General features: G+C 64.3%; 44 protein-coding genes and 2 pseudogenes. 11 read left to right on the top strand and 35 right to left on the bottom strand.

What is annotated here, in order from left to right; all coding sequences use genetic code 11:
- Positions 1-917 precede the first annotated feature (917 nt).
- Positions 918-1,564, bottom strand: a pseudogene (locus GSQ89_RS28210) (SOS response-associated peptidase); the annotation flags it as partial.
- A 140-nt stretch (positions 1,565-1,704) separates the two neighbouring features.
- On the opposite strand from GSQ89_RS28210, the gene GSQ89_RS28205 reads away from it, so the two are divergent.
- Positions 1,705-2,337 (top strand): hypothetical protein, encoded by a 633-nt coding sequence (locus GSQ89_RS28205; protein ID WP_158931456.1) that lies wholly within the window; start codon positions 1,705-1,707, stop codon positions 2,335-2,337.
- 13 nt (positions 2,338-2,350) lie between these two features.
- Here the strand turns inward: GSQ89_RS28205 and GSQ89_RS28200 are convergent, their stop codons facing one another.
- Positions 2,351-2,506, bottom strand: coding sequence for a hypothetical protein (locus tag GSQ89_RS28200; protein WP_158931455.1), 156 nt, complete (start codon positions 2,504-2,506; stop codon positions 2,351-2,353).
- Positions 2,507-2,815: 309 nt separating this feature from the next.
- Between GSQ89_RS28200 and GSQ89_RS28195 the strand changes: the two genes are divergently transcribed.
- From GSQ89_RS28195 to GSQ89_RS28185, 3 genes are all read left to right on the top strand, one after another.
- Positions 2,816-3,031: a hypothetical protein gene (locus GSQ89_RS28195; RefSeq protein ID WP_158931454.1), complete on the top strand. Its 216-nt coding sequence runs from the start codon at positions 2,816-2,818 to the stop codon at positions 3,029-3,031.
- Positions 3,004-3,276, top strand: coding sequence for a hypothetical protein (locus GSQ89_RS28190; RefSeq protein WP_158931453.1), 273 nt, complete (start codon positions 3,004-3,006; stop codon positions 3,274-3,276). The genes GSQ89_RS28195 and GSQ89_RS28190 overlap by 28 nt, the downstream gene beginning before the upstream one ends.
- A gap of 895 nt (positions 3,277-4,171) precedes the next feature.
- Positions 4,172-4,345: a hypothetical protein gene (locus GSQ89_RS28185; protein ID WP_158931452.1), complete on the top strand. Its 174-nt coding sequence runs from the start codon at positions 4,172-4,174 to the stop codon at positions 4,343-4,345.
- Between the two features lie 200 nt (positions 4,346-4,545).
- Here GSQ89_RS28185 and GSQ89_RS28180 read toward each other — a convergent pair whose 3' ends face one another.
- The 6 genes from GSQ89_RS28180 to GSQ89_RS28155 form a co-directional block, all read right to left on the bottom strand.
- On the bottom strand, positions 4,546-4,689 hold the full coding sequence (locus GSQ89_RS28180) for a hypothetical protein (RefSeq protein ID WP_158931451.1): 144 nt from the start codon (positions 4,687-4,689) through the stop codon (positions 4,546-4,548).
- Positions 4,690-4,757: 68 nt separating this feature from the next.
- Complete coding sequence (locus tag GSQ89_RS28175) at positions 4,758-5,045, bottom strand: hypothetical protein (protein WP_158931450.1); 288 nt, start codon at positions 5,043-5,045, stop codon at positions 4,758-4,760.
- Between the two features lie 120 nt (positions 5,046-5,165).
- A complete protein-coding gene (locus tag GSQ89_RS28170; RefSeq protein ID WP_158931449.1) occupies positions 5,166-5,564 on the bottom strand; it encodes a hypothetical protein in 399 nt (132 codons plus the stop codon).
- Between the two features lie 563 nt (positions 5,565-6,127).
- Entirely contained in the window at positions 6,128-6,784 is a 657-nt protein-coding gene (locus tag GSQ89_RS28165; RefSeq protein WP_158931448.1) for a hypothetical protein, read from the bottom strand.
- Between the two features lie 2 nt (positions 6,785-6,786).
- Entirely contained in the window at positions 6,787-7,599 is an 813-nt protein-coding gene (locus GSQ89_RS28160; RefSeq protein WP_158931447.1) for a hypothetical protein, read from the bottom strand.
- A 71-nt stretch (positions 7,600-7,670) separates the two neighbouring features.
- Positions 7,671-8,183: a hypothetical protein gene (locus GSQ89_RS28155; protein ID WP_158931446.1), complete on the bottom strand. Its 513-nt coding sequence runs from the start codon at positions 8,181-8,183 to the stop codon at positions 7,671-7,673.
- A 284-nt stretch (positions 8,184-8,467) separates the two neighbouring features.
- Between GSQ89_RS28155 and GSQ89_RS28150 the strand changes: the two genes are divergently transcribed.
- The 6 genes from GSQ89_RS28150 (at position 8,468) to GSQ89_RS39455 (ending at position 16,293) form a co-directional block, all read left to right on the top strand.
- Entirely contained in the window at positions 8,468-9,340 is an 873-nt protein-coding gene (locus GSQ89_RS28150; protein WP_158931445.1) for a BRO family protein, read from the top strand.
- A gap of 66 nt (positions 9,341-9,406) precedes the next feature.
- Entirely contained in the window at positions 9,407-9,712 is a 306-nt protein-coding gene (locus GSQ89_RS28145; RefSeq protein ID WP_158931444.1) for a hypothetical protein, read from the top strand.
- Positions 9,709-12,822 (top strand): MobF family relaxase, encoded by a 3,114-nt coding sequence (mobF, locus tag GSQ89_RS28140; RefSeq protein WP_158931443.1) that lies wholly within the window; start codon positions 9,709-9,711, stop codon positions 12,820-12,822. The genes GSQ89_RS28145 and mobF overlap by 4 nt, the downstream gene beginning before the upstream one ends.
- Before the next feature lie 408 nt (positions 12,823-13,230).
- A complete protein-coding gene (locus GSQ89_RS28135) occupies positions 13,231-13,980 on the top strand; it encodes an HpcH/HpaI aldolase/citrate lyase family protein (RefSeq protein WP_158931442.1) in 750 nt (249 codons plus the stop codon).
- Between the two features lie 206 nt (positions 13,981-14,186).
- Positions 14,187-14,975: a hypothetical protein gene (locus GSQ89_RS28130; protein ID WP_158931441.1), complete on the top strand. Its 789-nt coding sequence runs from the start codon at positions 14,187-14,189 to the stop codon at positions 14,973-14,975.
- Positions 14,976-15,537: 562 nt separating this feature from the next.
- Positions 15,538-16,293 (top strand): SH3 domain-containing protein, encoded by a 756-nt coding sequence (locus tag GSQ89_RS39455; RefSeq protein ID WP_254073404.1) that lies wholly within the window; start codon positions 15,538-15,540, stop codon positions 16,291-16,293.
- A 19-nt stretch (positions 16,294-16,312) separates the two neighbouring features.
- On the opposite strand, the pseudogene GSQ89_RS40280 reads toward GSQ89_RS39455, so the two are convergent.
- The 27 genes and pseudogenes from GSQ89_RS40280 to GSQ89_RS28000 form a co-directional block, all read right to left on the bottom strand.
- Positions 16,313-16,378 (bottom strand): annotated as a pseudogene (locus tag GSQ89_RS40280) (hypothetical protein); the annotation flags it as partial.
- 143 nt (positions 16,379-16,521) lie between these two features.
- Positions 16,522-16,857, bottom strand: coding sequence for a hypothetical protein (locus GSQ89_RS28120; protein ID WP_158931439.1), 336 nt, complete (start codon positions 16,855-16,857; stop codon positions 16,522-16,524).
- A gap of 54 nt (positions 16,858-16,911) precedes the next feature.
- Positions 16,912-17,595: a YXWGXW repeat-containing protein gene (locus GSQ89_RS28115; RefSeq protein ID WP_158931438.1), complete on the bottom strand. Its 684-nt coding sequence runs from the start codon at positions 17,593-17,595 to the stop codon at positions 16,912-16,914.
- A gap of 30 nt (positions 17,596-17,625) precedes the next feature.
- The gene (locus GSQ89_RS28110; protein WP_158931437.1) at positions 17,626-17,991 is read right to left on the bottom strand and encodes a hypothetical protein; all 366 of its coding nucleotides are present in this window, start codon (positions 17,989-17,991) and stop codon (positions 17,626-17,628) included.
- 1 nt (position 17,992) lies between these two features.
- Complete coding sequence (locus tag GSQ89_RS28105; protein WP_158931436.1) at positions 17,993-20,335, bottom strand: type IV secretory system conjugative DNA transfer family protein; 2,343 nt, start codon at positions 20,333-20,335, stop codon at positions 17,993-17,995.
- Positions 20,336-20,337: 2 nt separating this feature from the next.
- Positions 20,338-20,844: a hypothetical protein gene (locus GSQ89_RS28100; protein WP_158931435.1), complete on the bottom strand. Its 507-nt coding sequence runs from the start codon at positions 20,842-20,844 to the stop codon at positions 20,338-20,340.
- A gap of 103 nt (positions 20,845-20,947) precedes the next feature.
- Complete coding sequence (locus GSQ89_RS28095; protein ID WP_158931434.1) at positions 20,948-21,142, bottom strand: hypothetical protein; 195 nt, start codon at positions 21,140-21,142, stop codon at positions 20,948-20,950.
- Positions 21,143-21,185: 43 nt separating this feature from the next.
- Complete coding sequence (locus tag GSQ89_RS28090; RefSeq protein WP_158931433.1) at positions 21,186-22,298, bottom strand: FAD-binding oxidoreductase; 1,113 nt, start codon at positions 22,296-22,298, stop codon at positions 21,186-21,188.
- A 252-nt stretch (positions 22,299-22,550) separates the two neighbouring features.
- Positions 22,551-23,801, bottom strand: a complete 1,251-nt coding sequence (locus GSQ89_RS28085; protein WP_158931432.1) for a hypothetical protein — start codon at positions 23,799-23,801, stop codon at positions 22,551-22,553.
- The gene (locus GSQ89_RS28080; RefSeq protein ID WP_216856446.1) at positions 23,798-24,361 is read right to left on the bottom strand and encodes a lytic transglycosylase domain-containing protein; all 564 of its coding nucleotides are present in this window, start codon (positions 24,359-24,361) and stop codon (positions 23,798-23,800) included. Before GSQ89_RS28080 ends, GSQ89_RS28085 begins: the two co-directional genes overlap by 4 nt.
- A complete protein-coding gene (locus tag GSQ89_RS28075) occupies positions 24,358-24,807 on the bottom strand; it encodes a hypothetical protein (protein ID WP_158931431.1) in 450 nt (149 codons plus the stop codon). The genes GSQ89_RS28080 and GSQ89_RS28075 overlap by 4 nt, the downstream gene beginning before the upstream one ends.
- Positions 24,804-25,052, bottom strand: a complete 249-nt coding sequence (icmT, locus tag GSQ89_RS28070; protein ID WP_158931430.1) for an IcmT/TraK family protein — start codon at positions 25,050-25,052, stop codon at positions 24,804-24,806. Before icmT ends, GSQ89_RS28075 begins: the two co-directional genes overlap by 4 nt.
- 27 nt (positions 25,053-25,079) lie before the next feature.
- Positions 25,080-26,252: a type IV pilus twitching motility protein PilT gene (locus GSQ89_RS28065; RefSeq protein ID WP_158931429.1), complete on the bottom strand. Its 1,173-nt coding sequence runs from the start codon at positions 26,250-26,252 to the stop codon at positions 25,080-25,082.
- 7 nt (positions 26,253-26,259) lie between these two features.
- Entirely contained in the window at positions 26,260-27,222 is a 963-nt protein-coding gene (locus GSQ89_RS28060; protein ID WP_158931471.1) for a type IV secretory system conjugative DNA transfer family protein, read from the bottom strand.
- Entirely contained in the window at positions 27,216-27,656 is a 441-nt protein-coding gene (locus GSQ89_RS28055) for a hypothetical protein (protein WP_158931428.1), read from the bottom strand. Before GSQ89_RS28055 ends, GSQ89_RS28060 begins: the two co-directional genes overlap by 7 nt.
- A complete protein-coding gene (locus GSQ89_RS28050; RefSeq protein ID WP_158931427.1) occupies positions 27,649-28,116 on the bottom strand; it encodes a DotD/TraH family lipoprotein in 468 nt (155 codons plus the stop codon). Before GSQ89_RS28050 ends, GSQ89_RS28055 begins: the two co-directional genes overlap by 8 nt.
- A gap of 291 nt (positions 28,117-28,407) precedes the next feature.
- Entirely contained in the window at positions 28,408-31,473 is a 3,066-nt protein-coding gene (locus GSQ89_RS28045) for an ATP-binding protein (RefSeq protein ID WP_174254940.1), read from the bottom strand.
- Positions 31,473-32,093, bottom strand: a complete 621-nt coding sequence (locus GSQ89_RS28040) for a hypothetical protein (RefSeq protein WP_158931425.1) — start codon at positions 32,091-32,093, stop codon at positions 31,473-31,475. The genes GSQ89_RS28045 and GSQ89_RS28040 overlap by 1 nt, the downstream gene beginning before the upstream one ends.
- Positions 32,094-32,095: 2 nt before the next feature.
- Positions 32,096-32,416 carry a hypothetical protein gene (locus GSQ89_RS28035; RefSeq protein ID WP_158931424.1) on the bottom strand — a complete coding sequence of 107 codons (321 nt, stop codon included), beginning with the start codon at positions 32,414-32,416 and terminating at the stop codon, positions 32,096-32,098.
- Between the two features lie 76 nt (positions 32,417-32,492).
- On the bottom strand, positions 32,493-32,960 hold the full coding sequence (locus GSQ89_RS28030; protein ID WP_254073403.1) for a hypothetical protein: 468 nt from the start codon (positions 32,958-32,960) through the stop codon (positions 32,493-32,495).
- Positions 32,961-33,206: 246 nt separating this feature from the next.
- Positions 33,207-33,755, bottom strand: a complete 549-nt coding sequence (locus GSQ89_RS28025; RefSeq protein WP_158931423.1) for a hypothetical protein — start codon at positions 33,753-33,755, stop codon at positions 33,207-33,209.
- Between the two features lie 19 nt (positions 33,756-33,774).
- Positions 33,775-35,190, bottom strand: a complete 1,416-nt coding sequence (locus GSQ89_RS38790; protein ID WP_216856445.1) for a hypothetical protein — start codon at positions 35,188-35,190, stop codon at positions 33,775-33,777.
- Between the two features lie 77 nt (positions 35,191-35,267).
- Positions 35,268-36,599, bottom strand: a complete 1,332-nt coding sequence (locus GSQ89_RS28015; RefSeq protein ID WP_158931421.1) for a hypothetical protein — start codon at positions 36,597-36,599, stop codon at positions 35,268-35,270.
- A 5-nt stretch (positions 36,600-36,604) separates the two neighbouring features.
- Positions 36,605-37,537, bottom strand: a complete 933-nt coding sequence (locus GSQ89_RS28010) for a DotH/IcmK family type IV secretion protein (protein ID WP_216856444.1) — start codon at positions 37,535-37,537, stop codon at positions 36,605-36,607.
- Positions 37,538-37,649: 112 nt separating this feature from the next.
- Positions 37,650-38,189 carry a DotI/IcmL/TraM family protein gene (locus GSQ89_RS28005; RefSeq protein WP_254073402.1) on the bottom strand — a complete coding sequence of 180 codons (540 nt, stop codon included), beginning with the start codon at positions 38,187-38,189 and terminating at the stop codon, positions 37,650-37,652.
- Positions 38,155-39,639 (bottom strand): hypothetical protein, encoded by a 1,485-nt coding sequence (locus GSQ89_RS39450; protein ID WP_254073401.1) that lies wholly within the window; start codon positions 39,637-39,639, stop codon positions 38,155-38,157. Before GSQ89_RS39450 ends, GSQ89_RS28005 begins: the two co-directional genes overlap by 35 nt.
- 70 nt (positions 39,640-39,709) lie before the next feature.
- Positions 39,710-40,225, bottom strand: coding sequence for a helix-turn-helix domain-containing protein (locus GSQ89_RS28000; RefSeq protein ID WP_158931418.1), 516 nt, complete (start codon positions 40,223-40,225; stop codon positions 39,710-39,712).
- A 154-nt stretch (positions 40,226-40,379) separates the two neighbouring features.
- Here GSQ89_RS28000 and GSQ89_RS38785 point away from each other — a divergent pair.
- The coding region (locus GSQ89_RS38785) for a hypothetical protein (RefSeq protein WP_216856443.1) at positions 40,380-40,784 on the top strand (405 nt) is incomplete at its 3' end.

Raw genomic sequence — 40,784 nt, 5'->3', positions numbered from 1 at the left:
TTCGTCCTCGGGACAGAGCGGCTCCGCGAACAGACGGATGGTTAGACGAACTCAATTGACCGGTGCGGGTATTGGCAGTGGTCTCGTTACGGTCGCGCACGGCGCGCAGAACATTGATTTTGATCGGTGCGAAATGGTGCCGCTGGTAGGGTCTGCTCAGTAAGTGGACCCTTCCGTGAAATTGCGCAGGGCGCATTGCACGCTACGGCGGCGCGCTGCGGACACCCGCTGTGCGCACGGATGATGGGTGTACCGGAGGCTATCAGGAGGCGCCGTACGCACTCCCAAGCTTCACGGAGACAAAACGCTCTCATGTGCCGATCAGGCACTCGTTCCGCCTCGGCGCGCCATTGCTCCACGCGGCGCCTTAGCACCAACGTATCAAATTCGCCGGCCATGCTGCCTCCGATTGGATCGAGGCGGGGTTATGTTCTAATTACGTTCTAGATACAAGGACGAGATCATGCAGCCGCAGGTTTGTTCCGATCGGGCACCGCAGCCGGTGCCCCAGCCTCTCGACTCACCTCGATGTTCTTAATATGTTCGCAATATGCCAGAACTTTCCTATGGTTCGCTGCCTGTGCCGGCGACGCCAATTGGCGAAATGAGGCGATGGCAGATTGACGTCAAATGCAGTCGCTGTCGGCGTCATGTGCCGCTGCCCATTCAGGATCTGATCGAGCCCTATGGACACAAAATACGCATCGCTGAGGTGGTGCGGCGGCTACGATGTAGCGGGTTGCGCGATGGCAAACTGTGTCGCGCGCGCCCTGCACAGGTCGTGCTTATCAAATTTGATGGTAGCCGAAAGGTTCACGAGATCACAGTAATAGGCCACCGTGGGTGATCGCCTCGACCTCAGACGCCACGCTATCGGCAGGAGTTGGCACCTCGCCGTCGCCCTGCCTCGATCCCCGTGCGACAATCACCAAGGCATCATCTGGCAGCGGCCTCTGAAGTGCCAACGCCTCGGCGATCGGCGCGCTCAACCAGGTGTCGATCTCCTCGGGGCTCGTGAGGATCGCCGGCATTGCCTTGTCATGAAATTGCTCGACCAGCTTGTTAGGATCTGTCGTCAGAAACGCGAACGGTCGTTCGTAGTCGGACCATCCTTAACTTTTCGAATGGACGTCCAGCGCGGCACATGGATGCCGGCGAAGAACGCCAGCGGCCTGTCTTCCCCCAAGGCAAACCAGATCGGCTGGCCTCCCTTGCCTTCGGGCTCCGAAAAGCTGGTGAACGGCACAACGCATCGATGCTTCACGCCGAGCCACTGCCGCCACCAGGAAAGTCCCGTCTTCCGGACATTCGTGGTGCCGGGATCGCGAAGTGACCGTGGATCGGTGCCTTTGGGTTTCCCCTTCAAAAGGACCCATGGCGGTGTCGGCACTCCCCAGCGCGCCATCGCCAGTTCCCGGCCATCAGCGGTGTTGCGGACGATCGGCGCTAGATAATCGGGAAAGATGCCCGGTTGAGGGGGCAAGTTACCAGTGCGGTCCATCATCGCACGGGTGGCGTCGATGATCGGCTTCGGCCCTTTGACGTGGCTGTAGAGGTTACACATCCAGGGAGGATGGGACGACGGCCGCTGGTTGCCAAGGTCCGCCTCAACACGAGCGTGCAATGGGCCAGCGATTGCATTCCCGCGCGCGTTCCTTTTATGTTCGCGACACCAACGCATTCCGCCAGTGCACGGAGGACTAGATGGCGACCTTTGAAGTGACGATGACACCGAAGCCGGGGAGCAAACCCTCTATCGCTCCGCCGATGTCGCCGCGCGACATTTCGGCCAGCAGCGAGATCGACGCGATGGAAGAAGCACAATCGTTACTCATGGATGTTCTTGGCGAGTGGTCTGAGGCCAAAGAACTGTCGGAGGGAGCCGAGGCCGTGGAGCAATTCGATGAAGCGGCTGAAGACTGGCTCCTTGTCGTGCGCCGTGTTGATCGGCCCTGTATCCATCTCAGGCCTGTTTGTTTTACCCCGGGCGTCGAGCGCGACGACCACCCCGATAGCAGTTACGTCAAGTTGCGATATGACTACGGGCAGGAAACCGACACGCAGGCATTCGATGTTCTGGCTGATAAGGTTATCTGCGGCCGCCTGGTTGAAGGCCGTCGCGAACTACCGGGTGGCGACGTGGTCCGCGTTTGGCGTTTGCAAGATGCGACGGGCGCGCTGTCAGCAATCAACGGGCATGAGTGGGAAGACCACGGAAATCCCGTCAGCCGGCAGACCTTTGCATGGCCCGATGCTGGATTGATGGGCATTCGGGCCGACCTCGAAGTTTGGACGGCAAAAAGGCCGGAGGGACCCGGCCTTATGCTGTTCGTCTAATCAGAAGGGCGCGTTATTCGCCGCCATACGAGCCGGTCTGCTGCATCCGGGTGGCGAGCGAGTCGCCGGCGACGGTGCTACCGTTATGGAAAGTGGCGGCGCTAGCGAGTGGCGCAACAGCGGCCGACAGGCTCAGGGCGGCGAAAGCGGCAAGGATGAGGTTCTTCATCGGAATTCTCCATCTTTGGTCGGGCGGAATGTCCGGCTTCAATGGAGGGGTAGATGGACCTCCGCGCGCGTAATGATAATGCTGCGGTGCGGCATGTAACTTATGCGCCAAACGGTGAAATCTGCCATCGACCCTCATTCACGTCGGCACCATGTGCGTGGGCTGCTGTCTCCCTGGACGCTCCCGGTAGCTCCATCCCGGTGATACACTCGAGACGAGCGAATGGCCCCGACAGGGTTTCAGGTTCCCTGCCGGGGCCTATCGCGATTGAGCCTGGAAGCGGCTGCCAGGACGTCCTAGATTTCCAGCATGTTCATTGTCACCGAAGCCGATGCCGCCGCGATCCGCACCGTTTTTGAGCAAGAGGGGGAACTGTCGGCTGCGATCGAGGTGCGCCGGTTGTTCCCGGGCATCACCGACAACGTCAAAGCGCGGGAGCACGCTCGAATTATCGCTGGGTGGCAGCCGTTGCCTCCCCTCCCTTCGAAGTCCCGGAAATGCAATACCAGATCATCGACGCAGTGATGGCTTGTGCCATCCAGGCCGACGCGGCGCGCGCGCACCCGCTGTTCGCCTGGATCATTATGCGGGGCCTGCCGGAATACCCCGGATCGCTGGTCGCGCGGTTGGTTACCGAAACGCCCACGCCATACATTCTGTTGGGTCACACGCTGGCCGAGGTGCAGGCCCAGCTGCCGCCTGGGTTGGAGCGTTCTGATCGTCAGCCAGCGGACCCGCCAGAGGTGGTGGAGGCGTGGTTCCCACCGTAGCATGCTGGAAGTGGCGCACCGAAGAACGGCCCACGCCCATATTCGTTTGAGTTCCCGCTCCACACCCTCTGGGGTGAACGCCCGGGTGCCCGCATTTTAGGCGAGGAGCAAAGTAGTCCGTGCCGCTTTGCCCCCAGGACCGGTGGATAAACCGGGGGAAAAGTATGTGAGCGACGCCGCTTTGGACCGTCAAATCAAGCGTATGCTGCCATTGCCCGCGTCATAAGCACGGACGGCAACTTATTGAAAATGCCTTTTTTATCAAATGCGGCCTATAACTATTCTTGTAACGACATTCTCAAGCTCGGTCGATGGGGATTTTTTGATGATTTAGAACGCCTAACCAAATGCTTAACGGCTTCGTGAACTTCCAGTCATAAGAATGCGAGCCTGTTATCGTAGCGGTCGGGAAACACCGATCCGAAGGCTCGTGCCAGAATCTGCGTCTGCACGAAGGCGAAGTTTGGTCGGTTGAAGATCTTGCTGGCCATGACCCCGGACTGCTCGAATTCGGCAGCATGGATACCTGCCACCTGGTTTCGGACCGCGAGTGCGCCGAGTGCCCGGAGCGGTTTCGAAAGTTCGCAGCGGCACAGAACCCCTCTTTCGACGGTCAGCGGGATGCGGCACCGACCTGAAACCCACCTGAAAAAGCTCGCCTGCTGATCTTTCAGTTTAAGGCAGGGCAAGGTCGTGCCGGTTCAACCCCGCCTTCGGCGCCGCTGCGCGGCCGCTCCAGTCCGGTCCTCGCCATGCTCGCCATGCTCGGCGCGAAGAAGCGCCTGCGCGTGGCTGTGCGTGGCTCCGGTCCTCCCTCCGCGGAGGTTGAGCCGTCACGAAGCCCGGCCTTCCCGATCGCCATCAGCAATCACGCTGAGATCGAGGGAGACCGAAAATGACCCAGCTGAGCAACGGAACGATCGTGACCGACATCGACGCTGCGCACGACAACACCGCACTCACCGCACAGGGCTACACGATCCGGGCTATCGAGACCTGGCACGACCACGACACCACCTGCATCCTCTGGGACGCGCCGCGGATCAAGGAGGCAGACCTGCCCTACTGACCGGTTCGAGAGGGGACCGGCCCGCAAGGGTCGGTCCCCTCGCCATGTACCCACCAGACGTCGCAGCATCAGGTGGCACCCGCCAACCCGGGCACGCACCCGGCAGCAAGACCAAGCCGCGTCTGCCGCAAACCCCAAGAGGTTCGCGTCTGCCGCAACCCAGTCTTGCCCGGCTGCATGCCTGCTGACGCGCGTTCCTGTTACCCCGAGAAAGCAGCGATGACCGCAATCGCTGCAATGGCTCCGAGCACACCGATCTTGGCCAACATCGTCGCCCCAACACCGGAGGCATGCGCCGCACCGGCGAGGAACAGCACCGCACTCAGCAGCATCCACACGACCATGGAGGGCGGCCTGAAATTGCGTGTGAATCTCGAAAGCTGAGTCCTCACTTGACCGGCTCAATCCAGCTCTAATGCGGGTAATCGAAGCCTTGGCGACCGTTCGACATTAAGACCGGAACGCACTTTGCCGTCGGATCTCCGAGGCTGTGATAGTCCTTCAGCAGGCTCGCTTGTATCCAGACTGTTCCACCATTCGGAAACATGGCCTCGTCGAAACCATTGACGTCGTGGACCGGTGCTTTGACCGCGACTTGCGCGGACGCATATCCAGCTACAGGAGACGTCGCAGAAGGCTGAGAGTAGTAGGGCAGGTGGAACGTCGGGTCCATCGCTTGAGCCACAGTGATATTCAGCATCTTACACGTATAACCAGGCAAATCGCGGACGACGTGCGGCCGTTGCGCATGAGCCTGTGTAGAAATCAAGACGACCGTTGATAGCACCACAGCGCGACCACTGAGAAACATAACCACCTCTTAAGTTGTTACAGATTGAGTGGCAGCATTCCCGATCTTTGCAGCGACCGAGGTTTGCCACTGCCCAACGGTCTCGCCGGCAGTGACGCCGTTAGCCGCGAGCGTCGAAGCCGGATACATCGAAAGAGTCGACGCCATTGTAGCGTCTGGGGGAGCGGTCGCTATCGCAGCTCCCCCTATCGGCCCGAAATTGTAGTAGCCTCGTACGTCGGTCACGGTTGGACTTGAAACGCCATTGGCTTGCAAATACTGCGCCCCTTGCAGCAGATATTCAGAGGCGGCGATCGATTCCGTCGTCGGGTCCATTTGTCCAGCCAAGCCGGGAACAATCGTACTTGCCAAACTTGGGTTTTGCGCCAGCGCGGCGTTGATCATTGCGGTATAGGTCGAGGCCGTCATCTGAAAGGCGCCCGCTACTGTGCCGGAGCCGCCCACATTCTGACATCCGCTTTCAAGAACACACGTCGCCGCCAGAGCAGACGGATTTACTCCCAGCGCGGTCGCATTGCTGACAGCCGACCCGCCCCATGACGTGCCTAGCATGGTGCTCAGCGCGTCACTGCTCCCGACGTTGCCACCCCCAGTCCCACCCGTCCCCCCGGATCCACTCGTGCCCCCGGACCCACCCGTCCCACTGCCGCCAGAGCCATCAGCACCGGCAAACGGATTGGCGGTGCCAGGCGTGATCGTCAGCTGCGGCACGCCCGGCTCGGCCACATAGGGCACCACTTGAACGGGCGGGCCACCGCTCAGCAAGGATGTGGTCTGCGCGACAGCCGCACTCGCCACCTCCATACTGAACGCCGCGACGCACATGACGACGACGAGTTGCGACACCTCCGGCCGTTCAGACCGGTTGGCCGCTTGCGTTCTTACCTGGGCGGACGGCATGGGACCTCCTCGATTGAAGACGGCCCCATCGTTCCAGACCTCGGTGCAAACGGCGCCCCCGACGAACACCGTCAGCGGCTTGGCGCGGCAAAGCTGGTGACGTCGCAGTAGAGGTGCGTTTGGCCGGCTGTCTGGGCCTGGAGTGGCTTCGCCAGACAGCGCTCCAGTGCTCCAACCGCATCGCTATCACTCCAGGCCCGCAACCCGTAGCCGCCCAGGAAGACACCGACCGCGAGGAGTCCGGCGAGCAGACCGCGCTTGAGCCTCAGCGCGGCGTTCTCATCGTTGATCCGAGTAACCAGCACCTCGCGCATCTTCTCCGCGAACACAGGCATCGTCTCTTGGATCATCCGGACGGTGACGTTCTCGCGCTCGACCTGGAGGTTGATCAGGGCGCTTCGCGCCTGGCCCAAGGTCGCGCTCGTGGCCTTGGTCAGCGCCTCGGCCCGGGCCAGCTCAACCTTCGCCGCGTCACTCTGCTTCTGCGCGATCTGCCGGAACTCCGCCTGCGCGGCCTGGCTGACCCGGCCCACCCACTCGACAGCCCCCAGCAACGCAGAGATGAACTTGCCCTCCTTCAAGTCCTCGCGGATGTTCCATTCACGCGCCGCGTCCTGCACGGTTTTCAGAACTACGGCGAAGTTTTTCAGACTGCCTGGCGTGACCGGAGAGCCGAGTGGCTCTGGCTCGCCCCCCTCCGCCACCGAGTCCACGGCGAGGTCAATCATGGTCAGCCTTCCTCCGCCGGAGTGGCTGACGCCGCTCGCGCGGTCGGCAGCCACTCCGGCGGAAACTGGCCGAAGAACTCCGGGATCTTTTTGGTCCACCACTGCCTGACGCGCGTCGGATCGAACACGGACGCCATTGGCTGCTGACCGGGCTTCACCTTGCCATCCGCAGCGTCCTCGAAGGTCAGACCCCGATCCGTTACCTCCGCCATGCACTCGAGCGCCGGAAACATCGCCACCTTGGCTCCCCGCCTAACTGCGGCAATGAAGGCTGCGTTCTGCTGAATTGGCGCAAAGGCCGCTCGGGTCGATCCACCAGACAGAACGAGGCCCTCGTTCATCACGATCACCGTCGCCGCTGGTAGGAACGCCCCATTGCGGGAGAACGTGTCCAGGTAATCGAGATCCGCCTGCTCAGGACCCACGCAGAACAAGCCAACCATCTCCGTGCCCAGCGCCGCAAGCGCTTCGACCACGGGGACGCCTTCGACCAGCGTTGAGAAACCAGTGAGCCCGCCGCCGGCATCCAGCACCGCATGGTAGCCTTGCTCGGCTTGGTCCTTTATACTGCTCTCGATCCAACGTCGGTTGTCTCTCAACCCACCCTCTGGCGGTACGCTGGCGTCGGGGAAGAAGGTCGACAGGCTATGAGTTCGATTCTGCTGGTCCGCGTTCCAGACCCCGATCTCGCTTCCTTGGGCGCGGAAGTACTGGACGACCGTATTGAGCACCGTGGTTTTGCCGACCCGCTGCCGTCCCAGCGCCGCCATTAATAACCGGCGTTGCCCGTCTCGTGAAAAATGACCGTCAGGCATCTCTCGTCTCCATGTTGACGGCGCGAGTCTGCCCGAGGGCCGTGCAAACGGCGCACTCGTTGCATGCCTCCTCAAACCTTCAGCCGCGTGCTCTCGATCTTGGTAAAAATGCGATCGAGCTTCTCAAACTCGGCCCGCGCTTCAGGTGGTAGGCTCGGGTCGATCAGGCTCTGTCCACCAGCAGGGACGACCGCACCGGACGATGGCTCCGGCTGCTGCGTCGGTGCCGTTGGCCGCGGCGGGACAACCGTTGGCCGCCAGTCGGGCGGGATGCGGGACGGATAGACGGCGCCAGGGCGCCTCGCCACGTCGCTGGCCTGCTTTCGCTTCTTTGCTTCAACGACCGCTCGACGCGCCTGAAACCACGCCTGACGGGCGGTCCTCGGCGTAGCCGGCCGACCATTGATGTCGGTCAACCCATGCTCAGCGAACCTTTTGCACAGCGGCTCCCACCTCATCCGCTTTCCCGCAGACTGTTCGATCACCTCGTCGTGATGTTCGACCAGCCAGCAAAACAAAGATGATCGGTCGCCGCGGGCGACTTCCGAAAGGATGGCTTTGAAGGTGGGGGCTCGCTTCGGCATGAACCCAGGCTCCTCCGGCGCCGTGCAACTGGAGACACCTGTTTGCAGCCGCCAGCAGTCCTGACCCCTCCGTGCCGCTGGCGCGACATTCGGGCTTCCGCCATGCCTTCGTCAAACGTACGACAGGGAATCGTCATGGGTAGGGTGTCTTTATGGACCAATGCACCGGTGGTGCGCGCGGACACGGTAACAGAACCGTGACATCTAAGAAGCGGTCAGAAGTAAATCTCAGTTCCGTTTGCACGGCGATAATCCAGGCTGCCTGCCCCATGAAGGAGGCAGACATGACCAACGACACTCACGCTAACCAAACACCCCCCGCCGGACGGAAAGGGGGCGACCGGAAGGCAGGCTCACCAGTGCCTGACGGAGACATCGGCGCGGGCATACTGGAACTAAGTCAATCAGTTGACGGAACCGAAGGTTGCGAAAGCCGGAGCTTGGTCGCAGCGCCGGTGCCGTTCGATTTCCAAGGGAAGGCCATCCGAACGATCACGAAGGACGGAGAAATCTGGTTCGTCGCGGCGGACGTCTGCGCGGTGCTGGAGCACACCGATCCGAGTAAGGCTGTGGTGCGCCTCGATGATGATGAGAAGGGTGCGACTACTGTTCGGACCCTTGGCGGTGATCAAACGATGAATGTCGTCACTGAGAGCGGGCTCTACAGCCTCGTCTTCACCTCACGAAAGCCCGAGGCGAAAGCCTTCCGTCGCTCGGTCACGGGTGTGGTGCTGCCGACGCTCCGCCGAACCGGCAAGTTCGATACCGAGGGTGAGCCCAACCGCAGCACAGCCGACCGAGATCAAACCGAGAATGGCACAGGGATAACGGTTACGTTACCGGGGCCGGGTCGATACCTCGTCGGCCTGTTCCACGACGGCGAGCGGCGCATCGAGCCACTCTACTTTTCCGATGCCATCTCAGCCCTGACTGCGCTCGATTGCCGGTCGATCGCCTACTCTCATCTGACGGCGGCTTCACTCTGGGAGAAACTGCAGCACCTTCGCATGTCAAAGACGGACGTCAGCGGAGGGTTCACTATGGAGAAGCTGAACGCGACGATGCAGGCCGGCGCCGAACTCGCCCGTCAAATCCTCTACACGTACGATGAACCCAGATTGATCCCACGCCCGCCTGCCAAAGCCGCAGCCGAGTAAGCCTGCGCCTCAGCTGTCACCGTTTGCACGACGCCCGTCCATGCTGATCGCCACACGGAGGCCAGCATGGACACAAACCACACCCCGGCCGCTGTCGAGGATGACCACGGGACGACGCACGAAATCCTAGCGGCCATCCTCGACCAGGGCCGACAGACCCTCGAGCTGGTGAAGGCGCTGGTCGGCCTTCTCACGCCAAACGGCGAGCGGGAAGGGCCGAGCCTGGAGGAATTGCTAGCTAAGATCATGGCCCAGCAGGCCCAGATCATCACCATCGGGAAGTTGACGCAGGCGGACCTCGACCGGCTTGGCAAGATTCTGCCCGAGGCCGTGGTGGACGCACTGGAAGAGCGTCGCGTCCTGCCGTCATGATGAACTTCCGAAAGATCGCGGCTGCCTCGAAGGGACGGCTGCTCCTCCGATACTTCACAGAGAACACGCCCGAGCCGATCCATCCGCCTGGGGTGGACGCAGCCGGCCGCCAGCTCGACGAAGGTGGGCGCCTTACCGCCTACTACACCGGGCGGGACAGCCGGGCGACCTGGCGGCCGGATATGCCGGCGGCCTTGGCGGAAGCGGCCGGAATCGATCGCCGGCACATGCCCCGCGATGTCGCCATGGCGCGGCTGTTCGAGGGGCGCCGGGCGGACACCGGCGAGGCCTGGTCGAAGCACCCGCGCAAGCTGAGCGGCTTCGACCTGGTGTTCTCCCCTCACAAGTCCGTCACCCTCGCGGCCGAGTTCGCCGCCACGCCGGCCGAAAGCGCCGCCATTTGGAATGGGATCGACCGGGCGAACGACGCTGCTATGCGGTATGTCGCGAAGGTGCTCGGCTGGGCCCGGAAGGGGCCCGGCGGTGAGGACGGCGCCGAACCGGGGGCGGTCGGCTGGATCAGCTTCCGCCATCACACGGCGCGGCCGACCCTTCACGTCCAGGATGGGGCAGGGGGCCAGACCTATCTGTTCGATGCACCGGTCGCCGGCGACCCGCACGCGCACATCCACAACTTCCTGATGAACCTGGTTGTCACCGACGGCGGCCGGATTGGCTCGCTGGATACGCGGGCACTTACCGATGCCAGGGTCAAGGAGTTCGGAGCATTCTTCCAGGCCGTCCTGGCAGACGAACTGCGCCGGATCGGCGCTCACGTCGACTACGATGCCGGCAAGCAGGCCGTGGTCCTAACCGCCATACCGGAGGTGGCCAGCACAAGGTTCAGCAAGCGCGACCGCGAGATCCTGCGGCATGCCAAGACCTTCGCGGCCGACCAGGGCCTGGATTGGGACGAGCTGTCCGCCGACCGTAAGCTGGAAATCATCGAGGAGGCCAGTCAGACCGGCAAGCTCGGAAAGATGAAGGCCGACGAACGCCGGATCTGGCGCGAACAGGCCGAAGCGATGGGCTGGTCGCACAGCACCGTCATGGAGGGCGCCGATCACGAGGCATTGACCGATGAGGAACGGTTCGACCGCGCCTATGCGTTCACAGCCAAGGCTCTCGCCAAGGAGTTCCACACTGCCGCCGTGCTGGACCATGAGAAGATCGGGATGTTCGCGGCGCGCGGTCTGATCGGCACTGGTATCGCTGGCGGCCAGGAAGACATCAGGCGGGTGGTCGAGTTGGTGGAGGAGCGCGGCATCCAGTTCAAGGGCGAGCATGTCGCCCTTGTCGTCGGCATGTCGGACGGCAAGGTCCGCATTGCCAACACCGCCCAGGTCAGGATCGAGGACAAACTGGCGATATTGGCCCAGCGGGCCGGGCGCGACAAGTCGGGTGCCCTCTCATTCGCCGCCATCCGTGATGCGATAGAGTCCAGTGGCATCAAGTTCACGGACGAACAGGTTGCTGTCATAAACGCGCTCGGCCAAGGCGGCGGGCTCAGCCTGCTGACGGGCGTGGCCGGGGCGGGCAAGACGACGCTGCTGCAGCCACTGGTGATGGCCTGGCAGGCCGACACGAGGTTCAGCCCGTATGGCCGGGAAGTGATCGGCGTGGCCATGGCTTGGCGGCAGGCGGACGCCCTGAAAGACGCGGGTATCAGGCGAACCTACGCCCTCGCGCCGCTGTTGAAGATGATCGAATCCGGCGACTTCCACGCCAACAGAAACACTGTGCTGGTGCTGGATGAGGTGAGCCAGATCGGACCGCGGCCGATGCTCAAGCTGCTGGAGCTGCAGGCCCGCACCGGCATGACCATCAAGATGCTGGGCGACCGCGAGCAGGCTCAGGCGATCGAGGCCGGCGACACGGTCGAGATCCTGCGCCGGGCGCTTCCGCCCGAGGCCATGCCGGCGCTGCTGACGACTATGCGCCAGGCGAGCAAGCGGGGGCGCGAGATTGCCGGGTTGTTCCGCGAAGGCAAGGCGGCCGACGCGCTCGCGATGAAGCGGGAGGACGGCTACGCTATGATGGTCGGAGGCGATCGCGAGCAGGTCATCACGCAGATCGCCGACCTCTACATCGAACGCCGCGATGTGCTCCGGGCGAGCGGCTCAAAGCGCGGCATCACCATCAGCGCGCCGACCAACGACGACGTGGCGGAGATCAGCCAGGCGGTTCGGGCGCGGCTCAAGCAGCGGGGCGAGGTGGCGGCCGATGAGATCGTCTACCGGGCGGTCGACCAGCGCGGGCAGACCTACGACCTGGCCATCGCGGCCGGCGACAAGCTGCGGCTGTTCCGGCGTACCTGGGGCGCCGTGGACGGCAAGCAATGTGAGATTGGCAACAACGGCGACATCGTAGAGGTCCTTGGGCAGAGTATCGACGGCGTGCGGCTCCGGACCAAGAATGGCCGGATCGCGGATGTTGAGTGGCGCCGGCTGGCAGACCAAGAGACGGGGCGACTGTTGCTGGGGTTTGGACATGCCCTGACCATCGATGCGGCGCAGGGCATCACTTCGGATGAGCACATCAACGCGCTGCCGCGCGGCACGTCTGGCGTCACGGCTTTCACCAGCTATGTCGCCGAGAGCCGGAGCCGCGGCACCACCTGGACCGTAATCGCCGAGGGGTCCGTCTATGAGGCAGAACGTCATCGACAGGCATTGGGCGACATCACCCCGATCACCAAGGACGATCTCTGGGCGCGGGCGGCCGAGGATATGTCCAAAAAGCCCTACAAATCGCTGGCAACCGATTTGCTGAACGCGGCGCGGCAGAACCGCGAAGATACCGTGAACACCTTCATCGCCTGTAGCCACGCGATAGAATGGGCGCAGATCACGAACCCGGAGGTTGGCCGGGAGGCACTCAAGCGTATCCGAGCAGAGGCGGTCAACGAGGCTCTCGCGCGTCACCTGACCGCCCTGGATCACGTCGTGGAGCAGAACGCCAGCGCACTACGAGACACGTTGCAGGCGCACGAAACGATAGAGCACCTGCACGCGTTGCGGGCAGAGGCGAAGGCGGCAAAGCGGCTGATCGACGTCGCCGCGGAGAATAGACAGGCAGCGGGTGCAAGCGCGGCCGGTTCCGGCATTTGATCTCAGGGTGGGGAAACAGGGAAACCATACGGCGCAGTCATTCAGATACTGGAGGCTGTTCGGGGCTATGTTCACGCTGGCTGTGGGGCGCGGCCCCAGCACTCCGGCGTGCAATTCACTGGCCAGCAATCCTCTGGCCCGCAACCTCGGCTCTTGACTAACGCTGGGGTGAAAACTCTATCAGCAGCGACCGTCTCGGGTGGGAAGCAGACCGGCGGTTTCGGATGCAAAATGCTGAGTGGCGACCCTGACACTCATCGAGGCGACCCTCGTCGAGGCGACCCTGGTCTGGATGACTCAAAGGCTGCGCCGCTTCGCCAATGTGCGATAATGGTGTGCACCGAGGTGCCTGTCGCCGTTGGTTGGCTGAACGGGCGCGGAAGCAACCGTGGGAGGAATAGACGCCAGATGAACGCCATCAAGGACTCCATCAAGTCAGGTAGGACCGTCGTCGGGACGGCCGGGGCACCGAACGTCGACGTGTCGATCCTCGCCGATGCCGGGTACGACTTCCTGCTGTTCGACACCCAGCACTCCCCTTGGGAGATCAAGCAGCTGCAGCCTTCGATCCAGGCGATGCGCGGCAAGCAGGCGGCGCCGGTAGTGCGCGTCGCAGCCAACGAGGCGTATCAGATCTGCTTCGCGCTTGACGCCGGGGCGCGGGGCATCATTGCGCCGATGATCAACACCCGCGCGGAGGCGGAGGCAATGGTGCGCGCCTGCCGCTATTTTCCCCTCGGCAACCGCAGCAACGCCGGCGTGCGCGGCGAGTGGGGCGAGTTCAAGAATTACCGCGATTACATGGATGCCGTGAACAACGAGCTTCTCATCGTGCCGATGATCGAGACTAACCAGGCGCTGGAGAACCTTGATGACATCGCCTCGGTCCCGGGCGTCGACGTCCTGCTGATCGGCCCGTCCGATCTTTCGATCGAGCTGGGGGTGCCGCTCGACTACCAGTGCGACATCTATCAGCGAGCGCTCGATAAAATCGCGGCGACCGCCGCGAAACACGGCATCACCGCCGGGATGTATTTCATCCCGCCCGGGATGGACCCGAACTTTTTCGTCCAGAAGGGGTTCAAGTTCTTCACCATGCCGTGGGGCCCCTGGGCGACGGCCGGGATCCAAAACGCCCTGGCCGGGATCAAGCGCTAACGACGTCGATGCGGGCGGTTTGGCAAATAGCCGAACCGCCCAGCACGTGCCGCTGATCAGTTGTTCCGCCACGCCGGTGCCCACGACGAACTCAAATAGAGCACACTGGCTGCTGCCGACTGGACGTAACCGCAGCCGGAACGTTCGACAGGATCGCTGAGCCGGCTGACAGACAGCTCGGCGAACAACCGCTTTCGGGACAAGTCATGACACAGAGAGACAACTGGGGCTGGCAAGCCCGTATCGGCATGTTCATCGTTGGCAGTGAAGTCGTGCCCGAGGCCGAGTGGTGGGCGATGGTCCCGCTGAATGTGTCGGTGCATGCCGCGCGAGTAACCGCTCGGGCGCCCTGGGCGCGCTGGCGCGACGACCGCAGCGGGGTGGAGTTGGAAGACGACCTAATGCGCGGCTGCCGGCAGTTCGCACCGATGTGCCTGTCGGCGGTCGTCGTTGGTCACAGTTCCAGCAGCATCCTGGGTGGCCCACAGTGGGACGAAGCGGTCGTGGAAACGCTGTCGCGGGAACTCGGCGGAGGGGTGGCGGTGACCACCAACGGACTGGACTGTGCGGCGGCGCTGCAGGCGAGCGGCGTAAATCGTCCATTCGTGGTATTTCCGCCTTGGTTCGACGATAGCCTGGTGGCGGCGGGTGTTCGGGACTGGTGCGCACGCGGGACCAAGCCGGCGGGGCACCTGCGTTATGATCCCGGCCAACAATGGCACGACGTGCCACCTGGCGAGCTGTATCGGCAGGGTATGGGCATCGAGCAAGCGATCGAACCGCTATACCAGCAGGTGCGAGCGGCCTGCCCGCGGGAGGCGGATAGCGTCCTGATCGCCGGCACTGGGTTTCGTTGCGTGGGTATTCTCGATGCGCTGGAGCGCGACCTGCAACGTCCCGTCGTCTCGGCGAACCAAGCCAGCCTGTGGCATTGCCTCCGCCTATCCGGTGTACGCACGCCGGTTGGCGGTTACGGAAACCTGCTCCGTCTCTGATCGGAATATGATGGATCCGAACTTTCTCCGGGAAGTACCTGCCCGGGTTGATGATCCGGCGGATGTAAGCTCCACGGTTCGACTTGATTGAATGTCGGCTTCAGCGACCGGTTGATCGGATCACGAGCACCCGATTTGGGTCGAACTCGGCTGTAGGCGGCCGGCGCATCGCGTTACCGCCCTCGGGGTGGATTCCGGCCTGACCGGTTTAGAAGCCCGTCCAAAGAGCTGACATTCGGCATCCGGTGGATTCCAGCCGTAAGTTGGCAATTGATCGCAGTGGATGGCCCGACCGGTTTTACCCATTCAAGACGCCGCAACGCCGATCATAAACACGATCCACGGCGAAGGTATCCTCATCCTGGTTATCGAACAGCACGTTATAGAAGCCTGGTATTAGCGGAGGGACGAAGACAATGATGAAAAATCGGCGGAATTGGCCGAGTATCCGGTGTGCGAGGGGCAACCTGGGATCCGAACCCGCTTGTGGGTCGACGCGTGCAGGCAACTAACCCGCGTTTTGATCGTCACAACTGCTCCACCCCCAGAAGGATCAGGTCACGTGGCGTGTAAGCAAGCCAAAGACATTTTGAGTTGCGCGCTCTTGATCGCAACTTTGTTTATTGCGGGCTGCAACAAGGACAAATGCCAAACAACAGCCGCGCCTGAGCAATATGCCGATATGCGCAACGCCGCTGAAATGAGCATACGTTCCGGCGCGAAGGACCCTGACACCGTGCAATTTCGCGGCGTCCAGGTATGGTCTCAGGCAATCGGGAATACTTTTGCCGTGTGCGGTCAGACCGATGTGTTCGGCGCCAATAGCATGACCTATGTGCTCTTCGTTGCAGTCGTCATCCGCAACGACTTGGCCCAGGATCCGGGACGCCGTTATTCGGTCGAGACTCTGGTAGGCAGTACGACATCGGAGGCGACCAAGGCCTATGTCGAAACGCTTACGCGATGCTTCGATGGCGGCGGACCGAAACCCCTCCCGCACAACAGCATGGCTCCGGTTCCGATCATGCCTGACAACATGGCGGCGCCCCAACAGGCGGTCACCGCACCGACGCCACCTCCACCGCCTGCCAGTCAGCCCGTGGTAGCACCGCCGACATCTGGATCCGCTCCAGGTGACGTTGTCATGGCGCAGAACGGCAACATCCGCTCCTCGCCGCAGGGCCCCGTCATCGGAGTTGAGCACGAGGGCACCGAGCTACATGTCTTCTCCGAGGCGCCAGGTGGGTGGCTGCAAGTTGGTGTTGGGAATACAGAGCCGATCGGCTGGGTGCACGAGAGCCTGGTCCGGCGGCACTGAAGGCAGCACGAAGAAACGGTTCCTTGGCCTTGGCGAACTCCGCCAATTCGGTGGCGTTCTCACCGCCCGCTAGAACCGCGCACAAAGCGATCGTCAGCAGATCGCGGAAGTCGTGCCCACCTCAAGGACATGCATCAGCTCGTGCAGCAGCACTTGGTACACGACTGAAAGGAGCGGGGTGGGCACCGCGCAAGGAGCGTCACTGACCCGGACTGCTCGTGAGAACGCTCAGCGCCGCCAGGGGCCGACCCCGGTCCACGCCTCGCTGAGGGCTCCGCACACGATGGCTAAAACGTCAGACGAAACCAAGTAACGCGGGTCATTTGTAAACCCGTAATAGTCTGCTTGCATCTGGTCCAAGGTCATCGGCTGGGTTTGCTCTGCGAAGCTGCGCAGCGTCGCCATAGCCGTGGCAATCTGTTGACGGTAGGGCTCCGTCGCGGCCTCGTACTCCTCGCGCGATTCCGGGGGTGGATCCGGTTCAACCGCAATCAGGAAATCGAGTGCCGATCGGATATGATCCTCGTTCAATTCAGACGTATCCGGGGCGATGTATTCAGGCACGGCACCTACTCCGTCGTGTTATTGCGTCGAAGTCGCGGTTCTCGATCCCCATGGTCAGTTCGCGTCGTGCGCCGGAACCCACACATACGCGCCGTCGCGCCAAATGTAGGCTCCGGGCACGAACGCGGCCGATTGAGTTGGACGCGGTGTGGTTTCGGGAGGGCCCCAAACGTAACGCGCACCGTGCAACGCCCAGTGTCCCGGTAGCAGGGCGCGCGTGATGACCGGTTGTGGCGCAGGAAGCGGCGCAAGAGTGGCGGCAGGCGCAACGAATCTCGGTGAGGGCGTCGTTGCGGCGACCTGCGGCTCGGGCCGGCCGGTCGCCGCGATGGCGTCGTCGATCGCGGTGATGGCGGCCTGCCGGTCATGCTCCGTCAGGGCACGGCGCGCGGCGCCGATCGCCAGCACCGCCTGCTGATTGTCCGGAACGGAGGTGGCAGCGGTCGGCAGGTATCGATCGAGCAGCCGGGTTTCCGCCCGTTCCAGCGCCTCCTGTGCTTCTCCCGTACGCCCAACCGCGACAGCACGCCGGGCTGCGGACAGGAACACAGAGGGTGGATCGGCCGATGGTACCGGCGGCACGGGCAGAGCTGGCACAATCACCGAGCGCGCTTCATACGGCGTGACGTTGCTGGGCGTGCGGGTGGCCGGCTGGGCCTGTGCCGCTCCTGTCAGCCACAGGGTGGGCAAAATGCCAGTTGCGGCCAGGCCGAGTGCAATGACGGATCGACGCTGCATGGTATGTTCCTCGCTGGAGCGGAGAGCGGGCTAGTAGATCGGCGGCTGACGGACCATCGGCCTCTGGATCGGGCGTTGGCCGATCTGGCTTTCCCGGGCGAGCAGCCAGCGGGCGGCCGACGAACAGGTCGCGAAAGCTTCGACTGGCAGATCGAGATCGAGGGTGCGGCAGATGGCGTGAATCTGGAGGATCTGATCGGCGGTCGGGTGATCGGCGTCCATCAACGATTTCGCCTCCTCGCGCCAGCGCAGCGCGATGGCGCGCAGTTCGGGCACGCGTTCCGCGGGGACGTGAACGGCGACTTTCACGATGCCCACAGCAGCGTTGCGCTTCTGATAGCGCGCGTTCTCCACCGAGCGCTCCGCCGATGTTTTCGGCGACGGCTTGCGGCCCACCTCACGCTGCCTTTGGCAGCGCCGGCGTCGAGCGTAGCCTGCCGATGCGGGTGATGATCGAGGACAGCAACTTCTCGAATTTCTCGGGGGCCATGGGGGGTGGCTCTACGACTGGCGGATCGGCCAGCGCCGTGTCGCGGGCACCCAGCACCATGAGAGCCGCGCCGCGCAGCTTCCTCTCCTGAACGCCGGAGGCACGCTCGATGTTGCCGATCGCCCGCAGCAGCCTGTCGTCGACCGGCTCATTCGGCGCGCCGGACAAATCCGTCCCGGCAAAGACCTGCTGGCTCGCGGTGAACATCATCGGACGCAAGCTGGTGACCGGCACGCCATCCGCCGGCGCCACGGGGCGTTTCGGTCGTGCGTGCTCAGGCAGTTCGCCGATGGCAGCCAACGCAGCGCGGATGCAAGCACTGCTGTCGCCGCCCCTCGTGGCTGCGTCCGAGAATCCTGTCACGAACGCTCGCAGTCCTGGCGAGGCCGGCTCCGGCGCAGAACCGATGACGGCGCCAGCCTCGATCATCGCCGCCAAGCCGCGCACCCGCTTGAGCCGAACCAGGACGTCCTTACGGTCTGGCGTGCGTAGCATCAGCGTGCGGCCGACCCGCTTGACGCCGGTGCCGTCGATCTTGGCATGGAACACCCGGGCATAGATGCGCCGGCCGCCGAACAAGACGATCGCCTCGCCTTCGATGAGCGACGTCAAGTCGTTCCAGTCCACCCGGGAGACGGTCCGGATCTCGGCGTGCCGCGCCTCGCGGTAAGCGCCGTCGGCGGCGCCCTGATAGGACACGGCCTGAGTGACGTTGGTTTGGCCGGCGGTCTTCTCGAGCCATTCACGGGTTCGTCCGGAATCTTGCTGCCGCATGGCGATCGTCGTGTTGGTGTTGCCCAGCAGTGAGGCGGTCTTCTCCCCCAAGCGCGCCCAGATGCCGCTAACCTCCTGGAAGCCCAGCATGAAGCTGATGTTCAATCCGCGGCCTTGCGACAGCATCCGGTCCAGCCCGGAGGTGGCGTAGTAAGCGAGCTCGTCGAGCACCACTGTGTAGGGCGACGGTCCCATCCCGGGCTTGTCGGTCTCGTCATAGTCGCCTTCGGGCGATGCCCCGAGCAGCTGCGCCATCATGCCGCGCAGGGACGCGACCACGAGCTTGCCGAGCGCGGCCAGTGTGGCGTCCGAATTCTCCAGCGCGGGCAGGTTCACGACCAGGATGCGGCGGTTCAAGACAATGTCGCGCATGTCGATGTCGCCGCAATCGACGCGGAAGATATGGCCGAGGCTGACGGTCAGCTGGGTGAAGATCGGCGTGAAGTAGAACTGTGCGAACCCGTGCTGCTTGCTTGGCTCCTCGCCCTTCTGCTTGTCGAGTGGAACGCTCGCGTCATAGCCGGGCAGTTCGCCGAGATAGGATTTCAGCGGCCAGATAACGTCCTCCGGGATCTCCTTGACGTCGACCTCGACTTCTTCGCCGGTGTGGTAGTCGCGTTGCTTGAAGGTCTTCTTCATCGCGAGCTTCCAGATCCAGATCAGCTCGATGCTGGATCTGATGAAGTCGATGGTGAGCGGCACGTCTTGGTGGTCACGCAGCCAGACGAGGGCGGGCGAGATGCTGGCGATCAACGCAACCGCGCGTTCGCGGAAAATACCGTTGCTGTCAGTGCTCGCCTGCTCACCAAGCTGACTGGCGAGCACCTCGCGCACGGCGTCGGCGTTGCCGATCGCAAAAGCGTTGAAGGTGTTGCTGATCTTGAAGCCGCTGGCGACCATCAAATTGAGCAGGCGCACGTCGTCCTCGCGACCGAAGCGGCGTGCCAGTCCCATCACCGAACCGAACAGCGTGCGGTCAGCCTTGCCGTCGACCAGAACGAACCCGGAGCCTTGGGCTAGCGAGTTGACCAGGAGGCTCAGAATCGTTGTGGTCTTGCCGGCACCCGTGGTGCCGGGAATAGCGATGTGCTGACGGGCGTCCTCCGGGGCGAGCCATAGCTCGTGGCCTTCGAGGTTCCAGCCGATCATCTGGCTGCCTGACGCGCGCTTGGCTTTTCGGCTGCCCGGTAAGGGATTGCTGTAATCCAGCAACCGGGAACTCATCGGCACCCGCATCGGCAGCTTGACTTTGCGAGTCATCACCCAGGCCGCGTAGGCGAGCGAGACGGGCAGGGCGATGTTCACAGCTGCGGGTTCGAGGTACGTGCCAACTGCGGCCATGCCAAGCACCATGCCAGACGCGGAGCTCTGGAGAACCTCGACAAGGCGGACTGAGAACGGCCGGATGTCGCGCAGGCTCTGCGCGCCCGTGCGCTCGAACTGGTCCTGGGGACCTACGATCTGACGCGGGATCATGCCTAGCCCTGCAGGCCGAACGGATTTGCTGGTGCCGGTGCTGCGACCGGAGCAGCCACGCCACCTGCCGCACCAGCTGTTGCGGCGGCGGGAGTTGCGCCGGGCGGCGGGACCACGTGCGGCGGTTGCGCGATCTGCGCGCGAAAGGCAGGAGGTATCTCGCCAGCGGCACTACGGCCGGTCACATCAGGAACGGTACCGGCAGCAGCCGTCGGCTGCGCGGCAGAAGCAGTTTCGGCGTGATGTGGCAAGAGCCGCCCCGTTTGGAACGCGCCAATGAGCAGGACGCCGACAACAAGGCTTTTGACAATGCGCCCACTCGGCCGCTCGGGCTGCGACGCGACTGCACGAGGGTCATTCGGCAAGGCGACCAGCGGCGGCTGGCCGACCATGATATGCACCTGCGCACCATCCGGGATCACCAACTCCATCGAACAACCCTCCGCACCGATCGATTGCAGCGAGTATGCGGCGTGCTGGTGCAAACGGATTAGCTGTTGCGCCTTCATTGCGTTGGAGTAGGTATCCCGCCTGAAGCCGAAGGTCAGGCTTTGGCTGATGGGAAGGCGCGGATCGACACGCTGCGCACCGTATTCCCTCAGACGGGACGTTTTACAGCGTATTCACCACGATCGGCTGACCGCGGACGTGGCGCGGGTCGGAGCGGAACCTGTCTGTCGCCGAGTTCATGAAAACGAGGTCGAGCGGCCCAAAGTCGGACATCCCGGGCGTGTACGGGTCGGTGACGACGCTCACTTCCGGCGGCTCCAGCCGGAAGCGCGCATGGGCGTAGAAGGTCAGCTTCATTCGAATTGGTCCTCCCACCCAGTTCGGGGTGGTGATGGCCCAGTCAGCTCCGGAGCCCGCGCGTGACCGCTGCACGTTCGGGATCGAGGGCTGCGAGGCGGGCGGGATCGAAAGGCGAGAGATCGACCGTGCTCGCCGCCCCGTCCAGGATCAGCTCAGCCATCGCCTCAGCAGTGGCGGGGGCATTGAGGATGCCCCAGACGCTGTGGCCCGTCGCCACGTAGGCGCCTCGTGCACCAGGGACGGCGCCGATCAGCGGCAGTCCGTCCGCTGTCACGGGACGGTAGCACGCCTGGCTGGCGAGGACAGGCGCCCTCGCCAGGACCGGAGACATGCGGTCGCAAAGTGCTTTCAGCCGGTCGATCGCACCCTCATCCGGAGCGACGTGGTCGGGATCGATTGGGATGGGTGACTCGCTCGAGACGCCGCACACGTATGTGGTGCCATCGGCGCGCGGGAAGATCTCCGGCGAGAGCAAAAAGCCGGCAGGGTCCGCATACTCGAGGAACAGTGCTTCCGGTGGAAGTGTCGCGCCGGTTTCGAAGACGAGACTGTGCCCTTTAAGACCGAACACCGGCGGCAGCGGCAGCCACCTCGCCGCGAGTACCGACCATGGCCCCATCGCGATCACGACGGCGTCGCCATCCAGCGTCTCGCCCTCGATCTGCACGCCGATCACGTTTCCGCCGCGGCACAGCAGCCCCTTGGCTTCGCCCAGACGCAGGTTGGCGCCCCGCGCTTCCGCCGCGCGCAACATGCCTTTGGTGAAGGCTGCTGGATGCACCTGGGCCGTCGTGCCGGTGGATCCGATCTGCCCGCTGATTGCGACCTCCGACGAAATCCACCCCGGACCCGCTCGGCGCGGCATGCGGGCGGCGGATTCGCCTACGACGCCAGCGTAGGTCGTCATCCGGCGGTAGCCCCAGTCGCCGCCCAACGAGTTCGCGAGCTGGGCATGCAACGCGAAGCTCCGGCGGGCGAGGGTCATGAGGGGCGTGCCATCGCACCAGTCCAAGGCCAGAAAGCCGCCCGACTTGCCCGACGCAGCGCAGGCGACGGTGCTGCGCTCGAGGACGAGAACGTCGGCGCCCCTCGCGGCAAGGTGATAGGCAATGGAGGTGCCGATAACGCCCCCGCCCAGGATCAGAACCCGCATGCCTGCTCCATCTCGGTTCGATGGCCGCTCCAAGTGGCGCCCGAACTGGCCTTGGTGACATTGGCAGGTCGGGACGACGAACGCGAGACATACCCAGCCGAGACAGGCTCACCTTGAAAGTGGACTCCGCCACGAAGACGGTCCCGGACGCGACGCCGTTCAAGGGCTGTTTCTACCCTGCGAGAACGGAAATGGCTGCCATCGACCGCATCCAGCCTTCCGGTAGCTCCCAATCCTTTTCGGCCATCATGATCACGCTCCTCCATCCGAAGACACCGGGATCACAGAAGGTGAGGGGGCTTGTTTCTTGACCGTGGCATCGAGATCCGAATCGTCATCAGCACCTCGGTCGGCGGCTGAAGCCGCGCGGACCGCCTCTAGCGCCCGCTCGATGTCGGGGCTGGCGAGCGGGCGCTTGGCGACGCGCTCGGCCGCCCAATGGTCGCGGGCGCCAGCGGCCTCGACCCGAGGGTTTGGATGCAGATACCGTCCGAAGCCCTCTGTCTCGAAACCGAGCGAGTGCAGCGCGTACCATAGCGGCCGGTCGACCAGCTTGAGCCAGGCGAACTGCGCTGGCGCCAACACCCCTGCCGCCAACCGACTCGCGTTAAGCAGGCTCATCAACGCCGGATGGGTGTAGGCGTGGGCGGTTGCAGCACGCTCAGCCGGCGAGCGTATGTCGAAACTCAAGGTCGCGAGCAGCGCATCGACCTTCGTGACGACAGCCCGCGGCAGGACGAGTGGAGAGGCCGGACCAGCCGACGTCTCGTTCCCAGGATCGGCGAGCGCCTCGGACAGTTCGCCGAGCAATTGCTGCGCCTCCATCCGGTGCTCCGCCAAATGCAGGGCGAACACCGTGAACAGCGCGCGCACATGCGGGGCAGCCTGTTCGGGGCCTTGCCAGCGCGGACCGAGCTGTGCGGCGAGCGCGCGGCGGGCATCGGCTTCGACAAACTCGCCATCCTTGCGGGTCGCGTGCAGCGCGATCCATTCCTCCGGTGTCTGCGCGTAGTCAGCCGGGCGCGGCGACCTCTCCGGTTCGACGAGACGCAGCCGACGTCGCACGAAAGCGGCGGTCGTCGGAAACGATTTGGCCTGCTCGGCAATCAACGCGTCCATGTCGAACGCCCGCTTGAAGCGGGACGGGGCGGCACGCACCATGCAGACGCCGGCAAGCACCACCATGGCGCAAACGGCTGGGATACGGATTGCCGTCCCGACGGCATGCGCGACGCCGTAGAGATCCTTCAGGCGCACATCCTCGGGGTTGGTCGCCATCATCTGCCGATCGGCCACATCGAAGCGATCGGTCACATGCTTCAGCCAGCCGATCTCCGAGTGGAACACGGCCATCACACTGGCGCTGATCACGCCATGGAAATTGATCCAGAGCACCACGGAAAGAATGGCCAGGCCCAACAGCGTGACGACGAGAAAGAAGCCGCCATTGTCGTCGTGCGACGGCCAGGTGGCGCGTGGGTTGGACTGTGCGGGCATCGTCATCGGCCTACCGGTTGCAGTGCGGCAATCTGGCGAGGCGCAGATGCGACCGGCTGCGGCGAGGCTTGCGACGTCTCGACCGCGGCGCGCAGCCGCAGAACTTGTTGCAACACCGATCGCAGGTAGATCGTTTTGTGCTCGGGGTCGTGTGAATGATAATAGCCCACGCCCTGCCAGAAATCCCCGTGCGCCTCATCGAGGCCCTGGCGCAAAATCCAGGCACCCGCTTCAACGTTGGCGCAGAAGTTGTCGCGCAGGGCGAGGAACGTCGCGGCGGCCGTTGCGTGCCAGTGCGCCGCCACCTGGGGGATCCAGACCTGGTTGACCTGCATCGGCCCGATATCGACCGTGGCATTGCTGTTCGGGCTGACATGGCCAAGTGAGCCGCCCTCGACATTGAGCAGCACAACCAGAACCGCGGGCGGCACCTGGTAGGCGGCAGCCGCGGCATTCAGACAGCCCCCAATCAGCCGGGCATTGTCGGATAAGGCGGTTTGTGCCTCGGCGCGGCTCCCGGCGACGATGAGACTGACAAGCGCCAGGCAAACAAGCGAACGTCTCACGGCGAGACTCCCGGCGCGCTGCGCGCTTGTGCGCGCGCGTTTTGCTCGACGCGTTTGGTCACGGCTGACCAGAGCGCGTTGAGATCGCTCGCGACCACCACGCCAGAGCCGGTGACCTGCGCCGTTGCCTCCATCGTCGCGAGCATGACGGTCGTGAACGAGCCGGCGCCAATCCCTCTGAGCCGGAACCCGAGTAACGCGTCACGGTCGCGCACGATGTCCAGCCCGAAACCGGTTCCCGTCGCCTCCCGCCACACCGCCTCGCCCGCGACAATGAGCGCAGGCAGCAGGCCCGTGGGCGATGCCGTGTTCTTGGCGGAGACAGGCAGATCGGCTCCCGTGGCAATGTCGTGATAGACTACTGGCCGCCCCTCGCGGATCAACAACGCCTCCATCGTGCGGCTCACCGTCTCGACGCTCACGCCCGACGAAAGATGTGCGCTCATGCGAGCCTCCGCCGCTTCCACACCGGGACAGCGGGACGCGTCGAACCGACCAAAAGGCGACGCATGAAGCGAAACATCGAAGGCAGCGTCAGACCCAGGAACGAAATGAGCGAAAAGAACGCGACCCCGATCACGGCCACGTAGAACGTGAACCAACTCCAATAAACGACAAAAGATAGCAGCGGAAACAGCGCCCGCGCATCGAACATGGCGACGCGGACGGGCTGCGCAGTGTTACGCCACATGGCGCATCTCCCCGAGTTTGATGGATATCATGCCGTGCGCCCCCGCTGGGTTTCTGCCACCTCTTCGGAAATGCGCCCTTCGGATAGCGCACGATCAATCGCGACGGCGTAGGATTGCCCGTCCACCTCGACCGCTTCGCGCGTGAGAGCCGGCCACTCGCGTGGATCGGTGACGAGGAACCTGGCCCGAAGCGCCCTGTCCACGACAAGGAACTCGCGCAGCGCCGTCCGTTTGCCGTCAACGGTCGGCGCCAGCCGCTGATTGATCACCAGACGCAGCGACTGCGCGACGGCCGAGATGGCGTTGGCACGCTCGTCGGCCGGGCACAGGCTTGCCATGCGCTGCAAGGTCAAAGGCACGTTGTTGGCGTGAATCGTCGTCGTCAGCAGATGCCCGGAGATGGCAGCCTGGATGGCCGCGCCCATCGTCTCGCTATCGCGGCACTCGCCGACGATGATGTCGGTCGGCTCGCGGCGCATGCAGCCGCGAATGAACAGCGGGAAGCTCTCGAGGTCACGCGGAATTTCTGTCTGGTTCATGGTGGACGTTGTGCCGCGTAGGCGTTCCAGCAGGAACTCGACCGGCGCCGCGCCCTCCACGATGTCGTAGTGCCCGTTCGGGTCCATCAGCTTGGCCATGGTCATGCCGGCGATCAGCGTGGACTTGCCCGAGCCGGTGCCGCCGGCAACGATGACCATGCCCTCGCCCGGCAGATAGTTGTCCAGAATGCCCTGCTCGACACGCTGATCGGCGAGCGAAGGCGGCAGATCGGGGATCGGCCGCAGCACCACGTTACCGCCGTCGCGGCGCGCGGTACGGGTCGGTGTCGCATTGAGGCGAAACCGCAACCTTGTCGAGCGGTCCAGCGAGATCGCGTAGGCGGTATCGAAGTCGTTGCCGCGCTGCAGGCGGGCCATACCTTCGGCGCCGTAGAGATGGTTGACGATGGACGAGAATTCGCCGTCATCGAGCGGTGCCTCGGTTGCCCGATGATTGCGGCCATGAATACGAACCCACACAGAGTGGCCGGGCTGGAAACCGATGCGCGACGCGCCCGCGCGGAACGCCCAGGTGAGCAGAGAATCCAGGCCAGGTGCGCTCTTGCGCGGCTCGTGGACGAACCGCAGCTTCCCTTCTTCGGGCCAGCGACAAGGTGTTGGCTCACTGGCGGCCGGAACAGAGGTGAGACTGTCGAGCATGGTTCTGCTACTGCGGGCAACCGGCGCCGGCCGCCCAGCGCCTTGCATTCCCCTCCAGACCCGGCTGGTCGGTGATGCGGATCGTCTGGTCGCCGACATGCAGGCTGTCGCGCCCGCCATCGACCGGTCGGTTTTGAAACGCGACCTTGGGCTGCTCTACGAGGCCGGCGCGGAGCAGCACCCGGTAACGCGCCATGCCCACGATGTCGCGTTCGAGGCGGCCGAGGTCGGAGAGGAAGATTTCGACGGCCTGCTTCTCTCCCTGGCCCCAGCCCTCGGCCACCCATTTGTTCCAGTAGGCGGCCTCCTGCTTCGTGCGCGGCAGTGCGCCGTCACTCGGCCGGGCCGGGGTGGACCAGACGCGCACGAGATAGATCCGCCAGTTCGGCGGTGCTGACGCCAGCTGTGCCTCGCGCGTAATCTCGTAGATGCAGGACGTCTCGCGGGCCACCTGGCCGCCATCGCCGAGTGCAAAGGCCATTTGCGCGGCGGAGACGACCGGCGGGCGCATCAGCGTCTGTCCGCTGCTGACCGGTAGCACGAGAGCATGGAAATCGTAGGCGCTGTCGAGCTGCGCCTGATAGCGGCGCAACAGCTCGTTCAGTGCAAAGGAGCGGGCCGCGAGGCCACCCTGTGCGCCGTAGGTCAGAGCCGCCGTGCGCACCATGTCGGCGCGCCCCGGTTCCAGTCCGTCGCCTTTCTGGTCGCCGGGCCTGGTTGCCTGCAGCGCCTCCAGCGAGGGAGGGGGTGGCGTGCCAATGACGAGCGGGTCTTCCTGCGCGCCGGTGATGGGCTTGTTGAGCGCATTGCCCAGATCAGGGACGTTCTGCTCGACCTGAGCCGGGGATGGATCGGGCGGGACACGCGGGGACGACAGCGTGCCTTGCGCCCAACCTGAGGACGCGCCCGACAGCCCGACAAGGATTGTCGCGGTGGCCAGCAAGGCGCGCCGCTTTTGTTCGATCACCATGATTTCGCTCCGATCGGCAAGCGCCAGTTCCAAACAGAGATCAACACCCCGCGCAGCAGGCTGAAGACAAGGAGACCGATGAAGAACAGGATAGCGCCCGCGATGCCGCTCCAGAGCATTGGCTGCAGGAAAGCCTGATCGGGATTCTCGGCGACCTCGCACAGTGTCCGTTCGGGCAGCGCCGGTGATGGAGCGGTCAGGGACCTCGGTGCCGTCCGCGCGACACCCGGCGCGGCGGTCGTCGTCGCCGGTCGCCATGCCGCGCAGGCCTGCCGCAAAGCAACGACCGCGACGCTGACTTCATGCGGGACGTCGGGGGTCAGTGGCGCGGGGGGCACGAACGGGGCGCTGATCGTATCGGCGTGAACTCTGTTTGAGCCTGCAACAGAGACGGCCGCGGCGAGTGCAAGCAAGGGCAGTCGGGCGCTACACATGGTGGATCACCTGGACCTGGTGGTGTTGGGGATCGAGCCGCACCGTCGCCTGCGCCCCGGCCTCCTCGCCAAGCGCCTGGAACACCTGGTAGACGGGGACAGACGAGATCTGGATCGCCACGTTGAGCGGCTGCTGCGAAGCGGGCCCGGTCGTGTAGAAGGTGTAACCGATGCTCGCCGCCAGTTTGGCGACACCCGCGTCGAGCGACCCGTTCCAGGTGAACGTCACCGTGCGACGCACGTCTTCTGGAAGCACCGGCTGATCCACCTCGGTCGCCGATGGCGTCAACTGGCCGAGTTCCGCCATCTCGGCATCGACATGATGGATGCTCTGTTGCAAGGCTGCTTCCGGGTTCGGCATGCCGGGCATTTCAACCGTGGTCGGCACCGGTGTCACCGACGCACAGCCGGACAGCAGCCCGGCTGCGATCAGCGCGGCACTCACACTGACGCGGATCATCGCGCCGCCCCCATCGCGTGATCTTGGTGCGGTGCGGTCGCGCCTGTCGCGTTATACTCGACCGGTCGCCGGGCATCGTTACGGCGACAACTGTTACGCGTTGTCGCCGAAAGTCCAGCCTCCGTGAGCGACTGAATGCGCCAATCCAACGGGAATCGCCGTGATGCGGTGATCGGAACCACCAGCGGACCTCCAAGCTGCAAAGTCAGACGCGCCATGCTGGACCTCCATCTTCCCGGGGAGGTTACGTGCGCGTTTTGCAAACGGCGGGCGCTTTTCATGACGCCGGGCTCACTCGGCCGCGATCGGCATCGGCCGAGCGGCCGGCTTGCTCTCCGGCTCCTCGAAGCGCCGCAGCACTAGACCGAGACCGTGGCCGTCGATCAGTTCATTCGCCAGCTCGTCAACGACCCCCGATTCCACCTGCGCCTGCAGATCGCCCTTCCGCAGCCGCGCCTTGGTGCGCCGCTCGATCTCGTCGATCGACGATCCCGCCGGAAAGACTTTCGAGAGGCGACGAAGCCCCTCGCTGAACCCGACCCGCGCGTAGAGCCGGTTGCGCAAGGTCGTGTCGCCCGGCGTGGTCGAGAGCGCCCAGAGTTCCACCGGGCCGAGGCTGTTGATGAGCAATTGCTCATAGGCTGCCCCGCCATCCGTCGAAAGCAGCGCCAGAAACGGCGCGCCGGTCTTTTTGGGGCCGGTCAGTCGATAGCGCACGATCTTGGCACTCGCATCCGACAAGGCGAACCGCTTGACCACGTCATCGACCTCGCGCTGATCGCCGGCACGCAGCACGAACCGTCCCGTCGATTGCGCCAGGATGCCGTCGCTGAAATCCGCCAAAAGCTGGCTGGCGAAACCGATCTGTACGTTGTGCTTGCGGCCCTCGCGCACATCGCGCTCGGCCTGCGCACAGATCAGCGGGCTGCCTTCGGTGCGGTGCCACTCGTCGTAGTCCAGGCGCTTGACGGTCTCCTTGACCTCGGTGAAGCGCTTCTGGTGGTACGCGTACACCCGCTCCGGCACGAACGGCAGATATTCCGGGTGCAGGAAGAAATTGCGGGCCAGGATATGCCGCGCCAGCAGATACATCATCTCGGTCTGTCGCTGCGCCGAAGCCGAGCCTTTGGGGGCGACTGACTGCAGGTCGATGACGATGATGCGCGCGGGGCCGAAGTCGAGCTGCGTTGGCGCATTCAGCGTCGGGAAGCGGCGTATCAGGTCCTCGATGTAGCGCTCGAAGATCCGTGGCGCGGATTCGGAGGTCTCCTGCACCCGCAAGTCCTTGAACCCGTCTTGAACCTGGTCGGTGCGGACCGCGCTGATCAGGTCCTGCACGATCGGCACGGCGTGGCGTTGGGCAATCTCGGCAAGACGATACTGGCGAAGGTCGCACAGTGCATTAACCACGTCGCGCCAGAACGGCCGCTCCGCATGCAACTCGATCTTGTAGCAGTCGATGGCGCGATCGACGTCCGGCTCGACCCCGCGGCGATAGTGCTTGCCGCCCTCGTCGGAGGCGCAAATGCGGTAGGCCTCGTCGATCACCGCCTCGATCAGCTGCGACAACCCCTCGAACGGTGTTGTGCGATTGGGTGGTGTCGTCGCCAAGGCAAGAAAGTTCTGCAGGAAGGCGCGCTCCAGCGGCAGCGGGTATTCGAGACCCACCTGCAAGTCAAAGATGTTGAACTCAAAGCCGGGCGCGAACTGCATCGAGACGAAGATCGCTTCCTGGCGGCGATCCGGACCGAGCGCCTCCTGCACGAGTTGCACGAAGCCCTCGGCGCTGCGGCCGATATCGACCTTGCCGATCAGCGGCAGCTTGGCACCCTGCGTCCCCATGCCGGCCGAACTGAGGCAGAGGCCGATGTTGATCGTGTTGGCCAGCACCGACTTGCCCGAGCCCGGCGGAGCCACGAATATATCGCAAACGAGCGGGCGTTTCCGGCCGCCGGCGGGGTCGTAGCACCAGATGCCGCCATCCGGGCGGCGGAACACCACGCTGCCGCTCTCCCAGGGCGAAGCCGTCAGGTTCCACGGCAGCATGACCAGGGCGTCGCCCAGCAGGGCGAGAGAGGGATTGGCGGTTGATGCGAGCGCCAGGCCGGGCACGGTCCCCATGACACCCTCGAGCGGATCACCCACGACTGTCGTTGCTTTCGCGTTGCCCCAGCCCTCGATACGCTGCGACAGTAACGACATGCGCCTGCGCAATTTTGCGGGTTCTTCCAGCGGCGCCCACGTCGAAAAACTCACCCGCATCTTGGCGCTGATGTGGTTCTCGGTCTCGCGCTGTTCGCGCAGGAAGGCGAAGGCGCGACGCAGATCGGAATTGCCCGGGAACATGGCGAGGAACGACGCGCCGATGTCCTTGATCTGCATGGACGCGCGCCCGCCCCCTTCGATCAGCACCGCCATGCGCCAGGGAATGCGGTCCTGCCCGAGTGTCGCTGCCAATTCGACGAACGGACGGGGATCTTCCGGCCCGATATTCATGTCCACGCAGCCGTAGATGTTGTCGCCGATGACGACGCGCTGACCGCCTTGGGTGACGGCATCGGTGTAGAACAGCTGATCGCGCAACGGCGGCCACAGCACGCACTCCGCCCTCGGCGTCTTGACGTCATCTTCGGGGCAGCGCGGCATCACCTTGTCGCCCGGCAGAATCGCGCGCCAGTCCGAACCGGACAGCTCGCGATACATCGTCTCTCGCGCCAGCTTGAGCGCCTCATGCGGCGTGTAGATCGAGGCGGCAACATCGTGTGTCCGCAGCGCCGAGAGGACACGCGAGGTAAAGGCGTCATGCCGCGCCGCCATGATCTCACTGCGCATGGTGAACCGTTGTGTATCGCCCAGAACGCCGGCTTGTGCGGCATTGGCCGCGTATTCGGCTTTGAGCTGCTTGCGTTCCTCCTTGGTGAGCACGGATGTGCGGGTCCAGAGCACGAAGTACGCAGCCTCCCAGCGCATCAAGGTCGGCCAGAGCTGCGCACGCTCATCGAGGATGTCGTCGAAGTTGAGGCCCGCTTCGCGGGCGACCGAGCGGCACGCGTTGATGTTGAGGTTGTTCAACTCGACAAGTGCGGCGTCCGGGTCCGAGATATACCAACCAACGATCGCATGCCCGCGGGCTTCCAGCGCACCGGACAGGTCGAGGCGCATTGCATCGGTGATGCGCGCGAAGTCCTTGCGTTCGCCCATCTTCTGCATGCCGTCGACGCGCAGCCAGGTCACGTAGTGCCCGGCCTTGGTGACGAGCGCATCGCCGTGCGCGGTCTCCAGTTCGCAAAAGGATTGCAGTGGCTGCTTGAGTGCCAGCGACAGACTGGCAAGCGAGCGGGCGAGGGAGGCGAACATCACCGGGCTCCGTTCAGATGGGTGGGGGTAATCTTGGCGCGCTCGCGCCAGAACCCGACGATCTCCGGGTAGATGTCCAGCTCGCCCTCGAAGAACTGCCCGAGCGGCAGCAACCTCAGCCCGTCCAGCAGCTCCCCGCGCCGCAGGTAAGCGGCGGGTGAGAGTTCAAGCAGCGCCATGCCGAGTTCGCGCGGGGAGGCGGTGCCGGCGCGGGCCTCTGCCGCGCCGCGTCGGTCTGCAAGCACGGCACGCGCGTAATAGAGGTTGGAGAGAGCGAACGGACGCGTGCGAAACACCGCATCAGCATGGACGTCCTCGCCGAGCGCCTGGAGGGCAACATGGATCTCGCGCATGGTGGCGTTGAGCGCCGGCTGGCTGATCTCCGGAAGCCAGACCAGGACGGCCTCCTCGTCGATGCGGGGGCGTTCCAGGTGCTGCGGCAGGTGGCAGAGCGCGCAGGCTGTCGCGGAACTCTGGAAGCCGGCGGGCAAATACCTGTGCCCGGCCCATCGACCCGCCGCAGCGCCGCAGAACGCGCAAGCGGCATCGCTGTCTGGCGGTGTGGCAAGGTCACAGGAAAATATGGGATCGATCGACAGCGTGATGGCCTGAAGAGCCATGGTCAGGCCGCCACGAACAACATGGGAAGTGTCGAGGCCGCGACGGCGGCAAGGAGTACCACGGCGACAAGGGCGCGCCGGCGGCGCTGCGGATACGCGGCCGGACGAGCCGCCCAAAGCAGCATGATGACCAGAAGCCCGGGAAGGATGGAGGCGAGGAAGACGTCGATCGCCGCGCTCGCGTCCGGGATGCGGGGCAGACATAGTGTGGTCGCGGCGACGTAGAGCACCGACGCGGAGAGCAGTCCGGGTGCGATGATGCGAATGAGACCGCTTGACGCAGGTGCGACTGGAGCGATGGAGACGGTGGAGGCGTCGCTCATAAGGCGTTCTCCGGAACTGGGAAAGGATGCTGCCGCCAGGCGCAACCCGCACACCCAGCGGCAGGGGGCAGGATGGTCAGCCGCCGGCGCCGAACTGCATCATCTGCGGGTTGTCCGTGACCGTGGCAGCGCCGCCGGACGCGGTGATCGACGCCTTGTTGATCCAGACGCCGGCCGAGGCGAACAGGCCGCACAGGACGAGGCCGGCCAGCGCGCGGCCGACATAGCCCGTCTCGCGGTTCTGCGGCTGGCGGGACTGCCAGGCGGCCCAGACGCCGAAGAAGAAGCAGACGGTAGCGGCGATGTAGCAGGCCATGGAAAACGCCGTGCCGCCGGCATTCACCGCCTCGCCGGACATCAGGTTCATTTGCGCGCCGATGCCGCCCGCCGGGGAGCTCGCCTGGGCCAGTGCCCGTCCGGCGAAGCCGAGAACACCCGACACTCCGACCGCGGAGAGCGCGAGGACCCGGCTTCGAGTAACCGTGCGATGGTGCAGACGGGCCAAACCCGCGGGCAGACGCTTGTTGAGAAGAGAGAGGTTCACGTAACGACTCCTGGTTAAGAGGGAACAGCCCCTCTCGACGTAGATTCGGCGAAACGCGTGCAAACAGAGCGTAGAATTGTCGGCCAGAAGTATTGTGGGTTCCGAATAAATGTCGACGCCGGCAGATCACGTCGCATGCAGTGTCCGGTAGAACCGCCGAGGCGGGCGGGAAGGTGCCCTAACTTTGCGATTGCCTTTTCAGCCTCACAAGGCTCCCTATCGCTTCTCGTGACTTACCCACAACGTCTATCCGCCAGTCGTGAAGAATGCCACGACGCCGTTGGCCACAGTCAGGATGTTGATGCACATCACGCCGAAGGCGAACTGCACCGCGCACGCCGTGGGCGAGCCCTCGTTACGGCCATTGACGATCGCACGCCATCTCACGATGGCCCACCAGACGCACGCCGCCCCGAACGCCTCGAAGAAGTATTGGAACAGAGTAACGACGTTGATGATGGTGTTCTGCGGTGTGGCGCCCAGGATATTGCTCGCGTTCCCCGGCGTGGTGGCCTGATAACTCGTCAACGAGGTCACGAGGTTTGTCCCCGCACTGACGTTGGCCATGTTCAGGAACTGCGGGAAGGTCGCGAAAACGCCTGACAGGATCAGCGAGATGAACGGCACCCACGGCCGGTTATGAAAATGATGGTGATGATGGTTATGATTGGCCCAACCGCGGAACGTCCATCCGGCGAACAAGAAGCAAAAACACGCCATGAGGTAACAGAGCGCGGGCAGGGCGACCGCGATGCTGTCTGCAATCGCCGTCGTGAAGTTGACCAGTCCCTGCATGGTTCAGCTCTCTGCGTGGCTACTGGATCGCGCCATGGTCGGTTGTGACAACCCAGTTCGTGCCTTTTTGTGCGATCGATTTGACGCGGCCGTAATCGGGCACGGTGTCGCCGACCACCACCTGCATCTGCGCACCATCGCCGCCGCCGCGATCAACCTGCGCCAGCAGCGCCAATCCCGGCGAGGCCGCCTGCACTCGATAGACCTTTGGTGCGGATGGGACGAGAGGCGACGGCACGACCGCGATGGGCCGCGTGGCAGCGACCGGAATCGCCTCCAGCGAACCGGCGACCGGATCGCTGGCCGGCGCGGCAGGCGCGTTCACCGCCGCTTTGCCGGTCGTGTCCGCGGCTGCGGTGACGGCGCTCCGCGCTTCGGCAAGCGCGAGACGGCGTTCGTCGTCGGTGAGGTGGGCCGTGACGTCCGCCGAGGACTTGACGAGGTCGGAACGCAGCTGGGCTTGCTGCTTGCGCAGATCCTTCAGCATCGCGGCCATCTCGGTTACGAGGTTGAGCACCTGGACCTGCTCGGGCGGGGACATCGGACTGGCGCGAAGACGCGTCGCCACGGCCAGGATGGCCGGCGGAGTTGAAGGCGCTGGGATGGCGGGCGCGGGTGCGCTGGGCGCAGGCGGTTCGGTCGCCCGCGGCACGGCGACCGCCGCAGGCGCGGTTGGGGGCACAGCGGGCGTGTCTATGGTTGCCAGCTGAGCTTGGGGAAGCGAGGCGATGATCAGGGCCGTGGCGTCCTTTGGAGTGGCCCCCGCGGGCGCAACAGCGGCCGTAACCGGAGGCTTTGGCGATGAGGATGCCACAGCCGGCGTCGGCGGCGCCGTGAATGATCCTGGCTCCCGCGGAACATAGCCGGCCGGCTCGCTTGCATCGGTGGAAGCCGGCGCGGCCGTTGCATGGACGGCAGCCGGCTTGACCGGCTGCCCCTCAGAGCTCGAACCACCAGCATGGTCGGCATGTACCGGGTCTGTCGATCCCGGATGCAAGGACAGCAATTCGGCAACTTCCTGGTCGCGCGGCCGCGGCGCGAAGGTGTCGCGTGTGGCAGGTGGCGTCGGCGGAACCGAGACTTTCGCCAGCGATGCCGAGGGTGCCAGGATCGGACGCAGCGTGCCCTGTGCGGAGCGCGCGGCGTTCTGTGCGGCGCTGTTGACTGAGGCCTGCGGGTGCGGAACCGAATAGACCTTGTTGTGGGGCGATACGAGGAACGCGCCCCCAGCAATGATGACGGCTGCGAGAGCGACCCCGGCAAGCAGCTTTCCGCGTCGCCGGCGGCCTGGTTTCGGGCCCGAGGACGGCAGGCGCCCGCCCGCCTCCGGCTCACCGGTCGCCGGTGACGTTTCGTCGGCTTCGCCGGGTAGGCGGGCGCTCATGCCAGGTGAACCGGGATCGAGGTCGGGATGAGTGGCAATATGCGTGTCCATGGAAACCTCCTGGCTTGGAACCGTCTGTCACCACCCTGCCGCGATGGCGTGCGAACGGCGGGCCGTTTTGTGCGCGATCAACTGCGATGCTCGACGACGTTCGAGAGGAACATGATGCCCACCCAAACATTTGCTTCGAGCGAGATCGTCGGCCCTTTCGGCGCCTCCTGATTGATGATCGTCCCGAGCTGCGCCGCGGCGGCTCCGGCGCCGACGCCAAGCTGCTGCGGGAGGTTGAGATGGGTCGTCGTCGTGGCGCCGCCGAGCGGGCTCACCACCGCCGTTGTGTTGCTGGTGGTTTCGATCGCCTGGCCAAGACCATTCACGAACGCTGCTGCCGCTGGCAGCAGAAAGCGGGCGATGTAATGCTCGTCCACCTCGGAAGCGACGGACGCCTCCATCGTGTCGGGCGCAATGACAACGCCGTCGCAGCCGATCTCCTCGCCCTGGTGAATGATGCTGCTGATGTGGATGATGAGCCGGTTCGCCTGCTTGGAGAACGTGCCGATCAGGCGGTCGCCGGCGAGCGGCCCGCTGTCGGCCTGGAACACCGCGGGGCTGGTCTCGTCGGAATTGAGCGCCAGCACGGGATGCGCATAGACCCCGCGCCCCGCCGGCATGAGAATCCGGCCCGGATCGTCGCCCCGGCTCGCTGCTGGGGCAACTGAGTCCGCGCCCCGCGCACGGGTGTTGACGCCCGGCGAGGACGAGGAGCCTGTGACGTCCGGGTCATCGCCGTTGGCCGGCGTCGCCGGCAACACGATGTCCGTACGGGGCAGATGCCCGCCCCATTGCGAGAACAGGTTGTTGATCTGGTTTTGGTAGGCCTGCTGCTGCGCCTGTGTCTCGGCCTGAGTCGCGGCGACCGGCGTCGGGCGCAGCTGAGGCTCGGGTGTGGTGTCGAGCGCTGCCGGTCGCGCAGGCGGCGGGAAGCCCTCCGCCACGATTGGGGCAACCACGCGAAGCGCCGGCCGCGCCGGACGCCCGACAAACGTTGGGATCTGTGGCGCCGGCGCCGGCGCTGCCGAAGGTGCCAATTGGACCGGCGGCGGCAACGGTCCGGCTGGCTGACTGGGCGCCATGGCCGGCGTATAGGAGACACCTTTTTGCTTGGCGCGGGCGGCCTGCTCGTCCGTCACCGAGAGCGACAGGGCGTCCTGCTCGGGCGTGCTATGCAGACCGCCGGGCAGCGGGTCGATGGCCTTGAGCCGAGCATCGCGTGAAACGGTCGGCACGCTGCGGCCTGAGAGTGCGACGAAGATCACAAGCGCCAGCACGGCGACGATGATGAGCACAATTGTCGCCAGGCGTCGCGGCCCGGCCCGGCCCGACGCGTTGAAGAACGCGCCGGACGAAAGCTTCGGAGCACGCCGGAGGAAAGCGAGAGCGTCGGAAACGGCACCGGACATGACGATCAGTCCTTCAGCTCGGCCGACACGGTGCGGCCATCGACGGAAAGCAGCACGACAGGCGTGTTCGGGATGGCGTAGACGGTCGTGCCCGCCTCCGCCTCGGAGGCCGTCCACTCGGGCGACAGCAGGGTATAGCGGGTGCGCAGATAGACGTTTCTGCCCAGCCGCCAGGCCCGCAATCCTTCCGGCGAAACCCCCTCGACGGAGAGGGGCGCGGCATCGGCCGGCGGCACGCCGTTCAGCATCGCGGTCAGGAACGGCGCGCCGGTATCCGGCGCGCCCGACTGGGTCATGATCTCGACCTTGGCATGCGGCCCGCGCTCGGCGACGTGGATGCTCAGGCTGGAATCGAACCGCCCGCCGCCGGACAGCAGCAGGAAGGTGAGGGGTTTCGGCGCGCCTTCCAGGGATACGACGAGGCCGCCACGCGGGCTGAGTGAGACCGGCGTGATCTCCAGCACGTTGCTGCCCTTGCTAGGCGTGCAGACGTAGAAGCCAATGGCGGCGACCGAGGGTCCGCCGGTGTTGGTCGGCGCGTTGCAGTTTGAGCCGCCGGCAATCGCGGCCGGGTTGCTGTTGGTGTCCCACTGGATCGGCCAGGGCTGCCCGGTGCTGTCGAAGAAGCTGACCGCCGTTGGATAGCCCTTGACGGTGTTGATGATGCTGGTCGCCGCGCCTGGCGCGAAGGCGACGTTGACCTGGCGATTGATCGGCGCCGCCAGCTCGGTCGTGCCTTGCTCGATCGCTTGCTGCTGCGCGCGGTATCGCCGCGCCAGGTCCTCGATCATGCCCGGGGTCAGCGGAATCGCATCGCGCGACGCCCGCGCCGCCGGCGTGTCGGCAGGTGGCGGCGCGTCGGGCGCCGGGATGCCGGACGTGTTCGGCTGATCCGAGGTTTGACTCCATCCGGCGGCCGGGCAGGCAAACAAGGCCATGCAGGCCATGACGTAAGGCGCGATACGCAAGAGGGCCTCCCCGTTTCTCAGTCAGCTGGGTCGTGGCAAAGTGGTAGATGTCAGCACCGACAAACCCTCACGGCGTCGCCGATCAGTGAATATCGCTGGCAACAAGCTGGTCGATCGCCAGCCCGTCGGGATGATCGTCCGCGTTGGTGCGAACGACGACGGCCGTCACCAGCAGATTGTTGGTGGACGTCTGATTGACGTTTTCGCAGGTCTGCACGATGGGAACTTCGATCGTGTAGGCGAGGGTGCCCTGCACGAAGCTGGTCTGGTGGATCAGCGCCGCGCGCTGGGCTTGTGCGTGACACAACAGGCGTGCGCGCTTCAGCTCATCGAAATTGCCCTGGCTGACATAGCTGCCGGCGAACGTGTTCCAGCCGCGTAACGTGAACTTGCGGCTCGCCGTGTTGAGTTCCTTTGCATAGTTCCAGTAATCGACGTTGTAAGGCGCGATGGCCGCCTGGACGGCCCATTGCAGCAACTCGGTATCATCGACGATCGGGCTGTCGACCGGCGTCAACGGCCGGGTGAATCCTTTGCCGTCCGAAATAAAGAACAGCGGCCTGACGGGATGCGCCCAGACATACGCGTCACGGATGAGTGACAGGCCGAGCAGTGCGCCCATTCCGAGCGTAAGTCCAAGGCATCTGTTCACGAGCGTCCCTTGAAAGTCCGGATCGGACAGCCGGCGCGTGACCGCGTGACGCGTATTGCTCATTGGCGGCTCCTTGCTGGATCGGCAGAGAACCTTGCATGGGTGCGTGCAAACGGACGGGCAGATGATCGGTGCCGCTGTTCGAGACCCGGCGTTGTGCCTCTAGTTCGGCGCGCGTCATGATCTCGACCGTCAGGCCGCCCTTGTACTTTGAATAGTCATCGAGTTCATTGTTCTTCAATCGGAAGCAGCGTCGCTTGCGATTGCCGCCGTCACCCTTCCGGCGCCAGAACAAAGGCCGCATGTCTTCTGAAAGGCCCGCGTTGGCCCTGCAACGGAAGAACTCGAATGTCCATTGCTCCATCTGGGCGACTGCGCATTCCAGGTCACACGTCCAGCCGAAGTGGCTGCGGTTCATGTCGTGTGGCATCTGCATGCGATACATGATCCCGTACACCGCGGGTGGCGTCAGGCCAAGATAGGCAGCGATTGCCTTGGTATGCAGCCCGCCGAGATAAAGCAGGGTCAGCCACCTTAGAAAGGGTTCATTGGTGGCGGGATGACGCACCTTGCCGGCGACCCTGTATTGCTCGATGAGTTCGGCGGACCCTAACACAAGCGGTTTCTCGCGATCGTCGCTCGCTGTGCAAATGGCAACAGATTTTTCAGGTGTTTTATCCGCTTTGGCCTCGGCCGTGATCACTTCGGAAGAAGCTGTTGGCTCGGGTTCGTCCACCGGCGTGACGCTCGGCAGCGTCAGGTCGCGCTGGCCTGGCACATCGACGTTCCGATGCTTGCGGGTGCCCTGCCTTGTCGCTGTTGCCGCGCTCGCCGGCGTTGCTGTGGCTGCGCTTGCCGGCGAAGAGTCGTCGATCGTGGCAGGAACGATTGCGAGATGGTTGTGGCGAATATCGGCCGGAGGAGTCGTTACGGCTGGATCGTCCCGATCGTCAGGCGGAACGGGAAACCCGAAATCTGGCAGCGTGCGATCGAGCGCTGCCGCATCGACCTTGTGGAGCTTTTTGCGGTCGGGCGCCGGCACGCCGAGCCGGTGCAACTTGGAGCGAACGGCCGGTGCTGACCTGCCGAAGGCGAGACCGATCGATTCCGGATGGATCCCGAGACAGCGCCAATAGATGGCGCAACGCAACTCGTCATCTGTCCAGGCGCGGCGCCCGCCTTTGCGCCGCGGCCGGTTGTGCGGCGTGAGGAGATCGAGGCGGACCAGATTATAATCCAGGACGGCGCGGGTCAGCCCGAGATAGGCGCAGGTGGCCTCAACACCGAGACCGGTCCGGATCATTCCTGCTAGGACACAATCGAATTGGCAGACGATGGCGGCGGCGACCGCTAGCAAGAAGCCGGTCCCGCCTTTCGGGACCTCTTGGACCGCTATGGCCGCTGCCGATCGAGCCGACATCTACCCCTCCCGGATGGAACTTCCGGGAGGAAAATCTGCTATAACCCTATTGTCAACCAAAAAACCTGTTTTAATGCGAGGAAGGCGAGCGTCCCGTTCGTTTGGCCCCTCTGGTGTCGGCCTCGGAGTGCGGATCCTTGGCTGCCGCTAATTCCTGCACGGACATGGACGCCGGTTCAATATGTTTCCCCAGATCCACGGCAGATTTCAACTCCTTCAGCAACGCCGAGCGTCGCTCTGCATCCTGCTTCTCCCACTCCTGCAACACCGAGATAGTCTTGCCCAAGACGGCAGAGATGTTTGTCCCGTCACCTGGAGACGCCAGGCCAGGCCCCGTTTCAGGCAGCAAGGTGCGAATATCCATTTCCAGGACTTCTGCCAGCTTGGCGAGTGTACGAAGGGTGATGTTTGTCTTACCTGTCTCAATTTCGTAGACATACGACTGCTGAAGTCCCGCCAGTTCGGCGACCTGCTTTTGGGTCATTTTAAGCCGTTGCCGCGCATCTTTGAGACGCGTTGCAACAGTTAGTAGGACATGGTCGGTGCTTGCGGACGCCGTTTCCGCGCTATGAGGGGTTTTTCCCATTCGGGCGCGATCCTCTCTTCATCAATCAAGTTCTGGTGTCATGGTCGAGGACCATGCGAATCGAAACCAATTATTCGGCTTTGCCGCGCCTTGCTGCAATCCCCGTTTGCGAGAGTCGAGCCATAATTTTTGCCGACTGCCTACGGAGGACAACATGCACCGGTATCTCGTGTCCGCTTTGCTTCTGGTGTCATTCGCCGCGCCCGCCGCCCGGGCGGACTTCGTAGTGGCAGCCCCTCGGCCATCCGCTCCTGCCCCGGCGAGCGCTCCTGGCACTGCCCCTGCGCCCGGGCCGAACGAAGCCTCCCTACACGCCGACGCAGCAGAGATTGGCCCTGCTCCTTCTCCGCAACGCCGGTTCAGGCTGGCACAAGGCTTCGGCCACCAGATCCCTCTCAGCTTCGCCGTTCGTCAACTCGTCCCCCCTGCCGTCAGGGTGACTTACGGGCCGGGCGCCGATCCGGATGCACTGGTTGATTGGAAAGGCGGCCAGGGCTGGAACCAGGTGCTGTTCCGCGCTGTCCACCCGCTCGGGCTGCACCTCGTGATGACCTACATG

The organism is Acidisphaera sp. S103 (assembly GCF_009765975.1).
GTDB lineage: Bacteria > Pseudomonadota > Alphaproteobacteria > Acetobacterales > Acetobacteraceae > Rhodopila.
This window is presented reverse-complemented; position numbering and strand designations above follow the sequence as displayed.

Bases quoted from the DNA above. Each gene is read 5' to 3' on its own strand.
- GSQ89_RS28075 (WP_158931431.1), bottom strand. From the start codon at position 24,807: ATGAGCGCACATCTTTCGTCGGGCGTGAGCGTCGAGACGGTGAGCCGC.
- GSQ89_RS28195 (WP_158931454.1), top strand. From the start codon at position 2,816: ATGTTCATTGTCACCGAAGCCGATGCCGCCGCGATCCGCACCGTTTTT.
- GSQ89_RS28090 (WP_158931433.1), bottom strand. From the start codon at position 22,298: ATGCGGGTTCTGATCCTGGGCGGGGGCGTTATCGGCACCTCCATTGCC.
- GSQ89_RS28200 (WP_158931455.1), bottom strand. From the start codon at position 2,506: ATGAAGAACCTCATCCTTGCCGCTTTCGCCGCCCTGAGCCTGTCGGCC.
- GSQ89_RS28115 (WP_158931438.1), bottom strand. From the start codon at position 17,595: ATGCAGCGTCGATCCGTCATTGCACTCGGCCTGGCCGCAACTGGCATT.
- GSQ89_RS28185 (WP_158931452.1), top strand. From the start codon at position 4,172: ATGACCCAGCTGAGCAACGGAACGATCGTGACCGACATCGACGCTGCG.
- GSQ89_RS28045 (WP_174254940.1), bottom strand. From the start codon at position 31,473: ATGTTCGCCTCCCTCGCCCGCTCGCTTGCCAGTCTGTCGCTGGCACTC.
- GSQ89_RS28060 (WP_158931471.1), bottom strand. From the start codon at position 27,222: ATGGTGATCGAACAAAAGCGGCGCGCCTTGCTGGCCACCGCGACAATC.
- GSQ89_RS28100 (WP_158931435.1), bottom strand. From the start codon at position 20,844: ATGAAGGCGCAACAGCTAATCCGTTTGCACCAGCACGCCGCATACTCG.
- GSQ89_RS28175 (WP_158931450.1), bottom strand. From the start codon at position 5,045: ATGCTGAATATCACTGTGGCTCAAGCGATGGACCCGACGTTCCACCTG.
- GSQ89_RS28050 (WP_158931427.1), bottom strand. From the start codon at position 28,116: ATGATCCGCGTCAGTGTGAGTGCCGCGCTGATCGCAGCCGGGCTGCTG.
- GSQ89_RS28180 (WP_158931451.1), bottom strand. From the start codon at position 4,689: ATGGTCGTGTGGATGCTGCTGAGTGCGGTGCTGTTCCTCGCCGGTGCG.
- GSQ89_RS28190 (WP_158931453.1), top strand. From the start codon at position 3,004: ATGCAATACCAGATCATCGACGCAGTGATGGCTTGTGCCATCCAGGCC.
- GSQ89_RS28130 (WP_158931441.1), top strand. From the start codon at position 14,187: ATGACACAGAGAGACAACTGGGGCTGGCAAGCCCGTATCGGCATGTTC.
- GSQ89_RS28025 (WP_158931423.1), bottom strand. From the start codon at position 33,755: ATGCAGGGACTGGTCAACTTCACGACGGCGATTGCAGACAGCATCGCG.
- GSQ89_RS38790 (WP_216856445.1), bottom strand. From the start codon at position 35,190: ATGGACACGCATATTGCCACTCATCCCGACCTCGATCCCGGTTCACCT.
- GSQ89_RS39450 (WP_254073401.1), bottom strand. From the start codon at position 39,639: ATGTCGGCTCGATCGGCAGCGGCCATAGCGGTCCAAGAGGTCCCGAAA.
- GSQ89_RS28035 (WP_158931424.1), bottom strand. From the start codon at position 32,416: ATGAGCGACGCCTCCACCGTCTCCATCGCTCCAGTCGCACCTGCGTCA.
- GSQ89_RS28095 (WP_158931434.1), bottom strand. From the start codon at position 21,142: ATGAAGCTGACCTTCTACGCCCATGCGCGCTTCCGGCTGGAGCCGCCG.
- GSQ89_RS28015 (WP_158931421.1), bottom strand. From the start codon at position 36,599: ATGTCCGGTGCCGTTTCCGACGCTCTCGCTTTCCTCCGGCGTGCTCCG.
- GSQ89_RS28000 (WP_158931418.1), bottom strand. From the start codon at position 40,225: ATGGGAAAAACCCCTCATAGCGCGGAAACGGCGTCCGCAAGCACCGAC.
- GSQ89_RS28065 (WP_158931429.1), bottom strand. From the start codon at position 26,252: ATGCTCGACAGTCTCACCTCTGTTCCGGCCGCCAGTGAGCCAACACCT.
- GSQ89_RS28010 (WP_216856444.1), bottom strand. From the start codon at position 37,537: ATGGCCTTGTTTGCCTGCCCGGCCGCCGGATGGAGTCAAACCTCGGAT.
- GSQ89_RS28205 (WP_158931456.1), top strand. From the start codon at position 1,705: ATGGCGACCTTTGAAGTGACGATGACACCGAAGCCGGGGAGCAAACCC.
- GSQ89_RS28005 (WP_254073402.1), bottom strand. From the start codon at position 38,189: ATGGGCGCACTGCTCGGCCTGTCACTCATCCGTGACGCGTATGTCTGG.
- GSQ89_RS28165 (WP_158931448.1), bottom strand. From the start codon at position 6,784: ATGATTGACCTCGCCGTGGACTCGGTGGCGGAGGGGGGCGAGCCAGAG.
- icmT (WP_158931430.1), bottom strand. From the start codon at position 25,052: ATGTGGCGTAACACTGCGCAGCCCGTCCGCGTCGCCATGTTCGATGCG.
- GSQ89_RS28150 (WP_158931445.1), top strand. From the start codon at position 8,468: ATGACCAACGACACTCACGCTAACCAAACACCCCCCGCCGGACGGAAA.
- GSQ89_RS28170 (WP_158931449.1), bottom strand. From the start codon at position 5,564: ATGACGGCCTCGACCTATACCGCAATGATCAACGCCGCGCTGGCGCAA.
- mobF (WP_158931443.1), top strand. From the start codon at position 9,709: ATGATGAACTTCCGAAAGATCGCGGCTGCCTCGAAGGGACGGCTGCTC.
- GSQ89_RS28135 (WP_158931442.1), top strand. From the start codon at position 13,231: ATGAACGCCATCAAGGACTCCATCAAGTCAGGTAGGACCGTCGTCGGG.
- GSQ89_RS28040 (WP_158931425.1), bottom strand. From the start codon at position 32,093: ATGGCTCTTCAGGCCATCACGCTGTCGATCGATCCCATATTTTCCTGT.
- GSQ89_RS28145 (WP_158931444.1), top strand. From the start codon at position 9,407: ATGGACACAAACCACACCCCGGCCGCTGTCGAGGATGACCACGGGACG.
- GSQ89_RS28085 (WP_158931432.1), bottom strand. From the start codon at position 23,801: ATGACGATGCCCGCACAGTCCAACCCACGCGCCACCTGGCCGTCGCAC.
- GSQ89_RS28105 (WP_158931436.1), bottom strand. From the start codon at position 20,335: ATGATCCCGCGTCAGATCGTAGGTCCCCAGGACCAGTTCGAGCGCACG.
- GSQ89_RS28160 (WP_158931447.1), bottom strand. From the start codon at position 7,599: ATGCCTGACGGTCATTTTTCACGAGACGGGCAACGCCGGTTATTAATG.
- GSQ89_RS28155 (WP_158931446.1), bottom strand. From the start codon at position 8,183: ATGCCGAAGCGAGCCCCCACCTTCAAAGCCATCCTTTCGGAAGTCGCC.
- GSQ89_RS28055 (WP_158931428.1), bottom strand. From the start codon at position 27,656: ATGTGTAGCGCCCGACTGCCCTTGCTTGCACTCGCCGCGGCCGTCTCT.